Origin of the sequence: Streptomyces sp. NPDC101490 (assembly GCF_044767145.1) — a bacterium.
Taxonomy (GTDB): Bacteria; Actinomycetota; Actinomycetes; order Streptomycetales; family Streptomycetaceae; genus Streptomyces.
The window spans coordinates 110,939-168,609 of record NZ_JBIWNI010000015.1 but is presented as its reverse complement, the minus strand read 5'-3'; the positions used below and the strand labels follow the sequence as shown (position 1 = coordinate 168,609).

At 73.2% G+C, this 57,671-nt stretch carries 46 protein-coding genes (2 of these 46 running past the window's edge); 19 read left to right on the top strand and 27 right to left on the bottom strand.

The window, feature by feature from the left end; translation table 11 throughout:
* The 3 genes from ACIRQY_RS24775 to eccD form a co-directional block, all read right to left on the bottom strand.
* On the bottom strand, positions 1 to 1,244 hold the 5' portion of the coding sequence (locus ACIRQY_RS24775) for a polyribonucleotide nucleotidyltransferase (protein ID WP_351795803.1). Its footprint begins 976 nt before the window's first position; the window shows 1,244 of its 2,220 coding nt (coding positions 1-1,244); it begins with the start codon at positions 1,242 to 1,244; its stop codon lies off the left edge, out of view.
* Between the two features lie 295 nt (positions 1,245 to 1,539).
* Positions 1,540 to 1,830, bottom strand: a complete 291-nt coding sequence (rpsO, locus tag ACIRQY_RS24770) for a 30S ribosomal protein S15 (RefSeq protein WP_351795801.1) — start codon at positions 1,828 to 1,830, stop codon at positions 1,540 to 1,542.
* 203 nt (positions 1,831 to 2,033) lie between these two features.
* Positions 2,034 to 3,506 carry a type VII secretion integral membrane protein EccD gene (gene eccD, locus ACIRQY_RS24765; RefSeq protein WP_403929299.1) on the bottom strand — a complete coding sequence of 491 codons (1,473 nt, stop codon included), beginning with the start codon at positions 3,504 to 3,506 and terminating at the stop codon, positions 2,034 to 2,036.
* A gap of 183 nt (positions 3,507 to 3,689) precedes the next feature.
* Here eccD and eccCa point away from each other — a divergent pair, with 183 nt between their 5' ends.
* Positions 3,690 to 7,658, top strand: a complete 3,969-nt coding sequence (gene eccCa, locus ACIRQY_RS24760) for a type VII secretion protein EccCa (protein ID WP_403929296.1) — start codon at positions 3,690 to 3,692, stop codon at positions 7,656 to 7,658.
* A gap of 210 nt (positions 7,659 to 7,868) precedes the next feature.
* Complete coding sequence (locus ACIRQY_RS24755; RefSeq protein ID WP_351795831.1) at positions 7,869 to 8,075, top strand: DUF397 domain-containing protein; 207 nt, start codon at positions 7,869 to 7,871, stop codon at positions 8,073 to 8,075.
* 77 nt (positions 8,076 to 8,152) lie between these two features.
* Here ACIRQY_RS24755 and ACIRQY_RS24750 read toward each other — a convergent pair whose 3' ends face one another.
* From ACIRQY_RS24750 to eccB, 4 genes are all read right to left on the bottom strand, one after another.
* Complete coding sequence (locus tag ACIRQY_RS24750; protein ID WP_351795792.1) at positions 8,153 to 8,446, bottom strand: WXG100 family type VII secretion target; 294 nt, start codon at positions 8,444 to 8,446, stop codon at positions 8,153 to 8,155.
* Positions 8,447 to 8,500: 54 nt separating this feature from the next.
* Positions 8,501 to 8,839, bottom strand: coding sequence for a WXG100 family type VII secretion target (locus tag ACIRQY_RS24745; protein WP_351795789.1), 339 nt, complete (start codon positions 8,837 to 8,839; stop codon positions 8,501 to 8,503).
* Between the two features lie 190 nt (positions 8,840 to 9,029).
* On the bottom strand, positions 9,030 to 10,331 hold the full coding sequence (gene mycP, locus ACIRQY_RS24740; RefSeq protein ID WP_403929292.1) for a type VII secretion-associated serine protease mycosin: 1,302 nt from the start codon (positions 10,329 to 10,331) through the stop codon (positions 9,030 to 9,032).
* A 12-nt stretch (positions 10,332 to 10,343) separates the two neighbouring features.
* Entirely contained in the window at positions 10,344 to 11,891 is a 1,548-nt protein-coding gene (gene eccB, locus ACIRQY_RS24735; RefSeq protein ID WP_403929289.1) for a type VII secretion protein EccB, read from the bottom strand.
* 189 nt (positions 11,892 to 12,080) lie between these two features.
* Here eccB and eccE point away from each other — a divergent pair, with 189 nt between their 5' ends.
* The 8 genes from eccE (at position 12,081) to ACIRQY_RS24695 (ending at position 23,959) form a co-directional block, all read left to right on the top strand.
* Positions 12,081 to 13,385: a type VII secretion protein EccE gene (gene eccE, locus ACIRQY_RS24730; RefSeq protein ID WP_403929287.1), complete on the top strand. Its 1,305-nt coding sequence runs from the start codon at positions 12,081 to 12,083 to the stop codon at positions 13,383 to 13,385.
* Complete coding sequence (locus ACIRQY_RS24725) at positions 13,385 to 14,188, top strand: hypothetical protein (protein WP_403929284.1); 804 nt, start codon at positions 13,385 to 13,387, stop codon at positions 14,186 to 14,188. The genes eccE and ACIRQY_RS24725 overlap by 1 nt, the downstream gene beginning before the upstream one ends.
* A gap of 218 nt (positions 14,189 to 14,406) precedes the next feature.
* Positions 14,407 to 18,003 (top strand): SCO5717 family growth-regulating ATPase, encoded by a 3,597-nt coding sequence (locus ACIRQY_RS24720; RefSeq protein WP_403929281.1) that lies wholly within the window; start codon positions 14,407 to 14,409, stop codon positions 18,001 to 18,003.
* 190 nt (positions 18,004 to 18,193) lie between these two features.
* Entirely contained in the window at positions 18,194 to 20,059 is a 1,866-nt protein-coding gene (locus ACIRQY_RS24715) for an ABC transporter substrate-binding protein (RefSeq protein WP_403929335.1), read from the top strand.
* A 3-nt stretch (positions 20,060 to 20,062) separates the two neighbouring features.
* Positions 20,063 to 21,124 (top strand): ABC transporter permease, encoded by a 1,062-nt coding sequence (locus tag ACIRQY_RS24710; protein WP_403929278.1) that lies wholly within the window; start codon positions 20,063 to 20,065, stop codon positions 21,122 to 21,124.
* Positions 21,121 to 22,005 (top strand): ABC transporter permease, encoded by an 885-nt coding sequence (locus ACIRQY_RS24705; RefSeq protein WP_403929275.1) that lies wholly within the window; start codon positions 21,121 to 21,123, stop codon positions 22,003 to 22,005. The genes ACIRQY_RS24710 and ACIRQY_RS24705 overlap by 4 nt, the downstream gene beginning before the upstream one ends.
* Complete coding sequence (locus ACIRQY_RS24700) at positions 22,002 to 22,964, top strand: ABC transporter ATP-binding protein (RefSeq protein WP_403929272.1); 963 nt, start codon at positions 22,002 to 22,004, stop codon at positions 22,962 to 22,964. The genes ACIRQY_RS24705 and ACIRQY_RS24700 overlap by 4 nt, the downstream gene beginning before the upstream one ends.
* Complete coding sequence (locus ACIRQY_RS24695) at positions 22,961 to 23,959, top strand: ABC transporter ATP-binding protein (protein WP_403929269.1); 999 nt, start codon at positions 22,961 to 22,963, stop codon at positions 23,957 to 23,959. The genes ACIRQY_RS24700 and ACIRQY_RS24695 overlap by 4 nt, the downstream gene beginning before the upstream one ends.
* Positions 23,960 to 24,145: 186 nt before the next feature.
* Here the strand turns inward: ACIRQY_RS24695 and ACIRQY_RS24690 are convergent, their stop codons facing one another.
* The 10 genes from ACIRQY_RS24690 to rimP all read right to left on the bottom strand — a co-directional run bounded on the left by ACIRQY_RS24690 (position 24,146) and on the right by rimP (position 38,864).
* On the bottom strand, positions 24,146 to 25,276 hold the full coding sequence (locus ACIRQY_RS24690) for a type III polyketide synthase (RefSeq protein WP_351795761.1): 1,131 nt from the start codon (positions 25,274 to 25,276) through the stop codon (positions 24,146 to 24,148).
* 776 nt (positions 25,277 to 26,052) lie between these two features.
* Entirely contained in the window at positions 26,053 to 27,021 is a 969-nt protein-coding gene (locus ACIRQY_RS24685) for a bifunctional riboflavin kinase/FAD synthetase (RefSeq protein ID WP_351795758.1), read from the bottom strand.
* Positions 27,022 to 27,052: 31 nt separating this feature from the next.
* A complete protein-coding gene (locus tag ACIRQY_RS24680) occupies positions 27,053 to 31,516 on the bottom strand; it encodes a serine protease (protein WP_403929266.1) in 4,464 nt (1,487 codons plus the stop codon).
* Between the two features lie 447 nt (positions 31,517 to 31,963).
* Entirely contained in the window at positions 31,964 to 32,863 is a 900-nt protein-coding gene (gene truB / locus ACIRQY_RS24675; RefSeq protein ID WP_351787015.1) for a tRNA pseudouridine(55) synthase TruB, read from the bottom strand.
* Positions 32,860 to 33,300: a 30S ribosome-binding factor RbfA gene (rbfA, locus tag ACIRQY_RS24670; protein WP_351787018.1), complete on the bottom strand. Its 441-nt coding sequence runs from the start codon at positions 33,298 to 33,300 to the stop codon at positions 32,860 to 32,862. Before rbfA ends, truB begins: the two co-directional genes overlap by 4 nt.
* Before the next feature lie 30 nt (positions 33,301 to 33,330).
* Complete coding sequence (locus tag ACIRQY_RS24665; protein WP_351787021.1) at positions 33,331 to 33,624, bottom strand: DUF503 domain-containing protein; 294 nt, start codon at positions 33,622 to 33,624, stop codon at positions 33,331 to 33,333.
* A gap of 146 nt (positions 33,625 to 33,770) precedes the next feature.
* The gene (infB, locus tag ACIRQY_RS24660) at positions 33,771 to 36,857 is read right to left on the bottom strand and encodes a translation initiation factor IF-2 (RefSeq protein ID WP_403929261.1); all 3,087 of its coding nucleotides are present in this window, start codon (positions 36,855 to 36,857) and stop codon (positions 33,771 to 33,773) included.
* Positions 36,858 to 37,011: 154 nt separating this feature from the next.
* A complete protein-coding gene (locus ACIRQY_RS24655; RefSeq protein WP_351787027.1) occupies positions 37,012 to 37,293 on the bottom strand; it encodes a YlxR family protein in 282 nt (93 codons plus the stop codon).
* Positions 37,294 to 37,368: 75 nt separating this feature from the next.
* Entirely contained in the window at positions 37,369 to 38,364 is a 996-nt protein-coding gene (nusA, locus tag ACIRQY_RS24650; RefSeq protein ID WP_351787030.1) for a transcription termination factor NusA, read from the bottom strand.
* 2 nt (positions 38,365 to 38,366) lie between these two features.
* A complete protein-coding gene (rimP, locus tag ACIRQY_RS24645) occupies positions 38,367 to 38,864 on the bottom strand; it encodes a ribosome maturation factor RimP (RefSeq protein WP_403929258.1) in 498 nt (165 codons plus the stop codon).
* Positions 38,865 to 39,033: 169 nt separating this feature from the next.
* On the opposite strand from rimP, the gene ACIRQY_RS24640 reads away from it, so the two are divergent.
* The 4 genes from ACIRQY_RS24640 to ACIRQY_RS24625 are packed head-to-tail and all read left to right on the top strand — an operon-like array spanning position 39,034 to position 41,965.
* Entirely contained in the window at positions 39,034 to 39,618 is a 585-nt protein-coding gene (locus ACIRQY_RS24640) for a hypothetical protein (protein WP_403929255.1), read from the top strand.
* On the top strand, positions 39,615 to 40,031 hold the full coding sequence (locus ACIRQY_RS24635; protein ID WP_403929252.1) for a DUF4439 domain-containing protein: 417 nt from the start codon (positions 39,615 to 39,617) through the stop codon (positions 40,029 to 40,031). Before ACIRQY_RS24640 ends, ACIRQY_RS24635 begins: the two co-directional genes overlap by 4 nt.
* A 32-nt stretch (positions 40,032 to 40,063) precedes the next feature.
* Positions 40,064 to 40,963, top strand: coding sequence for an aminoglycoside phosphotransferase family protein (locus ACIRQY_RS24630; RefSeq protein WP_351787041.1), 900 nt, complete (start codon positions 40,064 to 40,066; stop codon positions 40,961 to 40,963).
* 60 nt (positions 40,964 to 41,023) lie between these two features.
* Positions 41,024 to 41,965 carry a slipin family protein gene (locus ACIRQY_RS24625; RefSeq protein ID WP_403929248.1) on the top strand — a complete coding sequence of 314 codons (942 nt, stop codon included), beginning with the start codon at positions 41,024 to 41,026 and terminating at the stop codon, positions 41,963 to 41,965.
* A 253-nt stretch (positions 41,966 to 42,218) separates the two neighbouring features.
* Here ACIRQY_RS24625 and ACIRQY_RS24620 read toward each other — a convergent pair whose 3' ends face one another.
* The 9 genes from ACIRQY_RS24620 to ACIRQY_RS24580 form a co-directional block, all read right to left on the bottom strand.
* Positions 42,219 to 43,919 carry a proline--tRNA ligase gene (locus ACIRQY_RS24620; RefSeq protein ID WP_403929245.1) on the bottom strand — a complete coding sequence of 567 codons (1,701 nt, stop codon included), beginning with the start codon at positions 43,917 to 43,919 and terminating at the stop codon, positions 42,219 to 42,221.
* Positions 43,920 to 44,024: 105 nt separating this feature from the next.
* A complete protein-coding gene (locus tag ACIRQY_RS24615; protein ID WP_351787050.1) occupies positions 44,025 to 44,570 on the bottom strand; it encodes a GNAT family N-acetyltransferase in 546 nt (181 codons plus the stop codon).
* A 28-nt stretch (positions 44,571 to 44,598) separates the two neighbouring features.
* Entirely contained in the window at positions 44,599 to 45,444 is an 846-nt protein-coding gene (locus ACIRQY_RS24610; protein ID WP_403929242.1) for a GNAT family N-acetyltransferase, read from the bottom strand.
* Positions 45,445 to 45,973: 529 nt separating this feature from the next.
* Complete coding sequence (gene ispG / locus ACIRQY_RS24605) at positions 45,974 to 47,131, bottom strand: flavodoxin-dependent (E)-4-hydroxy-3-methylbut-2-enyl-diphosphate synthase (protein WP_351787056.1); 1,158 nt, start codon at positions 47,129 to 47,131, stop codon at positions 45,974 to 45,976.
* Positions 47,132 to 47,234: 103 nt separating this feature from the next.
* Positions 47,235 to 48,542 (bottom strand): M50 family metallopeptidase, encoded by a 1,308-nt coding sequence (locus tag ACIRQY_RS24600; protein ID WP_403929239.1) that lies wholly within the window; start codon positions 48,540 to 48,542, stop codon positions 47,235 to 47,237.
* Positions 48,539 to 49,789, bottom strand: a complete 1,251-nt coding sequence (gene dxr / locus ACIRQY_RS24595; RefSeq protein ID WP_403929237.1) for a 1-deoxy-D-xylulose-5-phosphate reductoisomerase — start codon at positions 49,787 to 49,789, stop codon at positions 48,539 to 48,541. Before dxr ends, ACIRQY_RS24600 begins: the two co-directional genes overlap by 4 nt.
* A gap of 34 nt (positions 49,790 to 49,823) precedes the next feature.
* Positions 49,824 to 51,059 carry a 3-phosphoshikimate 1-carboxyvinyltransferase gene (gene aroA, locus ACIRQY_RS24590; RefSeq protein WP_403929234.1) on the bottom strand — a complete coding sequence of 412 codons (1,236 nt, stop codon included), beginning with the start codon at positions 51,057 to 51,059 and terminating at the stop codon, positions 49,824 to 49,826.
* 250 nt (positions 51,060 to 51,309) lie between these two features.
* On the bottom strand, positions 51,310 to 52,755 hold the full coding sequence (locus tag ACIRQY_RS24585; protein ID WP_403929232.1) for an aldehyde dehydrogenase family protein: 1,446 nt from the start codon (positions 52,753 to 52,755) through the stop codon (positions 51,310 to 51,312).
* A gap of 213 nt (positions 52,756 to 52,968) precedes the next feature.
* Positions 52,969 to 53,943, bottom strand: coding sequence for an EamA family transporter (locus ACIRQY_RS24580; protein ID WP_403929229.1), 975 nt, complete (start codon positions 53,941 to 53,943; stop codon positions 52,969 to 52,971).
* Positions 53,944 to 54,281: 338 nt separating this feature from the next.
* On the opposite strand from ACIRQY_RS24580, the gene ACIRQY_RS24575 reads away from it, so the two are divergent.
* From ACIRQY_RS24575 to ACIRQY_RS24555, 5 genes are all read left to right on the top strand, one after another.
* On the top strand, positions 54,282 to 54,770 hold the full coding sequence (locus tag ACIRQY_RS24575) for a hypothetical protein (RefSeq protein WP_403929226.1): 489 nt from the start codon (positions 54,282 to 54,284) through the stop codon (positions 54,768 to 54,770).
* A 154-nt stretch (positions 54,771 to 54,924) separates the two neighbouring features.
* A complete protein-coding gene (locus ACIRQY_RS24570) occupies positions 54,925 to 55,551 on the top strand; it encodes a hypothetical protein (protein WP_403929223.1) in 627 nt (208 codons plus the stop codon).
* Between the two features lie 262 nt (positions 55,552 to 55,813).
* Entirely contained in the window at positions 55,814 to 56,164 is a 351-nt protein-coding gene (locus tag ACIRQY_RS24565; RefSeq protein ID WP_403929220.1) for a hypothetical protein, read from the top strand.
* A 158-nt stretch (positions 56,165 to 56,322) separates the two neighbouring features.
* A complete protein-coding gene (locus ACIRQY_RS24560; protein WP_403929217.1) occupies positions 56,323 to 56,691 on the top strand; it encodes a hypothetical protein in 369 nt (122 codons plus the stop codon).
* Positions 56,692 to 56,799: 108 nt separating this feature from the next.
* Positions 56,800 to 57,030: a hypothetical protein gene (locus ACIRQY_RS24555; RefSeq protein WP_351787086.1), complete on the top strand. Its 231-nt coding sequence runs from the start codon at positions 56,800 to 56,802 to the stop codon at positions 57,028 to 57,030.
* Between the two features lie 132 nt (positions 57,031 to 57,162).
* Here ACIRQY_RS24555 and ACIRQY_RS24550 read toward each other — a convergent pair whose 3' ends face one another.
* Positions 57,163 to 57,671, bottom strand: the end of a protein-coding gene (locus tag ACIRQY_RS24550) for a PucR family transcriptional regulator (RefSeq protein ID WP_351787089.1). 1,045 nt of this gene lie beyond the right edge of the window; only the last 509 of its 1,554 coding nucleotides appear in the window; its start codon lies off the right edge, out of view; its stop codon occupies positions 57,163 to 57,165.

Genomic DNA, 57,671 nt, shown 5'->3' with positions numbered 1-57,671 from the left:
CCGGTCTCGCCGACGGAGTACGGCGGGAAGTTGTAGTTGTGCATGTAGCGCTTGCGGGTCACCGGGGAGAGGGTGTCCAGCTGCTGCTCCATGCGGAGCATGTTGAGGGTGGTGACGCCCAGGATCTGGGTCTCGCCACGCTCGAACAGCGCCGAGCCGTGCACGCGCGGGATGGCCTCGACCTCGGCCGCGAGCGTACGGATGTCCGTGAGGCCACGGCCGTCGATGCGGACCTTGTCCTTGATGATCCGCTCGCGGACCAGCTTCTTGGTCAGCGCGCGGTAGGCGCCGGAGATCTCCTTCTCGCGGCCCTCGAAGGCCGGGAGGAGCTTCTCGGCGGCGAGCTCCTTGACGCGGTCGAGCTCGGCCTCGCGCTCCTGCTTGCCCGCGATGGTGAGCGCCTTGGCGAGCTCGCCCTTGACGGCGGCGGTGAGCGCCTCCAGGACGTCGTCCTGGTACTCCAGGAAGACCGGGAACTCGCCGGTGGGCTTGGCGGCCTTGGCGGCGAGGTCCGACTGGGCCTTGCAGAGGGCCTTGATGAAGGGCTTCGCGGCTTCGAGACCGGCGGCGACGACCTCCTCGGTCGGCGCCTCGGCGCCGCCCTTGACGAGCTCGATCGTCTTCTCGGTGGCCTCGGCCTCGACCATCATGATCGCGACGTCGCCGTCCTCCAGGACGCGACCGGCGACGACCATGTCGAAGACGGCGTCCTCGAGCTCGGTGTGCGTCGGGAACGCGACCCACTGGCCCTTGATCAGGGCGACACGGGTGCCGCCGATCGGGCCGGAGAAGGGCAGGCCGGCCAGCTGCGTGGAGCAGGAGGCGGCGTTGATCGCGACCACGTCGTACAGGTGGTCGGGGTTGAGCGCCATGATCGTCTCGACGATCTGGATCTCGTTGCGCAGGCCCTTCTTGAAGGAGGGGCGCAGCGGCCGGTCGATCAGGCGGCAGGTGAGGATCGCGTCCTCGGAGGGGCGGCCCTCCCGGCGGAAGAAGGAGCCGGGGATCTTGCCGGCCGCGTACATCCGCTCCTCGACGTCCACCGTGAGGGGGAAGAAGTCGAGCTGGTCCTTGGGGCGCTTCGAGGCGGTGGTCGCGGAAAGGACCATCGTCTCGTCGTCCAGGTAGGCGACGGCGGAACCGGCGGCCTGCTTGGCGAGGCGGCCGGTCTCGAAGCGGATGGTGCGGGTGCCGAAGGTTCCGTTGTCGATGACGGCCTCGGCGTAGTGGGTCTCGTTCTCCACTAGTGGTTTCTCCTACGTGTTCGTCTTTGCGTCCTTCGGCCCGTGTGGCCGGGAACGGTGGCGACGGTGGCGGAGGAGCGCCTCGGGTGCGGGCCGGTCTTCGATCGAAGCACCCGGGGATTCGTTCCCGGGGGCCACTACCGAGGACCGGCGGCTGGCCGGCGGCTCCTCGCTCGTCGTATGGGGGTTGTGCGACCAGACTAAGCCGGTGCGCACACTTTGTGCACGTACGGCAAAGGGAGCGGCCCCCTGAAAGTGGGAACCGCTCCCTCCGCAGCGTTCTCCATGGAACGGATTACTTGGCGCCGCCGGCCGCGCCGCGGCGGATGCCCAGGCGGTCGACCAGCGCGCGGAAGCGCTGGATGTCCTTCTTGGCCAGGTACTGCAGCAGGCGGCGGCGCTGGCCGACCAGGATCAGCAGACCACGACGGGAGTGGTGGTCGTGCTTGTGGCGCTTGAGGTGCTCGGTCAGGTCCGAGATGCGACGGGACAGCATGGCGACCTGGACCTCGGGGGAGCCGGTGTCGCCCTCCTTGGTACCGAACTCGGTCATGAGCTGCTTCTTGACGGCGGCGTCGAGAGCCACGCGGATCTCCTCTTGGTTCGTGCGCCCGCGGGTGCCCCTGGTCTAGGTCTCAGGGGAAGCTTCCGTGACTCCACGGGCGAAGGTCCGATGGGCGCAGCTTCCAGAGGCTTTCCGAACGGATTCGGTGCTTTCCGGGAGCGCGTACACAAACGGCCGTCACACAGCGTACCAGCTCGCCGGAGCGGGGCCGGGGGCGGTCCCGGTCATTTGCTGGTGAGGGACCTCACGGTGGTGAAGACGTCGAGGACGGCGAGGCAGAGCGGGACGAGGGAGAGCAGGACGAAGCCCTCGGTGAGGTCGAGGAGCCTGCCCCAGAAGGGGGAGAGTCCCTTCTTGGGGATGACCAGGCCGATCGCGGTGATCAGGGCGGCTCCCGCGGCGACGGACGCGGTGAGCCAGATCGTACGGATGTCCAGGCCGCCGCGGTCTCCGTGGAGGAGGAACTCCCTGACGAGGTCGGCGGGCGGGTTGAGGGAGAGGCCGAGGACGAGGAGGGCGATGGCGGCGATGCCGGAGACGAGGACGCAGGCGACCTGCGAGGTGTAGCGGAAGAGCCGGGCGCGCAGCAGCATCGCCAGGCCCGCGGCGAGGGCGAGGAGCTGGCCCCAGAGGTTTCCGGCGAAGCCGAGGACGGCGGCGGAGCCGACGACGACGGCCGCGCAGCCGCCGACCAGGCCGAGGAGCATCTCGTGGCCGCGGCGGGCCTGGAGGGCGATGCGCTCGCCGTCGACGGGCTGCGGCTCGCCCGGCTGCTGCGGTTCGCCGAGGAACTCGTCGTCGGCGGCGCTGCGCGGGGCGGCGTAGCCGATGGGGAGGCGGGCGAAGCGGGCGGAGAGGCCGGGCAGGAAGGCGACGAGGCCGATGGCGACGGGGGCGCAGACGGCGGCGGTCTCGGTGGCGGGGGTGTCGGTGAGGATCGCCAGGAAGGTGGCGAGGGTGCCGACGGTGGCGAGGAAGGTGGTGGCGACGAAGGGGGCGTCGCCGCTGGGGGTGAGGGCGACGAGCGTCACGGAGGCGACGAGGACGGTGACGCAGCCGAGGAGGAACTGGAGGCGGCCGGGTCCCTGGCCGGGGTCGGCGGCGACGATGCCGGAACCGGCGATGAGGAGCAGGGGCAGGGCGCCGAGGCCGAGGGCGACGGCGGTGGCGCGGTCGGCGTACACGCGGGCGCGGACCCCGGCGAAGGCGGTGAGGAGGAGTCCGGCGCCGCCCGCGACGAGGCCGGGCAGGCTGTGCATGTCGTGGTGGACGGGGTCGGCGAACCAGAGGACGAAGCCCATGAGGACGAGGAGGAGGATCCCGCCGAGGAGTCCGGCGCCGCGCAGCAGCTCGTCGCTCCAGAGGTGCCGGTCGCGGGTGACGGCGGAGGCGACGGCGTCGGAGACGTCGTCGTAGACGGCCGGGGGCAGGGACTGGGCGAAGGGGCGCAGCGAGAGGACCTCGCCGTCGAGGACGCGCTGGGCGGCGAGGGTGCGGGCGCCGTCGAGGACGGAGCCGTCGCGGCGGACCAGGTGGTAGCCGGTGGGGGTGCCGGCGGCCTGGGTCTGGCCGGTGAGCCGCAGGATCTCCGGGTAGACGTCGGCGACGGCGATGTCCTCGGGGAGTGCGACGTCGATGCGGCTGTCCGGCGCCACGACGGTGACGCGGCAGAAGCCGGTCGCTGCGGTGGTACTCACGTCTCTGGACCCCCTGATTCGCGGTTGCGCACGATGCGCGCGCCACCCTACCGGGGACGGTCCGCGCGGGCTGCACGTAGGATCGCCGTCCCATGGGGGGAGTCCGTGCGCCCGGCCGCCGACGCGGGTGCCGTGCGGACGCGTCCGCCACGAGCCCGTCTCCAACGAGGGATTGATGCGCCGGTGAGCCAGATCGTCGTCAAACGCCCGCCGAGGTCTCTTCCGCCGGAAGTGCCCGGTGAGGAACTGGTCCTGGAGTCTCCGCCGGAACTGCCGCGGGGGCAGCAGGAGTCGGCTCTGATGCAGCTCCTGCCGATGCTCGGCATGGGTTCCTCGGTGGTCTTCTTCTTCATGACGCCGTCTCCGATCATGCGGATCATGGGTGTGCTGATGCTGGCGTCGACGGTCGCCATGGCCGTCGCGCAGTTCGTCAGATTCCGTCGTGGTACGCAGGGGCAAATTGCCGATGTCCGCCGTGACTACCTCAAATACCTCGCGCAGACCCGGCGGACGGTCCGGCGCACGGCACGCAGGCAGCGGGACGCGCAGTGGTATCTGCACCCCGCGCCGGAGCAGTTGTGGTCGGTGGTGGCCGAGGGTTCGCGGCTGTGGGAGCGGCGGGTCGGCGACCATGACTTCGGGCAGGCCAGGATCGGGCTCGGCGCGCAGCAGCTGGCGACGCCGCTGGTGGCGCCGGAGACCGCGCCGGTGGACGAGCTGGAGCCCTTGTGCGCGGGCGCGATGCAGCAGTTCCTGGCGGTGCACGGCACGTTGGACGGGCTGCCGATGGCGGTGTCGATGCGGGCCTTCTACCACGTGACGGTGTCGGGTGAGCCGGAGTCGGCGCAGGCCGCGGCGCGGGCGCTGGTGGCCCAGTTGGTGACGCTGCACTCCCCCGACGACCTGATGCTGGCGGTGGTGGCGGCGCGGCCCGCGCAGGAGCGGTGGGACTGGACGAAGTGGCTGCCGCACACGCAGGTTCCGGGGCAGGTCGACGGGGCCGGTACGAAGCGCTTGTTCGGGGACGACCTGGGTGAGCTGGAGCAGTCGGTCCGGTCGCGGCTGGACGGGCGGCCCCGGTTCTCCCGGGACAACCAGCCGGTGCTCGACCAGCCGCACGTGGTGGTGGTGCTCGACTCCGATTCCACCCGTGGTGGTCTGGTGCCGCCGGACTCGCTGCTCGCGGCGGCCGAGGGGCTGCAGGGCGTGACGATCGTGGAGGTGGTCTCCGGCGATCTCGACGAGCCGCGCGGCGGTCTCTCGGTGGTGGTGCGGCCGGGGCGGCTGCGTCTGGAGTCGGGGGGCGGTTTCGCGTACGAGGGGCAGCCGGACGGGATCTCGCTGCCCGCCGCGGAGGCGCTGGCCCGGCAGCTGGCGCCGCTGCGGATGGGCGGCGGGGACGACGACGAACCGCTGCTGGCCAATCTGGACTTCACGGATCTGCTGGGGCTGGGGGACGCGGCGTCGGTGGACGTGGCGCGGACCTGGCGGCCCAGGTCGGTGGCCGAGCGGCTGCGGGTGCCGATCGGTGTCGGCGAGGACGGGCAGCCGGTCATGCTGGACCTGAAGGAGGCGGCGCAGGAGGGCATGGGCCCGCACGGTCTGTGTGTGGGCGCCACGGGTTCCGGCAAGTCGGAGCTGCTGCGGACGCTGGTGCTCGGGCTCGCGGTGACGCACTCCTCGGAGACGCTGAACTTCGTCCTGGCGGACTTCAAGGGCGGTGCGACCTTCGCGGGGATGTCGCAGATGCCGCACGTGGCGGCGGTCATCACCAACCTGTCGGACGATCTGACGCTGGTGGACCGCATGGGGGACGCGATCCGGGGCGAGCTCCAGCGGCGGCAGGAGCTGCTGCGGTCGGCGGGCAACTACGCGAACATCCACGACTACGAGAAGGCGCGGGCGGCGGGTGCTCCGCTCGAACCGCTGGCCTCGCTGGTCCTGGTGATCGACGAGTTCTCCGAACTCCTCACCGCGAAGCCGGACTTCATCGACATGTTCATCCAGATCGGCCGGATCGGGCGCTCGCTGGGGGTGCATCTGCTGCTGGCCTCGCAGCGTCTTGAGGAGGGCAGGCTGCGGGGGCTGGACACGTATCTGTCGTACCGGATCGGTCTGCGGACCTTCTCGGCGGCGGAGTCGCGGGCGGCGATCGGTGTCCCGGACGCGTATCACCTGCCGTCGGTGCCGGGTTCGGGCTATCTGAAGTTCGGTACGGACGAGATGACCCGTTTCAAGGCGGCGTACGTGTCGGGGACGTACCGGACGGGCGGGCCGCGCCTTGAGGTCGGTCAGTTGCCGGTGGAGCGGCGGCCCGCGCTGTTCACGGCGGCGCCGGTGCCGGTGGTGTACGCGGCGCCGGACCCGGCGTACCTGACGGAGCTGCGCGCGCGGGAGGACGACGCGCTCGCGGACACCGTCCTCGACGTGGTGGTGCGCAGGCTGGAGGGTCAGGGGGTGCCGGCGCACCAGGTGTGGCTGCCGCCGCTGGACCAGGCGCCGTCGCTCGACCAGTTGCTGCCGGGGCTCGCGCGGACGGCGGAGCGGGGTCTGACGGCGACGGAGTACACCCGGCAGGGCGCGCTGACGGTGCCGCTGGGTCTCATCGACAAGCCGTTCGAGCAGCGGCGCGAGGTGCTGTACCGGGACTTCTCGGGCGCGGCGGGCCACATGATGGTGGTGGGCGGTCCGCAGTCCGGGAAGTCGACGATCATGCGGACGCTGGTCTCGTCGTTCGCGCTCACCCACACTCCGGCCGAGGTGCAGTTCTACTGTCTGGACTTCGGTGGCGGCGGCATGGTGTCGCTGGCGGACCTGCCGCACGTCGGCGGGGTCGCCTCGCGGCTTGACCCCGAGCGGGTGCGGCGGACGGTCGCGGAGGTGATGGGGGTCCTGAACCGGCGGGAGGAGTTCTTCCGCGCGCACGCGATCGACTCGATGGCGACCTACCGGCGCAAGCGGGCGGCGGGCGAGCTGCCGGGCGAGGCGTGGGGGGACGTCTTCCTCGTCGTGGACGGCTGGGGCGGCTTCCGCAACGACTACGACGTGCTGGAGCCGGTCGTCTCCGACATCGCGGCGCGCGGGCTGGGTTACGGGGTCCATGTGGTGATCACCGCCTCCCGTTACATGGAGGTCCGGGCGGCGCTCAAGGACCAGATGCTGGGCCGTCTGGAGCTGCGGCTGGGTGACGTGATGGACTCCGAGTTCGACCGCAAGGTGGCGGCGAACGTGCCGGCGGGGGTGCCGGGGCGCGGTCAGGTGCCGGAGAAGCTGCACTTCATGGGGGCGCTGCCGAGGGTCGACGGGTCGAGTGCGGCGGCCGATCTGTCGGACGGTACGGCGGCGTTCGTACGGGCGGTGAAGGAGAGCTGGACCGGGGCGCCCGCGCCCTCGGTGCGGCTGCTGCCGCGCAAGCTGCCCGCCGAGCGGCTGCCGAAGGGCTTCGAGCACCCGCGGCAGGGCATCGCGATCGGGATCGACGAGACGAATCTGGAGCCGGTGTTCGTCGACTTCGAGTCGGACCCGTTCTTCCTGGTGTTCGGCGAGAGCGAGTCGGGGAAGACGGCGCTGCTGCGGCTGATCGCGAAGCAGTTGTCCGAGCGGTACACGCCGGAGCAGGCGCGGATCGTGGTGGGTGACTACCGGCGGACGATGCTGGAGGCGGTCGCGCCCTCGCACCTGCTGGAGTACGCGCCGATGGCGTCGGCCATGCAGATGCACATGGACGCCATCAACACGGTGATGACGAAGCGGTCGCCGAAGCCGGACATCACTCCGCAGCAGTTGCGGGACCGCAGCTGGTGGTCGGGGCCTCAGCTGTTCGTGCTGATCGACGACTTCGAGCTGGTGGCGACGAACTCGGGAAATCCGCTGTCGGTGCTGGTGGAGAACCTGCCGTTCGCGCGGGACGTGGGCATCCGGTTCGTCGTGGCGCGCAGTGCGGCCGGTGCCTCACGGGCGATGTACGAGCCGTTCATGCAGCGGATGAAGGAGTTGGGCGCGCAGGGTGTGCTGCTGTCCGGTGATCCGGGCGAGGGCGACATCCTGGGCAACGTACGGGCGCGGCCGATGCCGCCGGGCCGGGGCACGTTCGTGTCGCGGAAGCGGGGGACGCCGCTGGTGCAGTTGGGCTGGCTGCCGGAGCGGCACTGACGGGACGGCGGGGGCGGGCGGGGGATTTCCCGCCGCTCGGGTACGGCGGTCCCACTAGTGTGGGAGGGACCGCCGTACCACCGCGAAGGGAACGCGCCGATGAGCGAGGCAGACAGCAGCACGGGCAGTGCCGAGGGGACCGTCGGCGGTTCTGCGGGGAGTGCCGAGGAGGCCGCGCGGGCGGCCGAGAAGCAGCGGCAGAAGGACGAGTTGTACGCGCTCGACATCTCGGGCGCGGAGTGGGAGGGCGCCCCGGGGACCAGCCCGGACGAGGAGCGGGTGGAGATCGCGCGGCTGCCCGAGGGCGCGGTGGCGATGCGTTCGTCGCTCGACAAGGACACGGTGCTGCGCTACACGAAGGCGGAGTGGGACGCGTTCGTCCTGGGCGCCCGGGACGGCGAGTTCGACCTGCGGTGAGGCCGTGGCACGCGTGAGGGGGTGGCCCGTGGGACGGGCCACCCCCTCATGCTTCTCCGTCGGGAGGACGGCGGTGCTCACATCATCATGCGGAACCGGGCTGCGTTGCCCTTGTCGGTGTCCTGGTAGCCGATGACGGAGTCGTCGAGGAGCCGGGCGATGCTGGCCAGGTCCTGGTTCATGCCGCCCATGTCACGGGTCAGGCGGTCCTGGATCTCCCGGTACGCGATCTTCGTCTCGCCCTCCCAGGTGGAGGCGACGCGGTTGACCTCGGCCATGAGGTCTTCGAGCTTCTGGGAGAGGGTGGTGGAGGTGAGGCGGACGTCGGCCGCCGCCTGGGTCACGGTGTCGTAATTGACCGCGGTCGTCATGGTGATGACTCCTGGGGTGAGAGTGGCGCGGAGGACTGGTCGGACCGGACGGGCTCAGGCCATGCCGAGGATGGCGCTCTGGCCCGCGGAGGTGTTGTCCATGGTGCGGAAGGTCCGCACGCGCTCCTCTTCCTCCTGGGTGAACCCGTCGGCGCTCATGCGCATGATCTCCTCGAGCTTCACGAGCTCGACGCGCATGGTCCGCAGCCGCTGGTTCAGGTCGTTCTGGACCCGGTCGTACTCCTTGCTCGCGGCGCCCTGCCAGCCCGCCTGGATCCGGTCCACCACGCCGTTGAGGGAGGTGACACGGGCCTGGAGCTCGTCGTGGAAGTCCTGGATCCGGCCGGCGAGCTTGACTTGTTCGGCACTGGTGACGTTCAGGTCTTTCGACATCTTGCCCCTTCTTCCTTCGGTGGCGTCGACGGCCGGGCCGTCGGGCCTTCCGGTCGTGATGCGGACGGGAATCTTCTGATGCCGCCCCCGTGCGGGGCTCGTACTGCCGTGCGCCCCGCCGTCACTGTAGCCATTGGCGGCGGCAGTTCCAACTGCAAAGGAAGGTCCGGATACTTGGCTCGCGCACGGGTCAACGGGCCCCCTTCTCCCGGCGGCTGTCGCGGATCACGACGGCCGTTCCGGCGACCACCGCCACCAGGACCGCGGCGATCCCGAGGGTGTACGTGGCGAGGCGTTCGGAGCGTTCCTGCGGGGTCTCCGACAGTGCGAGCCGGGCCGGTTCGGGGGCGGGGGGACGGGGCGGTCCGGGGTCGGGCGTGGGTGAGGAGGGGGGTGTGCCGGGGGTGTCGGCGAGGGCCCGCACCGGGTCGACGACTCCCCAGCCGACGTAGGGGTCGCGTCCGTTGATCGAGCGGACGGCGGTCTGCTCGATGCGGGTGACGATCTGGGCGACGGACCAGTCCGGGTGCTTGGCGCGCAGCAGTGCGGCGACCCCTGCGACGTACGGGGCGGAGAAGCTGGTGCCGTTGTCGACGCACTGGCCGCCGCCGGGGACGGTGGAGACGATGTCGACGCCGGGTGCGGCGACGCCCACGAAGTCGCCGGGCTGGGAGAACGCGGCGCGCTCGTTGTTGCGGTCGGATGAGGCGACGGCGAGGACGCCGGGGAAGGCGGCCGGGTAGGTGTTCTTCCGGGCGCCGCTCATCCCGTCGTTGCCGGCGGAGGCGACGACGACGACGCCCGCCCGGATCGCCGCGGCGACGGCCCTGCCCATGGTCGAGTCCGGGCCGAGCGGCTGGGTGGTGTCCTGGGAGATGTTGATGACGTCGGCCTTCTGCCGGACGGCCCAGTCGATGGCCTGGGCCATCGTGTCGGACTTGCCGCTGTTCTTCTCGTCGTTCTGCCGGATCGGGATGATCGTCGCCTCGGGGGCGATGCCGACGAAGCCGGTGCCCGGGCGGGGGCGGGCGGCGATGATGCCCGCGACCTTGGTGCCGTGGCCGACGTCGTCGACGGTGCCGTCGGTCCTGCCGCGCTTCTCGTCGCCGAAGCCGGGGTTCTTCTTGTCGGGCTTCAGGTAGTCCTTGCCCGCCTTGGCGTCGACGGCCTTCCGCAGCTGGTGGTTGACGTCGTCGACGCCGGTGTCGATGACGGCGACCCGGACGCCCTTGCCCCGGGTGTCCTGCCACAGCGCGTCGAGGAGGACCCGCTGGAGGTGCCAGGGGGTGCCCTCGATCTGCTTCTTCATCGGGAAGGTGCATTCGCCGCCGCCGTCGAGCGCCCAGCCGCCCCGCCCGGATGCGGGCCCGGGTGCGTGCCCGGCTCCGGACGCGCCGGTCGGCGACGGGCCGGTCACGGCCGCCGCCGGGGCCGCGAGGAGGCCGGTGAGGGCGGCGGTGAGCAGGGCGGCCGTCGTGCGGTACGTCGTCACCGGTGCCACCCCCTAGGAACCCTGCGGCTGACGCGCGCTGTTGGTGTCGAGTCGCGGGCCCTTCGACAGGAACTCCGACCAGGCGATCGGGACGAGGGCGGGCGTGACCTTCCCGTACCCCAGACGCCTCTGGGCGTCGCTGGGTTCCGGGCGTCCGTCGGTCGGCTTCTCCTTGTCCCCGGTGCCGATGTCGGAGCGGGCGGAGTCGCTGTCGCCGTTGGCCTGGACCGCGTACCGCAGTCCGGTGTCGGTGACGAGGAACAGCGAGCCGTCGGGTCCCTGCCGTCCGGCGCCCTGGACCTGGGTGTAGAGGAGGCCGGTGCCGGGGGTGACGTACGTGCTGGTGCCGCCGGTGGCGATGTCGGCGGGGTACTCGGTCCCGGCCCAGGTGGTGAGGGTCGTGGCGCCCTTGTCGTCGACGCCGGTGAGGACGCTGCACACGGTGTCCAGGGCACCCTGGCCGGTGGTGGAGTTGACCTGCTTGGACTGCAGCCGGGGCCAGCGGACCTGGGCGTGGAACGGGGTGGGGTCGGGGTCGACGGAGGAGACGTCGACGGGGGTGGGGCTGCCGTCCATGTCGAGGACGCCGGTCTGCGGCGAGCTGATGAGGAGCCAGGCGGTGAAGGGGGTGACCGGCTGGACCCGGCCCGCGAGGACGACGTAGTGCTGGGGCCCGGATCCGGTCTCCGCGCGCAGGACCATGCCGATCCGGTTCTCGGTCTCGTTGAGGGCTCCGCCGGACACGCCCGCCGGGTCGCCGACGCGGCCGTCGATCCGGGGGAAGTCCACCTCGTCGCCGGTCTTCAGGGTGGCGAGCCAGTCATCGGTGACCTGCTGCTCCTTGCCGACGCCGACGAGGGCGGTGAGCAGCCCGGGGGACTCGGCCTTCACCGGGTACTTGGTGCCGGTGTGGTCCACGAGGAAGCGGGCCGCGTCCTTCTGTCCCTTGACGTAGAGGATCTCTCCGTCCTTGAGCTGTCCGTCTCCCTCGGTGCGCTTCAGGTCCCGCTCGGCGAAGAGGAAGGCCGCCTTCTGGACGCCGGTGCCCGCGCCTCCGCCGGGCTGCTCGCAGACCGCCCACCGCTTGGCCCTGCCCGCCTCCTCGGCGCTGGGCAGCCGGTCGGGGGCGTAGGGGATGCCGAGGACGGGGCCGCGCGGCGGCTCGCCCTTGTCGAGGGTCTTGTCGGCGACCTGTACGACCTGGAACTGGTCGGGGTCGAGGAGGAGTCGGGCGGAGGCGAGGTTGAGGACCGGGTGCAGCAGGGTCTTGGCGTCCTGGCCCTTGCCGGTCCGCAGGACCACGTACCGGGTGGTCGACTGCTTGCCGACGACGACCCGGGTGCCGGGGGTGTCCCAGCCCTTGGGGGCCTGCGGCTTGAACATGCCGAAGGCGCCGAATCCGGCGACGATCAGCGCGGCGACGATCAGCCCGGGGAGGATCGCGCGCAGCGGCTTCGGCGCCCCCTCCTCCGTGCCGGAGGGCGAGGGTTGGAGGAAAGCCGCCACCGTGCGCTTCTTCGCAAAGGTGTACGCGTTGAGCTCGTCCCGCCGCGATGCCATGAGTCCCCATTCCCGTCGCGCGCGATCCTCGTGCGGGGCCCGGGGAGACGACACCCGGACCCCGGCCGCCGGACCGGCCCCCTACTATGCCTGCTGTCCTCCGGGGCGCGGGGGGCGGGTAGGGTGATCCGGCCCCCAAAGCGCTGGCGGGCCAGGGTGATCGGGATGAATTGAGGGGGATTCTCCATCATGGTTTCCGCGACGCGGACGCGGCCCGCCGCGGCCACCGCCTCCGCACCCCCGGCCACGGGACCCGGCTCCTCGGTGTCACCGAGACTCCAGGCCCGTCCCGGACACTTCGGTTCGTTCCGATTGCAACAACTCGTACTGATAGAGGTGGCGGCGGCGCTGCTGCTCGTCGCCTGGGTCGTCGAGCCGGTGCTGCTGGTGCCCGCGGGCGCGGTCGCCGTCGTGCTCGTCCTGCTGGCGGTCGTCCGCCGCCACCGGCGTTCCCTGCCCGAGTGGCTGGGAACCTTCCTGACGCTGCGGGCCCGGGGCCGCCGGGCCTCCTCCTTCACCGTGCCGGAGGGCACGGAGCCGGGGTTCGCCCCGGTCGTGGAGTGCGATCCGGCGCTGCGGACCTACGCGTACAGCGACCGTGACCGGCGGCCGGTCGGCATGGTCGGCGACGGCACCTTCCTCACCGCCGTGCTGCGGGTCGAGTCGGACGGCACCGCGCTGCGCCCCGACCGGGCGGCCCGGCCGCTGCCCGTGGGGCTGGTCCGTGACGTGCTGAGCGTGGACGGCGTCCGGCTGGAGTCGGCGCAGATCGTGCAGCACACCCAGCCCGCGCCCGCCCCGCACCTGCCCGAGCAGTCGATGGCCGCCCGCAACTACGGGCCGCTCCAGGCGCTGACGGGGTCGCCCGCGGTCCGGATCACCTGGATCGCGCTCAAGCTCGACCCCGAGCTGTGCCCGGAGGCGGTGGCCGCGCGCGGCGGCGGTCTGCCGGGGGCGCAGAAGTGCGTGGTGCGCGCGGCGGACCAGCTGGCGAGCCGTCTGGCGGGGGCCGGGTTCACCGCGAGCGTGCTGACCGAGCAGGAGCTGACCTCGGCGCTCGCCACCTCGACCTGTGCGAGCCCGATGGCGATAGCGCAGGCGGGCCGGGGCCGGGCCCGGACCCGGCGGACGCAGGAGACGGCCCGCACCTGGCGGGTGGACGACCGGCGGCACACGACGTACTGGGTGGGGCGCTGGCCGCAGTTGGGCGGCCGGGGCGGGGGCGCGGGGGCGTCGATGCCTCAGCTGGTGGCCCTGCTGACTTCGCTGCCCGCGCTCGCGACGACGTTCAGTCTGACGCTGAGCGGCGGTGACCGGCAGGAGGTCACGGTGACCGGGCACGTACGGATCACCGGGCGCAGCGACGAGGAGCTGGTGACCGCCCGGCACGAACTGGAGCGCGCGGCGCGCGGGGTGAGGACGGGGCTCGTGCGGCTGGACCGCGAGCAGGTGCCGGGGATGCTGGCGACGCTTCCGCTGGGAGGTGCCCGCTGATGTCCACTCCCCTCCCGCCTTACGGTTCCCCGGACGGGCCCGCCGCGGCAGACGGGCCCACCGGCCGCGGGTCCGGCGCCCGGCGCCCGGGGCGGGGCGCCCGGCCCCGGTTCGGCTTCGGGCTCGTCGGGCCGCGCCGCGACCGGCACTCCGTCCCGCTCGACCAGCTCGACGCGCTGGCCCTGCCGGTCGGCGACGACGGCATGGTCATCGGTGTCGACGCCGAGAACCGGCCCGCCGTGCTCGGCATCAACCGGCCCGTCCCGTACGACGTCACCCTCATCGGCGGGCTGTGGACCGCGCAGGTGATGGCGCTGCGGGCGGCGGCGACCGGCGCCCGGGTGGCCGTCGAGACGGGCCGTGCGCAGTCCTGGACCGCGCTGGCGCGGGCCGCGGGCGGCGGACAGCCGTGCATCACGCTGCACGACGTGGGGCGGGTGCCGCCGCAGGGCGCGTCGGCGGGCAGCCCGGTGGTCGTGGTCCGCGACTGCGGTATGCGGCCGCCGCGCGGTCGGGTCGTCTCGGCGCCCTGGCAGTCGGTCGTGACGCTGCTCCCCTATCTGAGCCCCGTCGCGCCCCGGCTCCTGGAGAAGTCGTCGCTGGTCGGCGTCCAGCGGGTGTCGCCCGACGAGGCCGTCCAGATCGGCCGGGTGATGGGTCTGCCGCACCACGAGCGGGACGCCCTGTCCACGCTCGCGGACGGGGTCACCCTCTGGTGCACCCCGGACGACCGCCAGTTCGTGATGACCCGGGCGACGGATGCCGAGACCGGGTTGCTGGGCGCCGCGCGCCGGATGGACTGAGCGCGGCCAAGTCGCCCGCGTACGTCCCCTTTTGAATTGTTTTGAACGGTCGCCCCTCTCACCCTGCCGTACGGGCAGGGCACTTGGGGGTCCGGCCACGCTCCCGGACGTGCCGCGCGGAGGGCTCGTCGGGCCTGCCCGGGGTTGCCCGCGCCGATTAGGCTGGACGGGCCCGGCCCACCACGGCACAAGGGTGCTCGACCACTCCAGGAGGCAAAGTGAACGGCGATCGCGACGAGATCCAGGGGGGTTGGAATCCGCCCGCCGACGATCAGTCCGACGCGGATTCCGCCGAGATGACGGGTGAGTTCACCATCGACTACACCCCGCCCGCCTGGTACACGCAGAACGCGTCGGGCGGTACGGGAGCGGGCAGCGGTGTCACTCCCCCGCCGCCGCACGGGACGCCCGTACCGGTGCCGGGCCTCCCGGCGGGCAGCGGCTTCGAACCGGGCTGGAGCACGGGCCCGGTGGCGCCCCCGGCTCCTCCGGCCGGTACGGGGCTGCCGTCGGTGGCCCCGCAGCCGGGCGGGGCGCCCGGACCGGGAGCACCGGTGCCTTTCGGCGCACCGGGTGAGCCGGTGTCTGCGGTTCCTCCTGTGGTGCCGGGGGTTCCGGGTGGTCATGAGGTTCCTGTGACTCCTGGGATTTCTGGTGGCCCGGTGGCTTCTGGGGCCCAGGCGCCGACTGCTGTGCCTCCTGTGACTCCTGGTTTCTCTGGTGCGCCCGGGACTTCTGGTGCGCCTGGTGCCTCTGCCGTGCCTGGTGCCGCCGCCGTGCCGGGCGCCCCTGGCGCTTCCCCGGCCCCCAGCGGGCCCGGGGTTCCCACGACACCGCCGACGCCGTCCGCCGGGGTGCCCACACCGGGCGCACCCGGGACACCCGGTGCGGGTGGCGCGGCTGGCGCGACCGCGCCCATGGTCTTCCCGCCGCCCACGCCGCTGCCGGGGGCGTCCGTGCCGTTCGGGGGCGGGGACATCGAGAGCGGTGCGACCATGCGTTTCTCCCCCGTCTCGCTCCAGCGTGAGGTCACCGACCGCACGGCCGGTGCCTCCGCCGGTGCGGTGGCTCCCGAGGCCCCCGAGGACGCCCCGGCCTCCCCCGCGCCCGAGGCCGCCGGACGGACCGGGGAGCACGACTCCGCTGGCTCCGCGCCGGTGGCCTCCGGAGAACCGCACCCCTCGGGCGCCCCCGTCTCGGCCGTGACGACGGGAGAACGTCCGGACACCGACCCGACGGCCGGCTCCACGGAGCACGGCGACCGCGCCGAGGCCGTCACGGACACCACCGAAGCCGTCGGGGACGCCGAGAGCGCCGACGCCCCGGCGCTCGTCCGGGCGCCGGACACCACCGCCGACACCTCGCCCGACGCGGTGCCGGAGGACGTACGGGACGTACCGGACGCCCTGCCGCAGCCGTCCGCCGACGTCCCGGCGGACGGAGCTCCCGCCACCGCGCCGGACGCGGTCCCGGTCCCGGTCCCGGTCCCGGTCACCGATGCCGTTCCCCCGGCCGGGACGACCGACCCCGCCGGTCCCGCCGCCCCGCTGGTTCCTCCCGCGCCCTTTCCGGGGGCCGAGGCCTCCCCGCCGCCCGCGCCCGGACCGTTCCCCGGCGCCGCACAGCCCCCGTTCGCCCCCGCCGGACCGGGGGCCGGGGCGGGGCTGCCGCCGCTGCCGCCCGCCTTCCAGCCCGCCGCGCCGGGTCCCGCCCCGCAGTGGCCCGCGCAGCCCGCGCCCGGGGCACAGCAGGTGCCCCCGGCCGTGCTCCCGGCCGTGCCGCTGCCGCCCGTCGCGCCCGGCCCCGTACCGCCGCAGGCACCGCCCCAGCCCCCCGGGGCGTACGGCTATCCGCAGGCACCGGGCGCCTACGGCTACCCCCAGCCGCCGCAGGCCCCGCAGGCCCCGCAGGCCCCTCAGCCGCCCGCGCCCCAGGGCGGTCACGGCTTCCCCCCTCCCGGGATCCCGCCGCAGCCCGACGGGTACGGGTACCCGCAGCAGCCCGGGGCCGTGCCGCCGCAGGCGCCGGGCGGGTACGGCTATCCGCATCCCGCCGCCGCGCCCCCGCAGGAGGAGCGGCCGCCCGTCGACCCCAGGACCGGGGCCGCCTGGCCCTCGCCCGTGACGCACGACCAGCGGGAGCGGTCCGTGCCGGGCGCCCCGCTCGGGTACAACGCGGCGGTGGAGCTCTCCTCCGACCGGCTGCTGCGGAACAACAAGCAGAAGCCCCGGTCGAGCCGGACGCCCGGCGGCTCCGCGCGATTCAAGCTCGGCGGCCGGAAGGAGGAGGCGGAGCGGCAGCGCAAGCTGGAGCTGATCCGTACACCGGTCCTCTCCTGCTACCGGATCGCGGTCATCTCGCTCAAGGGCGGTGTCGGCAAGACCACGACGACCACGGCGCTGGGCGCGACCCTGGCGACCGAGCGACAGGACAAGATCCTCGCGATCGACGCCAACCCGGACGCGGGCACGCTGGGCCGCCGGGTGCGGCGCGAGACCGGGGCGACCATCCGCGACCTGGTGCAGGCGATCCCGTACCTCCACTCGTACATGGACATCCGCCGGTTCACCTCGCAGGCGCCGTCCGGTCTGGAGATCCTCGCCAACGACGTGGACCCGGCCGTCTCGACGACCTTCAACGACGAGGACTACCGGCGGGCGATAGACGTCCTGGGCAAGCAGTACCCGATCATCCTCACGGACTCGGGCACCGGTCTGCTGTACAGCGCGATGCGCGGAGTGCTCGACCTCGCCGATCAGCTGATCATCATCTCGACGCCCTCGGTGGACGGGGCCTCCAGCGCCTCGACGACGCTGGACTGGCTCTCCGCGCACGGCTACGCGAACCTGGTGCAGCGCTCGATCACGGTCATCTCCGGGGTCCGTGAGACCGGAAAGATGATCAAGGTCGAGGACATCGTGCAGCACTTCGAGACCCGCTGCCGGGGCGTCGTGGTCGTGCCCTTCGACGAACACCTGTCGGCCGGTGCCGAGGTGGACCTCGACATGATGCGGCCGAAGACCCGGGAGGCGTACTTCCACCTGTCGGCGATGGTGGCCGAGGACTTCGTCCGCGCGCAGCAGGCGCAGGGACTGTGGACGGGCGACGGCCAGGGCGCGATGCCCCCGCACATGGCCCCGCCGATGCCGGGCCAGCCGGTCCCGGGCCAGCCGGTCCCGGGGCAGCCGGTCCCGGGGCAGCCGTACGGCGGACCCCCGGCGCAGGGTGCCCCGTACGGCGCCCAGCCCGCCCCCGGTCAGCCGTACGGGACGCCCCCGGGCCAGCCCTTCCCCGGACAGCAGCCGGTCCCGGGGCAGTTCCCGCCGGGACAGCCCGGCCAGCCCTACCCCGGACCACCGGCGCCCGGTCAGCCCTACGGAGCCCAGCCCGCGCCCGGCCATGCCTTCCCCGGACAGCCCACGCCCGGTCAGCCGTATCCGCCCCAGCCCCCCGGCCCGCTGCCGGGACAGCACGGCCTGCCGGTCCCGGGGCAGCCGTACGCCGGGCAGCCCGCGCCCGGTCAGCCGTACGGGGCGGCCCCCGGTCAGCACGTCCCCGGGCAGCAGCCGCCGCCGGGTCCGTTCCCGCCGGGACAGCACGTACAGCCCGGCCAGCCCGTACCGGGGCAGCCGTACGGCGGACCGCCCGCGCCCGGACAGCCGTACGGGACGCCCCCGGGGCAGCCCGGCGCGCCGGGGGGTTTCCCGCAGCCGCTGCCCCCGCAGTCCGACGCCCAGGGTGACGAGGCGCAGGTCGCGCCGCCCGGGTGGACCCCGCAGGGGCCTCCGCAGGCACCGCCGGCCCCTCATCAGTAAGGCGGCACAGGAGTAGACCAATGAGGCCCCGTACCGGCACCCCGGTACGGGGCCTCTGGCCGTTCCCGCAGCCCACAAGGGGTTTGAGGGATCGCTGACGACGGCAGACCACCGCTGGTACACCTTCGCTCCACCCCACGTCAGCCCAGGATCCGGACAGCACCCCTACGCGAGGTCACGTCACATGGTCATGGTCACGAAGGCTCCATCCCGCCCCTCCCCCACCACCCGCCGAGCCGCCCGCCGAGCCGTCCGTCCGCTGCTCGCCTGCGGACTCACCGCCGTCTCGCTGGGAGCCGCCGCCCCCGGTGCCGCAGCCGGTGTCGCGGCGGGGGACGACAGGTCCGGCGGCACCACGCTCACCGTCGCCGTCTCCCAGAGCATCGACTCGCTGAGCCCGTTCCTGGCGCAGAAGCTCACCTCGACCAGCATCCAGCGGCTGGCCTACGAGTACCTCACCAACTACGACGTGAAGGACGCCCGCCCGGTCCCGGGTCTGGCGACCGCGTGGACCTCCTCGGCGGACAAGCTGACGTGGACGTACACGATCCGCGACGACTCCCGGTGGTCCGACGGCCGGCAGGCCACCGCCGAGGACGCGGCCTGGACCTTCACCAGGATGATGACGGACCCGGACGCGGCCACCGCCAACGGCAGCTTCACCGCCAACTTCGCCCGGGTCACCGCCCCCGACCCGCGCACCCTGGTCATCCGGCTGAAGAAGCCGCAGGCGACGATGACCGCGCTCGACGTGCCGATCGTGCCCAAGCACGTCTGGGAGAAGGTCGGCGACTTCTCGAAGTTCAACAACGACCAGCAGTTCCCGATCGTGGGCAACGGACCGTTCGTCATCACGGACTTCAAGGTCGACCAGTACATCAAGCTCAAGCCGAACAAGACCTTCTGGCGGGGTGCGCCCAAGTTCGACGAACTGGTCTTCAAGTACTACAAGGACGGGGACGCGGCCGTCGCCGCCCTCCAGAAGGGCGAGGTGTCGTTCGTACCGAACCTGACGCCCGCCCAGGCCGCCGCGCTGTCCACGCAGAAGAACATCAGGGTCAACGACGCCCCCGGCCGCCGCTTCTACGCCCTCGCCACCAACCCGGGCGCGCGGGCGCAGGACGGCGGCACCTTCGGCAACGGGCACAAGGCGCTGCTCGACCCGGAGGTCCGCAGGGCACTGTTCCTCGCGGTCGACCGGACGACCCTCGTCGACAAGGTCTTCCAGGGGCACGCCGTCGAGGGCGAGGGCTACATCCCGCCCCGCTTCACCTCGTACTTCTGGAAACCGCGGGGCGCGCAGAGACGGGCGTACGACCCCGCCGCCGCGGCGCGGGTCCTCGACGCCGCCGGATACCGGAAGAACGCCGACGGCAGACGGACGGGCAAGGACGGACGGCCGCTGGACTTCCGCATCCTCTGTCACGCCACCGACCCGAACGACAAGGCGGTCGGCAAGTACCTCCAGGAGTGGTGGGGCGAGCTGGGCATCGGCCTGGAGGTCGAGTGCCTGGACAGCGTCTCCGACCCCTGGGCCAAGGGCGACTACGACCTCGCCTTCGACGGCTGGTCGGTCAATCCCGACCCCGACTACGTCCTGTCCATCCACACCTGCGGCGCCCTCCCGAGGACCCCGAAGGACTCCGGCGCCACCGACAACTTCATCTGCGACAAGGAGTTCGACGGGCTCTACGCGCGGCAGTCGGCCGAGTACGACACCGCCGAGCGGGCGGATCTGGTGAAGCGGATGCAGTCCCGGCTGTACGACACGGGGTACATGAACGTCATGGCCTATCCGAACGCCCTGGAGGCGTACCGCACGGACCGGATCGCGTCCATCACGACCATGCCGGAGGCCGCGGGGAACCTGTGGGGGCAGGACGGCTACTGGAGCTGGTGGTCCGCCGTGCCCGCCGCGTCCGCGTCCGGCTCCGCCGGCTCGGGAGGCGTCTCCGGGGCCGTGCTCGGGACCGGGATCGCCCTGCTCGTCGGCGTGCCCGCCGCCGTGATCCTCCTCAGGCTGCGCCGCCGCGCCTCCGCCGACGACCGCGAGTAGCCGGTGACGACGGCAGACACCCCCGCCGACGTGGCACGGGCCGAGAAGGCCCGCGCCACGGACGGCGCCCCCCTCACCGGTGCGGCCACCGGCTATCTCCGCCACGCGGCGGGGAAGCTGGGCGGCGCGCTCGTCTCCCTCTTCGCCGTGCTCGTCACCAGCTTCTTCCTGTTCCGGATCATCCCGGGCGACCCGGTCCGGGCGATGACCCACGGCGTCCCCACCTCTGCCGAGCAACTCGCCACGCTGAGGCGTCAGTTCGGGCTCGATCTGCCGCTGTGGCAGCAGTTCGCCGACTACTGCGCCAAGGCGCTGGGCGGTGACCTCGGCACCTCCTTCCAGTTCCGCGCCCCCGTCGGGGAGCTGATCGCGGCGAAACTGCCCGCGACCCTGCTGCTCACCGGGGTCGCGGTGGTGCTGTACTCGGCGCTGGGGCTCTGGCTCGGCACCCGTTCGGCCTGGCGGCACGGCAGGCTCGGCGACCGGCTGAACACCGGGATCGCGCTGACCCTCTGGTCGGTGCCCTCCTTCTGGCTCGGACTGCTCCTGATCATCGTGTTCTCCGTCGGCGCGGGCCCGGTCCCGGGGCTGTTCCCCACCGGCGGCATGGAGTCGGGCACCGGCGAGACCGGCTTCGCGTACGTCCTCGACGTCGCCCACCACCTCGTCCTGCCCGTCGTCACGCTGGTCGCGGTCGGCTACGCGCAGACGCTGCTCGTGATGCGGTCCTCGCTCCTCGACGAGATGGGCGGGGACTATCTGACGACCGCGCGGGCCAAGGGGCTGCGCGACGACGACGTGCGCCGCAGGCACGCCGTGCCCAACGCGCTCCTGCCGACCGTCACCATGGTCTTCATCAACCTCGGCCATGTGGCGGCCGGGTCGATCCTGGTGGAGACGGTGTTCTCCTGGCCGGGGCTCGGCGGGCTCTTCTACCAGGCCCTCAGCGTGCCCGACCTGCCGCTGGTCCAGGGGCTCTTCGTGGTCTTCGCCGGAGCGATGATCCTGATGAACCTGATCGCCGACCTGCTCCTCCCGCTGCTCGACCCCCGGGTGGGCCGATGACCTCGCTGACCCGGCGCCGCCGCCGGGAGAGCGCCGTCCGCTTCTGGCGCGGCTACCGCGCCCACCGCGCCGGGCTGTACGGGCTCGCCGCCCTGGCCCTGCTCGCCCTGCTCGCGCTCTTCGCCCCCCTGCTGGCCGGCGCCGACGTCCAGTCGGTGACCGGGGCCACCGGCACCGCCCTGGAACCGCCCAGCGCCCGGTTCCCGCTCGGCACGGACCAGTTCGGGCGCTCACTGCTCGGCCTGCTGGTCTGGGGGGCCCGGATCTCGCTCCTCGTCGGGCTGCTCGCGGCGGCCCTCTCCGTCGCCATCGGGACCGTGGTGGGGATCGTCGCCGGGCACTACGGCGGCTGGTTCTCGACGCTCGTCATGCGGATCACCGACTGGTTCCTGGTGATGCCGACGCTGGTCCTGGCGATCGTCCTGGCCACCGTCATGTCCCGGTCGGTGTGGACGGTGGTCCTGGCCATCGGCGTGACGTCCTGGCCGACCACCGCACGCCTGGTCCGGGCGCAGACGATCGCGGTGGAGTCCCGCCCGTACATCGAGCGGGCGACCGCGCTGGGCGGCGGCCACCGGCACGTCATGACCCGGCACGTGCTGCCGAACGTGATGCCCCTGGTGCTCGCCCAGACCACCCTCGGCATCTCCGCCGCCATCCTCACCGAGGCCACCCTCGCCTTCCTCGGGCTCGGCGACCCGACGGTCGTCTCCTGGGGCGGGATGCTCCAGGACGCCCGCGAGGCGGGCGCGGTCTCCTCGGGGCACTGGTGGTACCTGGCTCCGCCCGGCATCGCCATCGCCCTGGTCGCGCTCGCGTTCACGCTGTGCGGCCGGGCCGTCGAGTCCGTGCTCAACCCGAAGCTGGGGGTGGGGCGATGAGCTTCCTGGAAGTACGGGACCTGCGCGTGACCTACGGGACGGGCGCGGGCGCCGTGCCCGCCGTGCGCGGGGTCGACCTGGCCCTGGGGACCGGCAGCTCCCTGGGGGTCGCGGGCGAGTCCGGCTGCGGCAAGTCCACCCTCGCGCTGGCGCTGCTGCGGCTCCTCCCGGCCTCGGCCCGGATCTCGGGGAGCGTCCTACTCGACGGCGACGACGTCCTCACCATGTCGTGGGGGCGGCTGCGGGCGGTCCGCTGGGCGGGCGCGTCGATCGTCTTCCAGGGCGCGATGCACTCGCTGAACGCGGTGCACCGGATCGGGGACCAGATCGCCGAACCGCTCCTCGTGCACGGCCGGGCCACTCCGGCGGCGGCCCGCCGCCGCGGCGGCGAGCTCCTCGAACAGGTCGGGCTGCCCGCCGCCCGCGCCGCCGCCTACCCGCACGAGCTCTCCGGCGGACAGCGGCAGCGGGTGATGATCGCGATGGCCCTGGCCTGCGATCCCCGGCTGATCGTCGCCGACGAGCCGACGACCGCGCTCGACGTGATGATCCAGGCCCAGATCCTGCGCCTGATCGAAGGGCTCGTCGCCGAGCAGTCCATCAGCCTCCTGATGATCAGCCACGACCTGGCGGTCCTCGCCGACACCTGCGACCGGCTCGCCGTGATGTACGCGGGCCGGGTCGTCGAGGAGGGACCCGCGCGGGCGGTGTACGAAGCCTCCGAGCACCCCTACGGGCGGGCGCTGTCCTCGGCGTTCCCGCGCGTCGGGGACCCCGCCTCCCGGCGGGCGCCGCGCGGTCTGCCGGGCGACCCGCCGGACCCGGCGGACCTGCCGCCGGGCTGCGCCTTCCGCCCGCGCTGCCCGGTGGCGGTGGACCCCTGCGGGGACGACCAGGAACTGCGGGAGGCGGGCGCCGGGCACCTGGCCGCCTGTGTCCACGTGGGGAGCACCGCATGACCACGGCCACGGGTGACCGTCCGCTGCTCTCGGCGCGCGGGCTGCGCGTCGCCTTCCCCGGACGGCACGGCGCGGCGCCCGCCCGCGCGGTGGACGGGGTGGACCTCGACATCGGCGCGGGCGAGATCGTGGCCCTCGTCGGGGAGTCGGGCTGCGGCAAGACGACCCTGGCCCGGTCGCTGCTCGGGCTCGTCCGGCCGACCGCCGGGACGGTCTCCTTCGACGGGCGGCCGCTCGGCCGGTCCGCCGCGGCCCTCAAGGCGTACCGCAAGCGGGCGCAGCTGGTCCTCCAGGATCCCAGCGGCTCGCTGAACCCCCGGCACACCGTGTACGACGCGGTGGCGGAGGGGCTGCGCGTCCACGGGTACCGGGGCGACGAGCGGGAGGCGGTCGCCGGGGCCCTCGCGCGGGCCGGGCTGCGTCCGCCGGAACGGTTCTTCCTGCGCTACCCGCACGAACTGTCCGGCGGGCAGCGGCAGCGGGTCGTCATCGCGGGCGCCCTGGTCCTGGGGCCCGAACTCCTCGTCGCCGACGAGCCGGTGGCCTCCCTCGACGCGTCGGTGCGCGGCGAGATCCTCGCGCTGCTGCTGCGGCTGCGGGACGAACTCGGGCTCGCCGCCCTCGTGGTGACCCACGATCTGGGGCTGGCGTGGAACATCGCGGACCGGGTGGCGGTGATGTACCTGGGCCGGGTGGTGGAGTCCGGCCCGGTGGAGTCCGTACTGACCCGGCCCCGGCACCCGTACACCCAGGCGCTGCTCTCGGTGCTCCCGGAGTCCGGCGGCGCCCCGGTGGTGCTGACCGGGGAGGCGCCGGACCCGTCCCGGGTGCCGTCCGGGTGCCGTTTCCACGCCCGCTGCCAGGTCCTCGCCTCGGGCCGGGCGGCGGCGGTCGAGGACCGCTGCCGGGGCGAGGACCTGCCGGTCCTGACCGGCGGCGGGAGCCGCGCGGTGGCCTGCCACTGGGCGACGGCGGAGCCCCCGGGGACGGACTGACGGGACGGGACGGGGGCCGGAGGGGGGCCGGGTCCCGGGGGCGGAGGGGGGCCGGGAGGACACGCGCCCCGGCCCGCCGCCGCCCGTCCGGCCCGGCCCTCGGTCCTTCCGCCCGCCCGGCCCTGTCCGTCCCGGCCGCCCCCGTACCTTCTGCCGGGCCGTCGGGCCGTCCGGCCGCCCCGTCCGTCAGGCGGAGGTGCGGGCCGGGCGGAACGGGGGCGAGTAGCCCACGATGCGGCGCGTGCCGAGCTGTGGCTCCGGAGAGGACCGGGCGGTCGTCCACCGTCCGAGGCACATCTCGGCGGTGATGCCGGGCCCGAACCCGGCGAGGATGCCCCGCGCGCCCTCGGCCTGCCCGCCCTCCTCGAAGAGCCGCCGGACCGCGTCCAGGACGACGGCGCTGGCGATGTTGCCGTACTCGGTGAGCGTGGCGCGGCTGAACCGGAAGGCCTCCGGGGGCACTTCGAGGAAGCGGCTCAGGTCGTCGAGGATGCGCGGACCGCCCGCGTGGATGATGTAGAAGTCCAGGTCCCCGGCGTCCCAGCCGTGGGCGCCCGCGATCTCGCGGAGGGCGGGGGCGAGCGGCTCCATGGTGGTGGGCACCCGCTTGTCGAGGAGGAAGTGGAATCCGGTGGCGCGGACGCTGTAGGCGATCCAGTCCTCGGTGTCCGGCACCAGGTGCGAGCTGTTGCGCTCCAGGGCGATGCCGGTGCCGCCCCGGCCGCGCACCACGGCGGCGGCGACCGCGTCGCCGAACAGTCCGTTGGAGAGCAGCGATCCCACGCCGAGGTCGGTCGGCTGGTAGCAGAGCGAGCAGAACTCGCAGGCCACGATGAGGACGTTCGCGTCGGGGTAGGCGGTGCAGAAGTCGTGCGCGCGGTTGATCGCCGCGCCGCCCGCGGCGCAGCCGAGCTGGGCGATGGGGACCTGCCGGGTGTGGCTGGGGAAGCCCATGGTGTTGATCATCCAGGCGGTCAGCGAGGGCATCATGAAGCCCGTGCAGGACACGTAAATGATCATGTCGATGTCGGCGGGACGGAGGGACGCGTTCTCCAGTGCCTCCCGTGCGACAGCGGGCACCCGGGCCTTGGCCTCGGCCTCGTACCGCTTGTTCCGCTCCTCGAAGCCGGGGTGCTTGAGGGTCTCCTCGATGGGCTGCACGAGGTGACGCCGGTTGACGCCGGTGTTGCCGATCAGCCGGAGCGCCAGGGCCAACTGGGGGTGGCCCTCATGGTGTGAGCGGGCGAGGTCGAGGGTTTCCTCCATCGTGATCACGTGCTCGGGCACGGACACTGCGGGCTTGCACAAAGTCACCACGACGCTCGCTCCTTCGTACGGTTCGCGTCAACATCCGCAAGACTCGCCCGATGATCGCAACCCCGCAACCGCGCGTACGACCTTCATCCACGGAGGGTGACGGGTCGAACAGGGGTCCGCTACTCCGTCCGGGGGCTGTCCAGGCCCTGCGTGTCGCGGTCGGCCGTCGCCGGGAACGGCCGCCCCTTGGCCCCCGCACCCCTCCGAACCCCGCCCCGGACGTCTCCGGGGCGTCCCCCGAAGTGACGACGGTACGAACGCGCCCCGAAGTGACAACGGACCTCCTGGCGTGCGCCGGGGGCACGGTGGCGCCCCGGGGCCCTCTCTGCGCGCGCCGGGCGCGCGACAGCTCCACCCGGCGCCCGGGACCCTGCCGCGCGAGCCGGTGACCGGGTGCTTCACCGGCCACGACACCCGAAGGCCGGGACCACTCGCGCGGTCCGCGACGGCAGGCCGGATCAACGACGAGGACGCCGAGGCCGACGGGGTGCTGATCCGGGCGGGTGAGGCGGTGTGCACCCGCTGCGCCGCCACCGCCCGAGGCCCGGCGGTCCCGCCCGGTCCACACGGTCTCGGCCCGGGCAGGGAGGGCCCGGACAGGTGCCCTTCGGACACGGGCCGCACCGCCGCGTGGGCACGATGCGCGCCCGCACGGAGTCCGAGGTCCCGCGCGGGAGCCCGTACGGAGTCCGAGGTCCCGCTCGGGATTCCGCTGTCCCGCTCCCCCGGACTGCGGCTCGCGGTCCGGCGGCTCGGCGGTCCGGCGGTCCGGCGGCTCAGGAGGCGGTGGGGTGCTCCCGGTCGTACTCCTCCGTCAGCTCACGGCACCGCTTCACATCGGCGGCCATGGCCTGGAGCAGATCGTCCAGGGTGTCGAACTTCGACATGCCCCGGACGTACGCGAGGAAGTCGACGGCCACGTGCAGCCCGTACAGGTCCAGGCCCTCGCGGTCGATCGCGTACGCCTCCACGGTCCGCTCCGTGGCGTTGAACTGCGGGTTCGTGCCGACCGAGATCGCCGCGGGCATCCGCTCCCCCGCCGCCGTCAGCCAGCCCGCGTACACGCCGTCCGCCGGGACCGCCGTGTGCGGCAGCGTCTCGACGTTGGCCGTCGGGAAGCCCAGCTCGCGCCCGCGCTGGGCGCCCCGGACCACGATGCCCTCGACCCGGTGCGGGCGGCCCAGGATCTCCGCCGCGCCGGTCATGTCGCCCTCGGCGACCAGCCTGCGGGTGAGGGTGGAGGAGAAGGGGTCGCCGCCGCCCGCCGCGCCGCTGACGTACAGGTCGACGACCTCGACCTCGTAGTCGTAGGTGCCGCCCAGCTCGGACAGGAAGGCCACGTTGCCCGCCGCCCGGTGTCCGAAGCGGAAGTTGGGGCCCTCGATGACGGCCCGCGCGTGCAGCTTGTCGACGAGCACCTTCACGATGAAGTCCGCGGGGGACAGCTGGGAGAAGTCGGCCGTGAACGGCAGTACGAGCACCGCGTCCACGCCCAGGCCCGCCATCAGCTCCGCGCGCCGGTGGTGCGGGGCCAGCAGCGGCGGATGGCTGCCGGGCCGTACGACCTCGGAGGGGTGCGGGTCGAAGGTGACCACCACGGCGGGGACCCCGAGCTGCCGGGCGCGCTCGACGGCCCGCCCGATGATCAGCTGGTGCCCGCGGTGCACCCCGTCGTAGGAGCCGATGGTGACGACGCTGCGCCCCCAGTCCTGGGGGATGTCCTCCAAGCCACGCCAGCGCTGCACTGTGACCGCTCCTCGTCCGCCTGTTCGCCGATTACGCAGGTCTAAGACTGCCATGTCCACGGCCGTCGGTCCGCATCGGCATGGAAGTGCCGGGGCGCCCGGCCTCCCGGACCGGCTCCGGCACTCCGTCGGGCGGCCCGTCGTCCGCCGGGGCGGCCAGGGCGGCAGCGAACCCGGGCCGCTCGCGCGCGAGACCCGCGAGGGCCCGGTCGAACCGCCCGGCACCCTCGGGGGTACGGCTCCACAGCGCGCCGACCCGCCGCACGAGCTCCCGCGTGCGGGGCCCGCTGCGCCGCCCGGCGTGGTCGGCGGCGGCGGTCAGGAGGGCGTCGAGGACGGTGTCGCCGCCGGTCCCGTACCGCTCGTGCTCCAGGAGCACGTCGAGCAGTTCGGTCCGCAGATGGCGGGAGGCGCCGGTGCCGGGGGCGGCGAGGACCGGCGCGAGGGCGCGGCGGGCGGCGGGACGGCTCCGGATGAGGTCGACGGTCAGCGGGAAGAGCACGGCCCTGGCCGCCGGGCCGTCCTCGAGGCGCCGGTCGACGAAGGCGGCCACGAGGTCGGCGCCCTCGGGATGGCGGGCCGCGTAGTCGCGGACGAGGGCGGCGGCGCGGCGGGCGAGGGCGGGCGCCTCGACCTCGGCGAGGGCCCGCAGGGCGGCGGCGGGCGCCTCACCGGTGCCGTTCAGCCGGATGCGGAAGGCGGCGAGCACCGGTCCGGGGTCGGCCGTCATCGCGGCGGCGAGGGCGCTCGCGGGCACCCGGGGTTCGGTGAGGGCGCGGGGCAGGTGGCGGGCACGGGTGAGCGGGTCGCGGACGAGGAGGCCGAGGGCGGGGCCGTGCAGGGCCCGGTCGGCGGGGCGGGCGAGCAGCGCGAGGGCCGCGTAGCGGAGGAGTTCCCGGTCGGCGGGGGTGGTGGCGTGCCCGACGACGAGCTGTCCGTACGTGAGGGCGGCGGTGCGCCGTTCGGGGCGTCCGTCGTCGTGGGCCCAGCGGTCGACGGCCCGGCAGACGACGCCGGGCTCGTCCTCGGCGAGCGCGGCGAGCAGGTCCTCGGCGAGCGGATGGGCGGTGGCGACGAGCGCCTCGCACAGGTCGTCGGCGGCGAGCGCCCGATGCGTGTGCAGCAGGGCCTGCGCGGCGGTGGCGACGGTCGCGTGCGGGGTGGCGGGCAGGGGCCGGGCGTCGCCGAACCAGCGGCACAGGAGGGGCTGGACGCCCCTCGGATCACGGGCGAGCAGCCCGGCGACGGCATCGAGCGCGCGGGGTCCGGCGGCGGGCGACGGGCCGTCTTCCGCCGGTCCGCCGGGCGGCGGGTCGGCGGGGACGAGACGGCGCAGCAGATCGATGCGTTCGTCCTCGCCGAGGGGCAGACCGAGCCAGAAGCCGGGCCCGAAGGGGGCGTACGCGGCGGGGCGGCCGGGCCGTGCCCCGATCCGGTCGGCGAGCAGACGCAGCACGGGCAGGTAGGGGCGGGGGTCCGGCAGTGCGCGCACGGCCTCCCCGAACAGCCGCGCGGCCCACCAGGGCCCGTCCCCGGTGGTGGGCCCGTCGTCGGCGAAGCGGTGCAGGGCGTCGGCGAGGGCGGTCAGCCGGGGCGCGAGGGCCTCGGGGCCGTGCTGCCGGTGGAGCAGCAGCAGGGCCTGGAGCACCGGTCCGATGCGATGGCGCGGCACGGGCGGCGGGGCGGCCCCGGCGGGCGTGCGCTGCCGGGGGACGCCGGGGACGGCGTCGGCGAAGGACCGGCACACGGCGGGCACGCCCGGCGCGGAGGGACCGGAGAGGCCCCGGGGTCCGGCCCCGGGGGGAACGGAGGGTGTCCCGGGAGCAGCGGGACCGGTACCGGTACCGGTGAAGTGCCCGGCTCCGGCGGAGGAACCGGAGCCGGGCGCGCCAGGAGCGAGGCCCGAGGTGAACGCCCCCGGGGCGAGGCCGGGCACGGGAGCGCCGGGGGCGGGGAGGTACCCGGCCCCGGCGGGGAACACGGACTCCGCGGCCCCGGAGAGCGCCCCGTGGGCGGACGCGCCGGGGGCGGCCGTCCCCCGAGCGGCGTGGGGCACGGGAGCGCCGGGGACGGTGAAGTGCCCGGCCCCGGCGGGGAACACGGACTCCGCGGCCCCGGGGAGGGTCCCGTGGGCGGACGCTCCGGACGTCGTCCCGGGGCCGACCGCACCCGGGACGACGTGAGGCACCGAACCGCCGGGTCCGGTCAGGTGCGCGGCCCCGGGGGGACCGGAGTGGGGACCGTGGGCGGGTGCTGCGGGACGGGAGTACGGCCCGGGGGCGAGGGCTGCCGGACCGGAACGCGGCCCGGAGGCGGGAGCCCCGGGACCGGAGTGGGGCCCAGGAGCGGGAGCAACCGGACCGGGGTACGGCCCCGGCGGTGCCGCTGCGGACCCGGGCGCGGACCCGGGCGCCCCGAGGCCGGAGGGCGCGAGGACGGGCCCCGCGAGGCCGGGGGGAACCTCTCCCGAGAGGAAGGGAGGCACGGGGGCGGCAGGGCCGGTGGGGTGCCCCGGGCCATGGGGAGACAGGGGCGTGGCGGGCCCCTCCGATCCGCCGGACCCGGCCGAGCCAGTCGCCCTCGCCGCTCCAGTCGCCCTCACCGCCCTCACCGCTCCAGTCGCTCCCGCCGCTCCGACGGCTTCCGCCGCTCCGGTGGGGGACGCGGGTGTCTCCGGACCGGAGGAGGAAGCCCCGGAGGAGGCCCCGGCGGTGGGCGCGGCGGGGCCCGTCGGGGGGCGGGGGCGGAGGAGGGCGGTCAGGGCGCCGTCCACGTCCAGGTGGGCGGCCTGGAGCCAGTCGCCGAGTTCCTCGTGGGCGAAGCGGTAACCGGTGCCCGCCGGGGTGAGGAGTCCTTCGGTGAGGACGGCCGGGGCCCAGCCCTCCCGCCAGGGGAAGAGTTCCTCGAAGGAGGCGCGGTCGAGGACGCCGTGTCCGGGGCCGAGGCAGCGGCGGGCCGCCTCGTGCACCTGGCCGGTGACGCGCGCGGCGAGACGGCGGACGGCGGCGCCGCCGGGCAGGGGCCGGGTGCCCGCGGCGATCCGGACGGCGGTCCGCAGGCACATCAGGTCCAGGTGGGCGGTGAAGATCTCCTCACGGCCGGGCCGTCCCGGCACCTCCCCGGGCAGGGCCGCGCGGACCTCCGCGAGCAGCCGGAGGGCGAGCGGGTGGTGCGCGTCGGCCTCGGCGAGGTCGCTCGCGGCGAGCCCGTACCCCTCGCGGACGGCCCGCGCCTCGGACGGGGAGTACGGCCCGAGGGCGACGGCGGCGGGCAGTCCTCCGCCGGGGCCGGTCACGGGGCGGTGCAGCGCGCCGGGGGTGTAGAGGGCACCGGCCTGTTCCCAGTGCTCGGGGCGGCAGGCGGTGACGAGGTGGACCCGGTGGGCGCGGAGCCAGTGCTCGGTGGCCGAGGTCCAGTCGGCGAGCCGGTGGGCGAGGAGCGGGGGCATCTCCTCGGGACCGTCGAGGAGGACGAGGAGCGGGCGGCCCGCGTCGCGGGCGAGGGCGGCGGCCCGCTCGGGGGTGGCGGTGCCGGTGTCCCCGGTGGCCCCGGAGGCGGTGACGATCCGCCCGGCCTGCCGCAGGGCGCGGCCGACGGCGTCGGCGAGGGAGCGGTCGTCGGCGCGCAGGTCGGCGCCGCGCAGCCGGACGGTGGGGGCGGGGGCGACGCCCCGGGCGCGGCGGGCGCAGAGGGCGGCGAGGGCGGTGGTGCGGCCGGTGCCGGGGGCGCCGACGAGGGCGAGGACGGGGACGTCCCCGGCGGTGAAGCGGGCGAACTCCCGGACGCAGTCGCCGCGTTCGACCGGTTCGGGCCAGAGGTCGGGGTCGCGGGCGGGACCGGTGGAGGTGGCGGTGAGTTCGAGGACGGCGGCGAGGTTGAGGTCGGGGCCGTAGGCGGGGACGGTGGCGGCGTTGCGCCGGAGCAGGGCGGTGAGCGCGCCGCCGGGGCGGAGCGGTACGGCGTATCCGGCGGCCGGGCGCTCGCCGCGCAGGGCGGTGCCGAGGACGGCGAAGACGGTGCCGGTGGCGGTGTCGAGGACGGGGCCTCCGGTGGCCTGTCCGCCGGGCCTGAGGGCTTCGGCTCCGTCGGTGCCGATGGCGAGTTCGAGGGCGTCGCCGAGGGGGTGGCAGCGGTCGGCGGCGGCGTAGGTGACGGCGGCGGGGCCGAGGACACGGGCCTCGCGCCAGCCGTGGGCGGCGATCCGTACGTAGGTGCCGGGTTCGATCCCGCCCCGGGTGGCCAGCGGCAGGGGCCGTACGTCGAGGCCCCGGGTACGGACGAGGGCGAGGGCCCTCTCGGGCAGCCGGGTGACGGCCTCCGGCTCGGCGAGCCAGCTCCGGCCGCCGGGGGCGCGGAGCAGGACGCGGCAGAGTCCTTCGACGGCTTCGTGACTGGTGACTACCGTTCCGTGGTGGTCGGCGAGGAATCCGGCGCCGCGCGGCCGCCCCGCCGGATCGCAGATGCTCACCAGCGTCGCCAGGTCCTCGCGTCCCATGGCGTCGACGGTAGGTCGCCGCCGATCACGCCAAGAACCACGGCGGCGAACACGCCCCTCTTCACGCCCCCTTTCACTCCGGACGCCTGCCTGTCCGGGTGATACTCCGGCGTGTTCCGGACAGAATCGCGCAGGGGGAAGGAAAAGGGGGGAACACGGTGGGGGGGGGGGGGGGGGGGGGGGGCCCCCCCCCCCCCCCCCCACCACCCCCCCCCCCCCCCCCCCCGCCCCCCCGCCCCCCGCCCCCCCCCCCCCCCCCCGCCGCCGCCCCCCCCCCCCCCCCCCCTCACCCCCGGCCGCGTGCGGGGGGGGGTGATACGCGGGCGGGTTCCGCAACTACTCGGGGGGGGGGGGCCACCGGGGGGGGGCGGGGGGGGGGGGCCCGGCGGGGGCCCCCCCCCCACCGTGAACATCAAGGACCCCGGTCCGGCCGGACCGGGCCCGGTCTCAGCCGAAGACGGCGAGGCTCTTGGCCTTGCCCCGCTGGGCCTCGACGAGCGCCAGCAGGTTTCCCGCCGGCCCGTAGACCGCGACGGGACCCGCCGGGTACTCCGGCATGTCGAGCCGGACCCCGTTGAGCAGCAGTCCGGCCCGCTTCTCGTCGACGTCCCACCGGGGGAACGCCGCCGAGGCGGCGTCGGCGACCGGCATGACCGTCAGCTCCTCCTGGAGCTGATCCAGCGTCCTGGCGGAGTCCAGCTTGTACGGGCCGACCCGGGTGCGCCGCAGCGCGGTCAGATGACCGCCCACGCCGAGGCCCGCGCCGAGGTCCCGGGCGAGCGCCCGGATGTACGTACCGGAGGAGCAGACGACGGAGACGACCAGGTCGAGGACGGGGGTGCCGTCCTCCGCGGTCGCCTCGCGCACGTCGTACACCTGGAAGGACGAGACGGTGACCGGGCGGGCCGGGATCTCGAACTCCTCGCCGCCGCGCACCCGCGCGTACGAGCGCTTGCCGTCGATCTTGATCGCGGAGACCTTCGACGGGACCTGCATGATGGCGCCGGTCAGCTCGGCAACACCCGCGTCGATGCCCTCGCGGGTCACCCCGGAGGCGTCCACGGAGGCGGTGATCTCGCCCTCGGCGTCGTCGGTGACCGTGCTCTGGCCCAGCCGGACGGTGCCCAGGTACTCCTTCTCGGTCAGCGCGAGGTGACCGAGCAGCTTGGTGGCCCGCTCCACGCCGAGGACGAGGACTCCGGTCGCCATCGGGTCGAGCGTGCCCGCGTGGCCGACGCGGCGGGTCTTCGCGATCCCCCGCATCTTGGCCACGACGTCGTGCGAGGTGAAGCCCGACGGCTTGTCGACGATGACGAGGCCGTCGGGCGTGGCTGCTGCGTTGCTCATTCGGCGGCTTCGTCCTCGCCCGGCTTCTTGTAGGGGTCGGCCTCGCCCGCGAAGGCGGCGCCCGAGGACGCCTCCCGCACCTGGGCGTCCGAGGCCCGCGCCCTGTCGAGGAGGTTCTCGATCGTCTTGGCGTTCTCCGGAAGGGCGTCCGCCACGAAGGTCAGCGTCGGGGTGAACTTGGTCCCCGCGGCGCGGCCCACGGCCGAACGGAGGACGCCCTTGGCGCTCTCCAGTCCGGCGGCGGCGCTCGCCCGCTCCTCGTCGTCGCCGTAGACCGTGTAGAAGACCGTGGCCTCCCGCAGATCACCGGTGACCCGGGTGTCCGTGATGGTCACGTGCGTACCCAGTCGGGGGTCCTTGACGCCGCGCTGCAGCTTCTCGGCGACCACCTCCCGGATGAGGTCCGCCAGCTTCTTCGCCCGCGCGTTGTCGGCCACTGGTCCTTCTCCTTCTTCGCCTTGCTCAGATCAGTCTTCATCAGTGTGGAGCCTGCGGCGCACCGACAGCAGCTCCACCTCGGGGCGGGCGGCGACGAGCCGCTCGCACCGGTCCAGCACATCGCTGAGGTGTCCCGGGTCCCCGGACACCATCGCGACGCCGATCTCGGCCCGCCGGTGGAGGTCCTGGTCGCCGGTCTCCGCCACGCTCACCGCGAACTTCCGGTGCAGCTCGGCGACGATCGGCCGGACGACGGAGCGTTTCTCCTTCAACGAACGTATGTCGCCGAGGAGCAGATCGAAGGACAGGGTCCCCACGTACATGTGTGTCCGGATGTCCCGCCGGTTCGGGTTCGGTGCCCCGCCGACGAACCGGCGGGGACATCCGAAACCGTACACGCAACGGCCGGGGCCGATCGACGGAATACTTTCCGCCGACCGGCCCCGGCTCAGTGCTGCGAGCGGACGCGTCAGGCGCGCGGCTTCTCGCGCATCTCGTACGTCGCGATGACGTCGTCGATCTTGATGTCGTTGAAGTTTCCGAGGTTGATACCGCCCTCGAAGCCTTCGCGGATCTCGGTGACGTCGTCCTTGAAGCGGCGCAGACCGTGGATCGTGAGGTCCTCGGCGATGACCTTGCCGTCGCGGACGAGGCGCGCCTTGGTGTTGCGCTTGACCTCGCCGGAGCGGATGAGGACACCGGCGATGTTGCCCAGCTTGGACGAGCGGAAGACCTCGCGGATCTCCGCCGTACCGAGCTCGACCTCTTCGTACTCGGGCTTGAGGAGACCCTTCAGGGCCGCCTCGATCTCCTCGATCGCCTGGTAGATGACCGAGTAGTACCGGACGTCGACGCCCTCGCGCTCCGCCATCTGCGCGGCACGGCCGGCCGCACGGACGTTGTAGCCGATGACGATGGCGTCGGAGCCCATGGCCAGGTCGATGTCCGACTCGGTGACCGCACCCACACCGCGGTGCAGGACACGGATGTCGACCTCTTCGCCGACGTCGAGCTGGAGCAGCGAGGCTTCCAGGGCCTCGACCGCACCGGACGCGTCGCCCTTGATGATGAGGTTGAGTTCCTGGACGAGACCGGCCTTGAGCACCTTGTCGAGGTCCTCGAGGGACACCCGGCGGACGCGCTTGGCGAAGGCCGCGTTGCGCTCACGCGCCGCGCGCTTCTCGGCGATCTGACGCGCCGTACGGTCCTCGTCGACGACCAGGAGGTTGTCGCCGGCACCCGGCACGTTGGTGAGACCGAGCACCAGGACGGGAGTCGACGGGGTCGCCTCCTCGACGTTGTTGCCCTTGTCGTCGAGCATCGCCCGGACACGGCCGTACGCGTCGCCGACCACCACGGTGTCGCCGATGCGCAGCGTTCCGCGCTGGACCAGGACGGTCGAGACCGCACCACGACCACGGTCGAGGTGGGACTCGATCGCGATGCCCTGCGCGTCCTGGTTCGGGTTGGCCCGCAGGTCGAGCGAGGCGTCGGCGGTGAGGACGACGGCCTCCAGCAGGGAGTCGATGTGCAGACCCTGCTTGGCGGAGATGTCGACGAACATGGTGTCGCCGCCGTACTCCTCGGCCACCAGACCGAACTCGGTCAGCTGACCGCGGACCTTGGTCGGGTCCGCGCCCTCGACGTCGATCTTGTTGACCGCGACGACGATCGGGACGCCGGCGGCCTTGGCGTGGTTGAGCGCCTCGATCGTCTGCGGCATGACGCCGTCGTTGGCCGCGACCACGAGGATCGCGATGTCGGTCGACTTCGCACCACGGGCACGCATGGCGGTGAACGCCTCGTGACCCGGGGTGTCGATGAAGGTGATGCGACGCTCTTCGCCGTTGACCTCGGTACCCACCTGGTAGGCACCGATGTGCTGGGTGATGCCACCGGCCTCGCCCGCGACGACGTTCGTCTTGCGGATCGCGTCGAGCAGTCGGGTCTTTCCGTGGTCGACGTGACCCATGACGGTGACGACCGGCGGACGGGAGACCAGCGCCTCTTCGCCGCCCTCGTCCTCGCCGAACTCGATGTCGAAGGACTCGAGCAGCTCGCGGTCCTCCTCCTCGGGGCTGACGATCTGAACGGTGTAGTTCATCTCGTCGCCGAGCATCTGCAGCGTGTCGTCGGAGACCGACTGCGTCGCCGTGACCATCTCGCCGAGGTTCATCATCACCGCGACGAGCGACGCCGGGTTGGCGCCGATCTTCTCGGCGAAGTCGGTGAGGGAAGCACCGCGCGACAGGCGGATGACCTCGCCGCCACCGCGGGGAAGCATCACGCCGCCCACGGACGGGGCCTGCATGGCCTCGTACTCCTGGCGCCTCTGACGCTTCGACTTGCGACCGCGACGCGCGGGACCGCCGGGGCGGCCGAAGGCACCCTGCGTGCCACCACGGGCACCCGGGCCACCGGGACGACCGCCGAAGCCGCCGGGACGACCGCCGAAGCCGCCGCCACCGCCGCCGGGACCACCCGGACGACCGCCGCCGCCACCACCGGGACCACCGGGACGACCGGCGAAGCCGCCGCCGCCACCGCCGGGACCGGCCGGACGACCGGCGAAGCCGGGACGACCGCCACCGGCACCGCCGCCGGCACCGGCCGGACGACCGCCGGGACCACCGGGACCGCGACCGCCGGGACCGGGACGCGGGCCGGCAGCGGGACGCTGCGGCATCATGCCCGGGTTCGGACGGTTACCGCCGGGCGCGCCGCCCGGACGGGGAGCCTGCGGACGGGGCATCCCACCGGGGGTGGGACGCTGACCGCCCTGACCCTGCGGACGCGGGGCGCCGCCGGGGCCGCCCTGCGGGCGCGGGGCGCCCGGCGCGGCACCGGGGCCGCCGGGACGCGGGGCGCCGCCACCGGGACGGGGCGTCTGCGGACGCGCCATGCCGGTGGAGCCGCCCGAGGTGAACGGGTTGTTGCCCGGACGGGGACCGGCCGGACGGTTGCCGCCCGGACGGGGGGCCTGCTGGCCGCCGGGACGCGGCGCGCCCTGGCCGCCCTGCGGGCGGGACGCCTGGCCCGGACGGGCGGCGGCCGGGCGGGGGCCCGGGGTCGCACCGGCGGGGCGCTGGGCGGCCGGGGCCGCCGGAGGCGCGGTGAACTCCGGAGTCGTCGGAGCCGGGGAGGCGGGCGCCGGCTTCGGCGCGGCCGGGGGCTTCGGACCCGGGGTCGGACGCGAGGCCGGAGCCTGCGCCGCGGGCTTCTCCGCCGCCGCGGGCTTGGGCGCCGGGGTGGGCGCGCCAGGCTTCGGGGCCGCGGGGCGTGCCGCCTGCGCCGGGGACGGCGCGGGGGTGGCCGACGCCGGCTTCGGCGCGGCGGGGGTGGGCGTCGCCTTGCGGGGCGCGCCGGGCTTGGCAGCGGTCTTGCCGGCGTTGCCGCCGGGACCCTGCAAAGCGTCAGTCAACTTGCGCACGACCGGCGCCTCGATCGTCGAGGACGCCGAACGGACGAACTCACCGAGTTCCTGGAGCTTGGCCATGACGACCTTGCTCTCCACACCGAACTCCTTGGCGAGTTCGTATACCCGGACCTTAGCCACTTCGCTCCTTTGAGGTCCGGGTTGAACGCCGGACCGTCGCTACTTCATGGGCGTACTCATCGCGTACTCATCGAGTGGTGCTCATCGCAATCTCGACCTACTTCCAACTCGCGAGGTACCTGAACGCACGGGGTGTCCCCAGTGCCGTACTTCTTCACTGCTGTGCCGACCGCTCGACGTGGTGGCGGAGTGCCGCGGTGTCGAGCGGGCCCTGGAACCTGAAGGCTCTGGGGAACGCTCGGCGGCGAACCGCCAGATCGAGACAGGCCACGGCGGGGTGCAGATACGCACCCCGGCCGGGCAGCGTACCGCGATGATCGGGAACGCACTCGTCCTTTGCCATCACGATGCGCAGCAGCTCGCTCTTGGCCGCTCGCTCCCGGCATCCCACGCAGGTTCGCTCAGGGCACGCGCGGGTCTGCGTCCGGCCAGACACGATTAAGTCTACCTCCCCGTACCGACCTCACCTGTTTGGGGCAAGATTCGAACACTTGTTGGCCTGAAAACGGTCTCAGTCCTGCGGACCGTTCGGTTCCGTGTCCGGTCGGATGTCGATCCGCCAGCCGGTCAGGCGCGCGGCCAGGCGGGCGTTCTGCCCCTCCTTGCCGATGGCCAGCGACAGCTGGTAGTCCGGCACGGTGACCCGGGCGGAACGGGCCGCCATGTCGACGATCTCGACCTTGGAGACCCGCGCCGGGGAGAGCGCGTTCGCCACCATCTCGGCCGGGTCGTCCGACCAGTCGACGATGTCGATCTTCTCGCCGAGCAGCTCCGCCATCACGTTGCGGACCCGGCTGCCCATCGGGCCGATGCAGGCGCCCTTGGGGTTCAGACCCGAACGGGTGGAACGGACCGCCATCTTGGTGCGGTGACCGGCCTCACGGGCGATGGCCGAGATCTCGACCGAACCGTCCGCGATCTCCGGCACCTCCAGGGCGAACAGCTTCTTCACCAGGTTGGGGTGCGTCCGCGAGAGCGTCACGGACGGGCCGCGCACGCCCTTCGCCACCCGGACGACGTAGGTGCGCAGCCGCAGACCGTGGGTGTACTCCTCGCCCGGCACCTGCTCCTGCACCGGGAGGATGGCCTCCAGCTTGTCGTCCAGCCGGACGAGGACGTTCTTCGGGTCCTTGCCCTGCTGCACCACACCGGCGACGACATCGCCCTCGCGGCGCGCGTACTCGCCGAACGTCACGTCGTTCTCGGCGTCCCGCAGCCGCTGCTGGATCACCTGGCGGGCGGTGCTCGCGGCGATGCGTCCGAAGTCGGACGGGGTGTCGTCGAAGTCCTTGGGCTCCTGGCCCTCCTCCAGCTCGGAGGGGTCTTCCTTCGCCCACACCGTCACGTGACCGGTCACCCGGTCCAGCTCCGCGCGCGCGTGGCGGCGGGCGTCGGGGGTGCGGTGATAGGCGATGAGGAGGGCCGACTCGATCGCCTCGACCAGCAGTTCGAAGGAGATCTCCTTCTCCTGCGCCAAGCCCTTGAGCAGCTTCACGTCGATGTCCACGGCTACGCCTCCTCTTCCTTCTTGTCCTTGCGGTTGAACTCGATCTCGACACGCGCCCTGGCGACCTCGGCGAACCCGACCCGGCGGGCGGTGGGCTTGCGCCCCTTCACGCCCGGCACCTCGAGGTCGAGACCGTCCTCGTCCACCGCGAGGATCCGCGCGACCAGTTCGCCGTCCTCGGCGAGCTGGAGCTTCACCAGCCTGCCGGTGGCCCGCACGTAGTGGCGGTGCTCGGTCAGGGGGCGGTCGGCGCCGGGGGAGCTGACTTCGAGGACGTACTCGCCCTCGCCCATCACGTCGGTCTCGTCGAGCTTCTCGGAGATCGCGCGGCTCAGCTCGGCACAGGCGTCCAGCTCCACGCCCTCTTCCGAGTCGACGACGATCCTCACCAGTCCGCGCCGACCCGCCCGGGACACCTCGATCTCTTCCAGATCCAGGTCCTTCGCGTGGACGAGCGGCTCCACGAGTCCGCGCAGCCTGTCGCTCTGGGTGGTGCTCATCCGGGTGACTCCTCGGCCGCGTGTGCTGTTGTGGGGTTCGTCGCGTGTCTGACCAAAGGGTATCCGGTCCCGGAGGGTGTTGCCGTCCACCCGCCCCGGGGCCACGGGTACGCTCGCCTGCGGTGATCCCGAAGATCTTCGACGACCCGCCACGGCCGAGGGAGAGAGCGTGACGACGACGGACAGGCGCGCACTCCTGGTGGCGGGGCTCTCCGCCGCCGCGACGGCCCTGACGGGCTGCGTCTCCGGGAATACGGCGGACCGGGCGCCGAGTGCCGCAGAGGCGGAGGCGGCGCGGGCGGCCCGCGCCGAGACCGCCCTCCGGGAGCGCTCCGTGGCCGTCTCCCGGACCCTGCTGGAACGTTACGACACGACCCTCGCCGCCCATCCGGCGCTCGCCGCCCGGCTGACCCCGCTGCGCCGCTCGGCGGCGGCGCACACCGCGGCCCTCGCCGAGGGCGGTACGACGACCGCCCCGGTGACGGCCCCCGCCGACGGCGGCACGACGACCGGCCCCTCCCCCACCGCCACCGGGACCCGGGGGCCGTCCGAGCGCCCCCGGCCCCCCGCCGTGCCCGTGGCCGCCGACCCCGGGACCGCGCTCACCGATCTCGCGCGGGCCGCCCGCACCGCCGCCGCCGCGCACACCGCCGCCCTGCTCGCCGCGCCGCCCGAGTACGCCCGGCTGCTGGCCTCCGTGGCCGCCGCGGGAGCCGCCCACGCCTTCCTGCTGACCGAAGGAGCCCGCGCGTGAGCGCCCTCGACGCCACCCGGGCGGCGCTGGCCGCCGAGCACGCGGCCGTGTACGGGTACGGAGTGGTCGGCGCCCGGGTCGCCCCGGACCGCCGCGCCGAGGCCACCGCCGCCCACGAGGCCCACCGGGCGCGCCGGGACGCGCTGCGCCGGGCCGTGCGCGACCTCGGCGGCGCCCCGGTCGCGGCGGAGGCCGCGTACGCGCTGCCGTTCCCGGTGACCGGCCCGGCCGGGGCCGTCCGGCTCGCCGCCGTCCTGGAGGACCGGGTGGCCGGGGTGTACTCCGACCTGGTCAGGGCCACCACGGGCGCGGACCGGCGGGAGGCCGCCGCGGCACTCGCCGAGGCGGCGGTACGGGCCGTGCGCTGGCGCGGCGGGGACGTAACCTTTCCTGGGCTCGCCGAGCGGGTGTGAGTCTGCTCCCCGACCGAAGGATCGACGTACGCATGGCTTTCGAACCGCCGCAGCGCCTGGCCAGGACGCTCGGTGAGACGTACGGGGACACCCTCGCGGCCGAGTGGCTGGGGAAGCTGCCCGAGCTCACCGGTCACCTGGTCGGCCGCGCCTCCCTGGCCGCCGAGCGGGTGGTGGCGCCCGGGGGCCGGAGCAGCCTGGTCGTGCTCGTCCGGCGGCCCGACGGCTCGCCCGCCGCACTGAAGGTCGCGCCGCCGTTCGCCCGGCCGGACCGGGAGCGGGACGCGCTGGCGCACTGGAACGGCTGGGGCGCGGTCCGGCTGCTCGACGGCGCCCCGCAGGACGCGCTCCTCCTCGAACGGCTGCACCCCGAGGTGTCCCTGCGGTCCCTCCCGGAGGCGAAGGCGCTCCTGGAGGCGGCCGGGACCGTACGGAAGCTGTGGGTCGAGCCCCCGGCGGGGCACGGCTTCGAGTCGGTGGCCGAGCGGACCGCCCGGCAGTCCTCGGCGATGGAGCACCACCGTGCCGACGCGACGGCGGGCGGGCTGGCCTCGGCGGCGCTCGACGCGCGCGAGGAGCTGCTCGCGGGCGCGGCCGAGACGATGCTGCTGCACGGGAACTTCCGGCAGGGCAAGGTGCTCGGCGGGGACCGGGCGCCCTGGCTGGTGGTCGGGCCCGAGCCGCTGGTCGGCGAGCGCGCCTACGACCTGGCCCGGCTGGTCAGGGACCGGGTGGAGGACCTGGTGGCCGCCTCCTCCGGTGCCTCGGCGGCCCGGCGGCGGGTCAACAGGCTGGCGGACTCCCTGGACGTGGACCGGGAGCGGCTGCGCGGCTGGACCCTGTTCCGCGCGGTCGAGTCGGGGACACGGGCGCTGACGGCGGGCCGTCGGCAGGATGCCGAGCTGCTCCTGGAGTTCGCGGGCTGGCTTTAGGGGAATACCCTTTTTGTACGGTTTGGATGTGAACGGTTCGGCTCGATCCGAGGAGCCGTGATGATCGAAGAACTGCTGTTCGCCGTGGCGGGCGCGGGAGCCGTGGTCGCCGTGTACGCGGGCGCCGCCGCGCGGGTCGTGAAGCAGTACGAGCGCGGGGTCGTCTTCCGCTTCGGGCGGCTGCGCGAGGGCATCAGGGGGCCGGGCTTCACCATGGTCGTCCCGGCCGTGGACCGGCTGCGCAAGGTCAACATGCAGATCGTCACGATGCCGGTGCCCGCGCAGGAGGGCATCACCCGGGACAACGTCACGGTCCGGGTCGACGCGGTGGTCTACTTCCGGGTCGTCGACCCGGCGGAGGCGATCGTCCGGGTCGAGGACTACCGGTTCGCGGTCTCCCAGATGGCCCAGACGTCCCTGCGGTCGATCATCGGCAAGAGCGACCTCGACGACCTGCTGTCGAACCGCGAGAAGCTCAACCAGGGCCTCGAACTGATGCTGGACTCCCCCGCGATCGGCTGGGGCGTGCAGATCGACCGGGTCGAGATCAAGGACGTGTCCCTGCCGGAGACGATGAAGCGGTCGATGGCCCGCCAGGCGGAGGCGGACCGGGAGCGGCGCGCGCGGGTGATCAACGCGGACGCGGAGCTCCAGGCGTCGAGGAAGCTGGCGGAGGCGGCGGGGGTGATGTCCGAGCAGCCCGCGGCGCTCCAGCTGCGGCTGCTGCAGACGGTGATGGCGGTGTCGGCGGAGAAGAACTCGACGCTGGTCCTGCCGATCCCGGTGGAACTGCTCCGCTTCCTGGAGCGGGCGACCCCGGGCGGCGGGACCGATCCGGCCGGGCCGGCACCCGCGCCCGTGTCCCGGCCCGCGCCCGTGCCCCCGATTCCTCCCGTGCCGCCGGGCGCCCCCGCGTCGACGGGTCCGGTGGACGCGCGGGAGGCGGTGGAGGACCTGACCGGTCCCCCGGTGGAACCGGCGCCCCGGGAGGACACGGCCTGACGGCGTACGGCCCGGACGGGCGACGACGTCCGCCGTGCCCGTCCGGTGGAGCGGGCGGGCACGGCGGACACGGCGGAGGCACCGCCCCGGGCGGGGCGGTGCCTCGCGTTTCCGGGCCGAGGGGGCGGGGCCGTACCCGGGGCCGCCGCCGGTCGGGGAAAGGATCCGCCGGACCGACGGGCGGACGAGGAGATGCCTCGGGCCCCCGGTCGGGCCACGCCGTCTCCCCGGCCCGTCGGGGCCGGGAGACGGCTCAGGCGGTGAGGCGGGCGAGCGCCTCGTCGACGGTCAGCTCCTCGCGCTCGCCCGTGCGGCGGTCCTTCAGCTCCACGACGCCCTCGCCCGAGCGGCGTCCGGCCACCAGGATCTTCGGGACGCCCATCAGCTCCGCGTCGGTGAACTTGACGCCCGGGGAGACGCCCGCGCGGTCGTCGACCAGGACGCGCAGCCCGGCGGCGGACAGCTTCTCGGAGACCTCCAGGGCCAGCTCGGTCTGGAGGGCCTTGCCCGCGGCGACGACGTGCACATCGGCCGGGGCGACCTCGGCGGGCCAGCACAGGCCCTTGTCGTCGGCGGTCTGCTCGGCGAGGGCGGCGACCGCGCGCGAGACCCCGATGCCGTACGAGCCCATGGTCACGCGGACCGGCTTGCCCTGCTGGCCGAGGACGTCGAGCTTGAGGGCGTCGGCGTACTTGCGGCCGAGCTGGAAGATGTGGCCGATCTCGATGGCGCGGTCCAGCGTGAGGCCGGTTCCGCACTGGGGGCACGGGTCGCCGTCCCGTACGACGACGACGTCCACGTACGCGTCGACCTCGAAGTCACGGCCCGCGACGACGTTCTTCGCGTGGGTGTGCTCCTTGTTGGCGCCGGTGATCCACGCCGTACCGGGCGCGACGCGCGGGTCGGCGACGTACCGGACCTTCTCCAGGCCCTGCGGGCCGACGTAGCCGCGGACGAGGTCCGCGCGGTCCGCGAAGTCGGTCTCGGTGACCATCTCGACGGTCGCCGGGGCGAAGTGCTCCTCGACCTTGCCCAGGTCCACCTCGCGGTCGCCGGGGACGCCCACGGCGACGATCTCGCCGTCGACCTTGACCAGGAGGTTCTTCAGGGTCGCGGAGGCGGGCACGCCGAGCGAGGCCGCGAGGGTCTCGATGGTCGGGGTGTCGGGGGTGGGGATCTCCTCGGCGGCCGGGACCGCGGAGCCGTCGACGGGCACGAGCTCGTAGGAGATCGCCTCGGTGTTGGCGGCGAAGTCGCAGTTCGGGCAGTCGGCGAAGGTGTCCTCGCCCGCCTCGGCCGGGGCGAGGAACTCCTCGGACTTGGAGCCGCCCATGGCACCAGCGGTGGCGGCGACGATGCGGTAGTCGAGGCCGAGGCGCTCGAAGACCCGCTGGTAGGCCTGGCGGTGCAGCCCGTAGGAGTGGGCCAGGCCCTCGTCCTCGGTGTCGAAGGAGTACGAGTCCTTCATCAGGAACTCGCGGCCGCGCAGGATGCCCGCGCGCGGCCGGGCCTCGTCGCGGAACTTGGTCTGGATCTGGTAGAGGATCACGGGCAGGTCCTTGTAGGACGAGCACTGGTCCTTGACCAGGAGGGTGAAGATCTCCTCGTGGGTCGGGCCGAGGAGGTAGTCGCCGCCCTTGCGGTCCTGGAGGCGGAACAGCTCGGCGCCGTACTCCTCCCAGCGGCCGGTGGCCTCGTAGGGCTCGCGGGGCAGCAGCGCGGGCAGGGAGACCTCCTGCGCGCCGATGGCGTCCATCTCCTCGCGGACGATCCGCTCGACGTTGGAGAGGACCTTCTTGCCGAGGGGCAGCCAGCTCCAGATGCCGGCGGCGGTGCGGCGCACGTATCCGGCGCGCACGAGGAGCTTGTGGCTGAGGACCTCGGCGTCGGCCGGGTCGTCGCGCAGCGTCTTCGCCATCAACTGGGACATGCGCTGGACCGGTGCGTTGGCCATGGTTCTCGTACTCCTGCCGGGCGGATGGTCCCCCTGTCCGGACGGGGCCGGGAAGGGGGGAGGTGATGGCTAGGAGGTTAGCCGGGCCGCCCCTGCTCGGAGAAATCAGTTCCGGCGCGGCAGCGGCAGCGGCGCGCCCATCACGGCGTAGGGGCGGGCGGCGCTCGGGAAGTGCACCTGGCGGGCGAGGTCCTGGTAGCCGAGGGAGCGGTAGAGGCCCCGGGCGGGGCTCTCGGTGTCGATCGCGGAGAGGATCGAGCGGGGCTCGGCGACTCCGTCGGTGATGGTGGTGATCAGTTTCCGGCCGAGGCCCTTCCCCTGGTGGGCGGGGTGGACGTGCAGCTCGGTGATGACGAAGGAGTCGTCGAGCCAGTCGTTGGCTCCGGTGATCCGCAGGTACGACTCGACGACGGTGGACCACCAGTGGGAGCGGTCGTTGGGCATTCCGTAGACGAAGCCGACGAGCGTCCCGTCGGGCGTGGTGGCGCCGTAGGCGCGGGCGCCCGCGCACAGCAGGTGGCGCAGGACGATGTGGCGGCGGACGGCGACCTCGTCGCGGCCCAGGCCGAAGGCGAGCGCCTGCACGGCGAGGGCCTCGTCCACCCGGGCGGCGAGATTGACCGGTCCGACCACGGCGTCTGCGTCATCCATGCGGCGCACCCTACAAGCGGGCCGGGTCTCAGAACAGCACGCTCATGAAGGCGCCGGTCTCGCGGAAGCCGACCCTGCGGTACGCGGCCCGCGCGGGGGTGTTGTAGTCGTTGACGTAGAGGCTGACGACGGGGGCGATGTCGGCCAGGGCGTACTGGAGGACGGCGGCCATGCCGGTCTCGGACAGGCCCTTGCCCCGGTGTTCGGGGGCGACCCAGACGCCCTGGATCTGGCAGGCGCGGTCCGTCGCGGCGCCGATCTCGGCCTTGAAGACGACCTTGCCGTTCTCGACGCGGGCGAACGACCGGCCGGAGCCGACGAGTTCGGCGACCCTGGCCTGGTAGAGCAGTCCGCCGTCGTTGGCGAGCGGGGAGACGCCGACCTCCTCGGTGAACATGGCCACGCAGGCGGGCATGATCACGTCCATCTCGTCCTTGCGGACGCGGCGGACCAGCGGGTCGGCGGCGACGGTGGTGGAGGGTTCCTCGGCGACCATCAGCGGCTGGCGGGCGCGGACGTCCCTGGCGGGTCCCCAGCTGGGTTCCAGGAGCCGCCAGAGTTCGGCGGTCGGCTCGGCGGGGCCGACGATGGAGGAGCAGCGGCGGCCGGTCCTGCGGGCCCGGTCGGCGAAGGCGCGGACGGCCTCGGGGGTGGCGCAGAGGGGCACCAGGTTGGCGCCCGAGTAGCAGAGCGAGCGGAGCCTGCCCTCCTGGTACCAGCCCCACATCTCGCCGCCGAGACGCCAGGGGTCGAGCCCGGCGATCTGGACACGGGCGGTCACGAAGGCGTTCTCGACGGGGGCGCTCTCCAGGACGGCGAGTGCGGCGCCGAGATCGGCGGGTTCGAGGACCCGGGTGGCGGGTTGTGTCAACACGAGGGGCCCTCACCGTACGGTTCTGCTGGTCTGCGCACTCTACCCGGCGGGCTCCGGGCCCGCCGGTGGCAGTACGGAGCCCCGCCGCCGGGAGGGGCGACGGGGCGGTGACGGCGTGACCGCCGGGCGATCCGCAGGACGGGGCTCGGCCGGGTCACGCGGGGCGTGTCCGGTGACCGGGCTCGACCGGTCGTGCGAGGGCCGATACCGGGAGCGGGCCTCACCGGACCGGCCGGGGCGATCCGAGGGCGGGGACCTCACGGAACCGCCCGGTGGCCGTCCGGGGCGGGTCTCACCGACCCGCCCGATGGCGATGGCTGGCCGGGGGCGAGCTTCACCGACCCGCCCGGTGGCCGTCCGCAGGTCGGGACCTCACCGATCCCTACCGGCGGCTGAGCCGAAGGGGCGCGCCGGTGGATCGACCCCGAGCGCGCGGAGCCTCCCGAGGAACGAGGGAGGTGAGCACGGTCGGGGTGGATCCACCGGCTGAAGCGCCCCTGAGGCGAAGCAAGCCGTGAAAAAGGGGCTGTCAGCCCGCGACGGCGATGGTGGGTTCGCCGCTGGCGACGCCGTCCTTCTCCATCTGCTCGGCGATCTTCAGCGCCTCCTCAATGAGGGTCTCGACGATCTTCGACTCGGGGACGGTCTTGATGACCTCGCCCTTGACGAAGATCTGGCCCTTGCCGTTGCCGGAGGCGACGCCGAGGTCGGCCTCGCGGGCTTCGCCGGGGCCGTTGACGACACAGCCCATGACGGCGACGCGCAGCGGGACGGTCATTCCGTCGAGCCCGGCGGTGACCTCCTCGGCGAGCTTGTAGACGTCGACCTGGGCGCGGCCGCAGGACGGGCAGGAGACGATCTCCAGACGGCGCTGGCGCAGGTTCAGCGACTCCAGGATCTGCATGCCGACCTTGATCTCCTCGGCCGGCGGGGCGGAGAGGGAGACCCGGATGGTGTCGCCGATGCCCTGGGAGAGCAGGGCGCCGAAGGCGACGGCCGACTTGATGGTGCCCTGGAAGGCGGGGCCCGCCTCGGTGACGCCGAGGTGCAGCGGGTAGTCGCACTGGGCGGCGAGCTGGCGGTAGGCCTCGACCATGATGACCGGGTCGTTGTGCTTGACCGAGATCTTGATGTCGCGGAAGCCGTGTTCCTCGAAGAGGGAGGCTTCCCAGAGGGCGGACTCGACGAGCGCCTCGGGGGTGGCCTTGCCGTACTTCTTCAGCAGCCTGGCGTCGAGCGAGCCCGCGTTGACGCCGATGCGGATGGGGGTGCGGGCGTCGGAGGCCGCCTTGGCGATCTCCTTGACCTTGTCGTCGAACTGCTTGATGTTGCCCGGGTTGACGCGGACGGCGGCGCAGCCCGCGTCGATCGCGGCGAAGACGTACTTGGGCTGGAAGTGGATGTCGGCGATCACGGGGATCTGCGACTTCCGCGCGATGACCGCGAGGGCGTCGGCGTCGTCCTGGGTCGGGCAGGCCACGCGCACGATCTGGCAGCCGGAGGCGGTCAGCTCGGCGATCTGCTGGAGGGTGGCGCCGATGTCGGACGTGCGGGTGGTCGTCATCGACTGCACCGAGACGGGTGCGTCACCGCCGACGGCCACGGTGCCGACCTGGATCTGGCGGCTCTTGCGCCGCTCGGCGAGCCGGGTCGGGACGGTCGGGATACCGAGAGAAATCGCGGTCATCTTCTGTGCAACCTCAGGGTTGTGCGTCGGCGGGCTCAGGTATTCGAGGTTACCGCCCCGGGCGTGGGGGGCCGGACACGTACGGGTTCGACCCCCCTGGGGGTTACGTGATCTTCACCGGGTTGACGAGGTCGGCGGCGAGCACGAGCAGGGTGAAGCAGACGAAGACTCCCGCCACCACGTACGCGGCGGGCATCAGCTTCGCCACGTCGAAGGGGCCGGGGTCGGGGCGCTTGAAGATCCTGGCCGTCCGGCGGCGCAGGGACTCCCAGAGGGCGCCCGCGATGTGGCCGCCGTCGAGCGGGAGCAGCGGGAGCATGTTGAACAGGAACAGCGAGACGTTGAACATCACCAGGATGTTCATGAACCAGACGAGGATCCGCTCGGGCGGGGCTTCGACGGTCATGAGTTCGCCGGTGAGCCGGGCGGCGCCGACGACGCCGACCGGGGAGTCGTCGGCGCGTTCGCCGCCCCCGAAGGTGGCGTCCCACAGGCCGGGGATCTTGCCGGGGAGGGCGATGACCGAGTGGACGCCGTTCTGCATGAGGTCGACCATGCGGTCGCTGGTCTCGCCGAAGCTGAGGGGGGCGACCTCGGTCTTGGAGGCGAAGCCGAGGTATCCGGCGTCGATGTAGGTCAGCGGCTGGACGATCCTGCCGTCGGCGTCCTTCTTCGGCACCTTGTTGGAGACCAGGGTGGGGTGCAGGTCGATCCGCTGTCCGGCCCGTTCGACGGTGACCGTCGCGGGGCCCATGGTGTCGCGGATGCGGTCGGAGAGGGCGTCCCAGTCGTTGACCGGGGTGCCGTTGAAGGCGACGATCTTGTCGCCGTCCTTCAGGCCCGCCCGGTACGCGGGGGAGACGGGGTCGCCCGCCGCGCACTTCTCGCGCTTCTCGCTCTGCTTGATGACGCACTTCTGGACGCCCGCGACCTTGGTGGTCTGGCCTTCCGTGCCGAGCGTCATCATCGAGCCGAAGAACAGCGCGGCGGCCAGGACCAGGTTCATGAAGGGTCCGGCGAACATGACGATGACGCGCTTCCACGGCTTGCGCGTGTAGAAGAGGCGGGTCTCGTCGCCGGGCTGGAGTTCCTCGTACGAGGCTTCGCGGGCGTCCTCGATCATGGAGCGCCAGGGGGAGGTGGAGCGGGCCTCGATCCGTCCGTCGTCGCCCGGCGGGAACATGCCGATCATGCGGATGTAGCCGCCGGCGGGGATGGCCTTGAGTCCGTACTCGGTCTCGCCGCGCTTCCGGGACCAGATGGTGGGGCCGAAGCCGACCATGTACTGCGGGACGCGGATGCCGAAGAGCTTGGCGGTGGAGAGGTGTCCCAGTTCGTGCCAGGCGATGGAGACGAGCAGCCCGAAGGCGAACAGGACGATGCCCAGGACGTACAGGAGCGTTTCGTTCATGCGCGGGCCTCCGCTGTTGCCTTCGCTGCGAGCTCTCGGGCCCGAGCACGGGCCCAGGTCTCCGCTTCGAGGACGTCCGGGACGGTGAGGGAGGTTCCCGTACGGGGGGTTCCGTGTTCCGTCACGACCGCCGTGACCGTGTCCATGATGCCGTTGAACGGCAGCCGTCCGGCCAGGAAGGCCGCCACGCACTCCTCGTTGGCCGCGTTGAAGACGGCGGGGGCGGTGCCGCCCAGCGTGCCGACGTGCCGGGCGAGGCCCACCGACGGGAAGGCCTCGGTGTCCAGGGGGAAGAACTCCCAGGTGGAGGCCTTGGTCCAGTCGAAGGCGGGGGCCGCGTCCGGGACCCGCTCGGGCCAGCCGATGCCGATGGCGATCGGGCCGCGCATGTCCGGCGGGGTGGCCTGGGCGAGGGTCGAGCCGTCGGTGAACTCGACCATCGAGTGGACGTACGACTGGGGGTGGACGACGACCTCGATGCGGTCGAACGGGATGTCGTAGAGCAGATGGGCCTCGATGACCTCCAGGCCCTTGTTGACCAGGGTCGCGCTGTTCACCGTGATCACCGGACCCATCGCCCAGGTCGGGTGCGCGAGCGCGTCCTCGCGGGTGACGTCGGCGAGCTGGGCGCGCGTACGTCCCCGGAAGGGGCCGCCGGAGGCGGTGACGACCAGCTTGCGGACGTCGGCGCGGGTGCCCGCCGCCAGCGCCTGGAAGAGGGCCGCGTGCTCGGAGTCGACCGGGATGATCTGGCCGGGCTTCGCGAGCGCCTTCACCAGGGGGCCGCCGACGATCAGCGATTCCTTGTTGGCGAGGGCGAGGGTGCGGCCGGCTTCGAGGGCGGCGAGGGTCGGCGCGAGACCGATGGAGCCGGTGATGCCGTTGAGGACGGTGTGGCACGGGGAGGCGGCCAGCCGTGTGGCCGCGTCGGGGCCCGCGAGCAGTTCGGGCAGCGGCTCGGAGCCGTACCGGTCCTTCAGCGCCTCGCGCAGTTCGGGCAGCGCGTCCTCGCGGGCCACGGCGACCGCGGCGACCTTCAGCCGGTGCGCCTGCTCGGCGAGGAGGCCGACCCGGCCGCCGGACGCGGCCAGGGCGGTGACCCGGAAGCGGTCGGGGTTGCGCAGGACCAGGTCGATGGCCTGGGTGCCGATGGACCCCGTGGAACCGAGGACGACGATGTCCCGGCGTCCTTCGGACACGTCGAAGGCGATATGGGGGTCGGCGAGAGGAGAGGGGCGGTCGCTCATGCCCCCCATTCTTGCCCCAAAGCCCGCGCGCTCTTCACGGGGTGCGGACGAACGCGTCGAACGCCCGGTGGAAGTCGGGGAACGTCTTCTTCACACAGCCGGGGTCGTCGTAGCCGATGCCGGGGGTGCGCAGGGCGGTGACCGCGAAGGACATGACGATCCGGTGGTCGCCGTGGGTGGAGATCACGGCCGGTCCGGCGGGCGTGCCGGGGTGGATCTCGATCCAGTCGGGGCCGGTGCGCACGGTGATGCCGAGGCGGCGCAGGTTCTCGGCGCAGGCGTCGAGGCGGTCGCACTCCTTGACCCGGGTGTTGGCGACGTCCTCGATGCGGACCGGTCCGTCGGCGAAGGGCGCGAGGGCGGCCAGGGTGGGCATGGTGTCGGAGATGTCCCGCATGTTGACGGTGAGTCCGCGCAGGGTGCCGGTGGAGCGGACGGTGGTGCCCGCGTCGGTGGTCTCGACGTCGGCGCCCATCCGGCGCAGGACGTCGACGAAGGCGAGGTCGCCCTGGAGGGCGCCGGTGCCGAGCCCGGGGACGGTGACGGAGCGGTCGGGCAGGAGCGCGGCGGCGGCGAAGAAGTAGCTGGCCGTGGAGGCGTCGGGCTCGATGCCGTAGGTCCGGGCGCGGTAGCCGGTCGGGGCGACCCGGTAGGTGCGTCCCTCCTGGCGGACGTCGGCGCCGAAGCTCCGCATCATGGCGAGGGTGATCTCGACGTACGGCTCCGAGACCAGGTCGGTGACGGTGATGTCGAGGCCCTCGGTGGTGAGCGGGCCCAGCATGAGGAGGGCCGTCAGGTACTGGGAGGACTGTCCGGCGTCGAGGGTGAGCGCGCCGCCCTTCACTCCGTGGGCGTGGACGGCGAGGGGGTGGTGGCCCTCCTTCTCGCCGTGCCGCAGGTCGACGCCGAGGGTGCGCAGGGCCTCGGTGAGCGGGCCGAGGGGGCGGCGGCGCATCTGGGCGGAGGCGTCGAAGCGGTAGGTGCCGTGGCCCGCGGCGGCGAGGGTGGGCAGGAAGCGGGCGGTGGTGGCGCCGTCGCGGCAGTAGACGTCGGCGCTGTCGGCGCCGGGGCCCGCGGGGCGGCCCTCGATGTGCCAGGCGCCGGGCTCGCGACGGACGGCGTAGCCGAGGGCGGTGAGCCCTTCGGCGAAGCCTTCGGTGTCGTCGGAGACGAGGGGCCGCAGGAGGGTGGTGGTGCCCTCGGCCGCCGCGGCGAGGAACAGCGCGCGGGCGGTGACGGACTTGGAGCCGGGGATGTCTATGACGGTCACGCCCCTCATCCTGCCGGGTGGACCCGCCGGAAGGTGGGCTGTTCCGCATGACGGAACGGAAGGGGTTGCCGTACGGGGGGGCGCCGGGCCGCTACGGGGTACGACCTCGGGGCCGTGGGGTCCCCGGCCTCTGGGCTCGTGGGGTCCCGGTGCGAAGAGAGGCGGTCCGGGCCCCCGCACAGTGGGTCCGGACCGCCTGGTCTGGTGGGGCGTGTGCCCCGGTGGGGTGCTCCCGGGAGCACCCCACGCCCTAGAGGGCGAGGCCCGTCAGGACGAGGACGCGCTCGTAGGTGTAGTCGTCCATCGCGAACCTGACGCCCTCACGCCCCACGCCGGACCGCTTGGCACCGCCGTACGGCATCTGGTCGGCGCGGTACGAGGGCACGTCACCGATGATCACGCCGCCGACCTCCAGGGCGCGGTGGGCGCGGAAGGCGGCCTGGAGGTCCCGGGTGAAGACACCGGCCTGGAGGCCGAAGTCGGAGTCGTTGACCGCGGCGAAGGCATCGGCCTCGCCGTCCGCCTTCGCGATGGTCAGGACCGGCCCGAAGACCTCGGAGCGGGCCAGGGTGACGCCCGCCGGGAGGTCGGTGAGGACGGTCGGCGCGTAGGTCGCGCCCTCGCGCTTGCCTCCGGTGAGGAGCTTGGCACCGGCCGCGACGGCCTCGTCCACCCAGGACTCGACGCGCACGGCGGCGGCCTCGTCGACCAGCGGGCCGACGTCGGTGGCGGCGTCGGACGGGTCACCGGTGACCTGGGCCTCGACGGCGGCGACGATCTTCGGCAGCAGGCGGTCGTGGACGGAGGAGTCGACGATCACGCGCTGGACGGAGATGCAGGACTGGCCGCCCTGGTAGTTGGAGAAGGTCGCGATCCGGCTCGCCGCCCAGTCGAGGTCCTCCTCGGAGGACCAGTCGGGGAGGACGACGGCGGCGGCGTTGCCGCCCAGCTCCAGGGTGCAGTGCTTGTGCGGCACCGCCTGCTGGATGGCGTAGCCGACCTTGTCGGAGCCGGTGAAGGAGATGACGGGGAGGCGCTCGTCCTGGACCAGGGCGGGCATCCGGTCGTTCGGCACGGTCAGGATCGACCAGGAGCCGGCCGGGAGGTCGGTCTCGGCCAGGATCTCGCCCAGGATCAGGGAGGAGATCGGGGTCGACGGGGCCGGCTTGAGGATGATCGGGGCGCCGACGGCGATGGCCGGGGCGACCTTGTGGGCGCTGAGGTTCAGCGGGAAGTTGAACGGCGCGATGCCGAGGACGACGCCCTTGGGCATCCGGCGGGTGAGGGCGAGGCGGCCCGCGCCGCCCGCCTCGGTGTCCAGGCGCTGGGCCTCGCCCGCGTTCCAGCGGCGGGCCTCCTCGGCGGCGAAACGGAAGACGGAGACGGCACGGCCGACCTCGCCGCGGGCCCACTTGATGGGCTTGCCGTTCTCGGCGGAGATGACCTGGGCGATCTCCTCGGTGCGCTCGGCGAGCCGCTTCGACACGTGGTCGAGGGCGGCGGCGCGGACGTGCGCCGGGGTGGCGGCGAACTCGTCGACGACGGCGTGCGCGGCGGCGACGGCCTCCTCGACCTGGGCCTCGGTGGGCACGCTGACCTTGCCGACCAGACGTCCGTCGTACGAGTTCGTGACGTCGAAGGTGGCCTCGCCGGTGGCCTCGCGGCCGGCGAGCCAGAAGGCGTGGGTGGTCGTCATGGCGTCCCGGCCCTTTCCGTTTCGTGGAGCGAGCGATTGCTCTCGTGACACGTTAGGGCCGGGGCGGCGGGCATGGGCTTGTCCGCTGTGGAGTGATGGGACCACACCTCTGTCCGAATTGGCCCAACGGGTTCCGGCCATGTGTCGAGGGGCCGTCGTCCCGCGCCCCGCACGGCCGCCGCGCCGGGCGCACCGGTCTCCCGGGCCCGTCCGTCAGCCGCGCCGCTCCGTGGAGACGATCAGCCAGACCCCTGCGACGACGATCGCGCCGCCGAGGACGATGGACCAGGTCAGGGCCTCGTTCAGGACGAGGGCGCCGAGGGCGACGGCGACGACGGGGTTCACGTACGCGTAGGTGGCGACCAGCGAGAGCGGGGCGGCCTGGAGCAGCCAGGCGTACGCGGTGAACGCGATCAGCGAGCCGAAGACCACCAGACCGGCGAGGGCCACCCAGGAGCGCCCCGATATCGCCGCCGGGTCGAGCCCCTGCTGCTCGCCCCTGACCAGTCCGACGAGCAGACCGCCCAGGCCGCCCGCGATCATCTCGTACGCGCTGGCGGTGAACGGGTTCTTGGGCATCGGCAGGCGCGCGGAGGAGAAGGAGCCGACGGACCACAGCAGGGTGGCTATGACGACGAGGAGGACGCCGCTCGCCTTCACCTCGCCGCTGAGTCCCGGCAGGGTCAGCACGGCGAGTCCGGCGAGCCCCAGGAGCACGCCCGCGAGGCCGCCCACGGTCGGCCGTTGGCCGGAAGTCGCTTTCAGAAGGACGACCCACGCGGGGACGACGGAGATCAGCAGGGCGGCGAGACCGGACGAGATCGAGGTCTCGGCCAGGACGACGAGACCGTTGCCGCCCAGGATCAGGAGCAGGCCGACGAGGACGGCGGAGCCCAGTTCCCGGCGGGTGACCTTGAGGGCCGCCGGGCCCCGGCGCCAGGCGATGATCCCGGCGAGCAGCAGTCCCGCGGTGACGAAGCGGGTGCCCGCGGAGAGGAAGGGCGGCATCGTCTCGACGACGATCCGGATGCCGAGGTAGGTCGAGCCCCAGACGACGTAGACGATGCCGAGGGCAGCCCACACGGCGCCGGTGATCCGGCGGACGGGCACCGAGGAGGTGGCGGGGGTGCGGGGTGCGGGCGCGGTCCGGGGCGTCTCGGGGGCCGGATCGACGGCGGGGCTTGTCATGGACAGAGAGTAAAGAACGCAGGTCCGACGGCCAAGGAATCTGCCCGCGTCCGGGCAGACCGGACGCCCGGGAGACGCCGTCCACTCCTCGGAAGCGGACCGTCGCATCGGATGCGGCCAGACGCCACTGCCGCGCACCATTTCGGGTGGTCCGATTCCGGCGGAGAGGCCAGCGGACGGAATATGCCAGCGGCTTCTGCTGTCATGGGCCGCGAAAGCTCCGCACCACACGATGGGCGAAGGATCGGATTCCCCTTCCGGCGCTGACGGCGTACGGGAGGACCAGCCCGGGTGGAAGAGGAGCAAGCCGTACCGGACCACCAGGAAGGCGGATCCGAATGTCCGGTCATCTGATTCTCGACAACATGTCCAAGTCCGACCGCGACGCGGCACTCGGGGTGGGTGCGGGCGTCTCCTGGAGCAAGCTCTCCCGGCACAAGACCGGCTCCGGCACCTACGTGGACTGGGACACCGCTTCCCGTGCCGAACTGGCGAAGCTGCTGAAGGGCCAGCAGCTCGGCAGCGCGGGCCGTGAATCGCTGCCGCCCCACCGCTACCTCTCCTTCGCGAAGGGTTCGGGCATCCCCACCGGTCCGATCGAGGACTTCTTCCTCAAGCCGAAGAAGATTCCCGCGTGGATGGACAAGCAGAAGCTGGTGATTCCCCGCAAGGGCGCGGGCACGGAGATGTGCCGGGACGCGAAGGACGCCTGGAACAAGGGGAACCTCCAGCAGGCACTGTTCCTCCAGTTCGCCAAGGGCGAGAGCCTGATCCTGGAGATCTACCACTTCGAGGGAAGGGAGATGACGGAGGCGAACGGGAAGTAGAGGGCGCCGGAAAGAAGTCCGGGGAGAGTCCCGGGAAGCAGGAGGGCAAGTACCAGGTCGCCCATGGACCTGGCCACCCACGGATGCCATCTCCCGGAACCCTCCTCACCATTCACGGTCAGAGCGGATCGACCGCAGCGAAGGAATCGGGAAAGTGTTCACGAAACAGCAGTTCACCACCGCAGCGAACAACGTCAAGGACCTCTACAAGAAAAGAGGCCTTGAGCGGACCTGGGACAACAAGGACGCCTTCAGCGACGCAGGGATCAAGGTGGCCTGGGACGTCTACTACTCCGTGGAGAAGGCAACCGCGAACCGCGATTTCATCGGGATGATCATCGGTGGACTGCGGGACGACACCCAGCCCCCTGCCGAGCAGGGAAGCGGAATCGATCCGGAGGTGAAGGAAAATTTCTGGACCATGAACGAGGCCACGAAGAAATACGGCCCCGCCGGAGTCCTGAAGACGGCGAACTGGTCGGTCCTCGTCAATGACGCCTGGCTGCTCGCCGGTATCCACGCCGAACTGAAGTTCTTCCTCGCCTCACCCAGGAGGCAGGTGAACGTGTACGACACCGACCGGAACCGCTTCCGGGTCTTCGGGCGGGAACTGGCGGGACTCAAGACCTTCGGCTACCAGTTCGAACCCAGTGACTGGCCGCAGCTCGGCGAGGTGGAAGTGCCGCCCATCAAGCCACAGCTCCCCACGTTCGCCGAATACCAGGCGGGCGTGGACAAGTACGAGACAGCCAAGAACTACCCTCAGCTGCTCGGCCCCTGACTCCTGGCCCTCGCGGAGAGGCCCCGGGACTCCCTTCGGCAGATGCAGGGCTCTGCGGCGCCCCACCCTTCTCCCCTCTCGGCGATACGGCCCTGCGAAGGGGCCCTGATGCACCCCGGAGCAGGGACCGCTCGGGGGTGCGGCCGTCACTCATTGTGGTGGCCGGGCTTCCCCGCCGGGTTCCGGAGTGCAACTCCAGGGCAGATCCGCCCTAGCCAGGGGCATATTCAGCACCCCGGCACCGAACTCTGTGGAGGCTTCGATGAAACGCACCGTGATCACCGTGCTGGCGAGCGCGGCCCTGTCCCTGGCCGCCATCATCCCGGCGGCTGCCAACAACATCGAGTTCCTGGCCTACGAGGACCCCGCTCATCCCGGGAAGGCGAAGGTGCTGAACGCGGTCACCGTCAACCCCCAGGCGAACGACATCAAGTGGGACCTCTGCAAGAACGTCCTCGTCGGCCGGGATCTCATCAACGACACAGGCGGTACCGCGTTCCTGTACGAGCATGAGGACTGCACCGGCTCGTACAAGCACAAGCTCGCCGACACCGAAGAGGCCATCAACATGCCCACCAAGTCGATCAGATCCGTGAAGATCGTCCGCGAGTGACATCGGGGCAGCGGCACCGGTGGCCGCCGGACGCCGCTCCCTGAACCCCGGCCGTCGCCCGGGGCGGGCGACGGCCGGAAGCCGGACCGTCCCGCCCGGCTCCCGGCCCCGGTCCGGCCCACTCCCCTCCCGCCACCACCTCCAGGAGAGCATCCGCTGTGCACCGCCCGCTGACCGGCCTCGCCGCCTTGGCGCTCGTCCTCGCCGCCGCCGCTCCGACAGCGGCGAACAACATCCACTTCTACGTCTACCAGGCCTCCGACTCCAGCCACCCCGACAAGGCCCAGGTGGTGAACGTCGTGAGGGAGTACCCCGACCCGCCGGACCAGCTGATCGGCACCTGCAAGAACGTCCACGGGACCGGCGACTTCGCCAACTACACCGGCCGCGCGGTCTACCTCCACGCCATGGCCGGCTGTCAGGTGTCGGAGCAGTTCCCCGCCCGCAGGGTCAAGGACCGCGAGCGCGTCGCGAACACCGCCTTCCAGTCCGTCCGCGTCGAGGGAACCGCCACCCCGCCCCGCTGACGTCCTACGGAGAGCACGGGGGCACGGCGGCTCATCGGTCGCCGCACGGCGATGACAGGATGGCCGGACCCGTGAGGGAGAACGACCGACACACCTAGGGGGAACCTCATGATCCTGCTGGCACTGACCGGTGTCCTGCTGCTCGCCGTCGCGGGCTGCGTCTGCGTGGTGTGGGCCGCGCAGGGCGGCCCCCGCTGGGTCCAGGCGGTGTCCGCCGTGACCCTGGGCGCCGGACGGCTGGTCCGCTCCCGCCCGCTCCGCGGCCCGAACCGCAGCAGCGGCAACGACATCACGGTCTTCGGCGACGGCGGCAGCGGTGGCGGGGGCGACTCGAACTGAGGGAGCGGGCGGGGGCGGGGACCGCACAGGGGCTCCACTCCAGGGACGCCCCCGATTCAGGTCGGACCCCGACCCGTATGCGTACGGACGGACCCTGGCCCGTATGCGTACGACCAAGCCGACGGGCCCCGGTCAGTCCGTGCCGCCGCCCGTCGCCTTCAGGGCCAGCCAGAGCTCCATCCGTACGTCCGGGTCGTCCAGCGAGCGGCCGAGGATCTCCTCGACCCGCCGCATCCGGTAGCGGAGGGTGTGCCGGTGGACGCCGAGATCGGCCGCCGCCGCGTCCCACTGGCCGTGCCGGGAGAGCCACGCCCGCAGTGAGGCGACCAGGTCGCCCCGGCCCGTCGCGTCATGGTCGCGGAGTGCGCGGAGCATCCCGTCGGCGAAGGCGCGCACGGCGTCGTCGGCGAGCAGCGGGAGCACCGAACCGGCCGCCAGGTCCTCGTGCTCGACGAGCGCGCGGCCCCGCCGCCGGGCCACCGACAGCGCCTGCTCGGCCTGCTTGTACGCGGCTGCCGCCAGGGCGGGCCCGGCGGGCGCCGACAGTCCGACGATCACACCGGCGTCCTCCGCCTCCCGGTCCGCGTACCCCTGGCAGGCGGTGACGACCGCTCCCCCGTCCCCGGCGAGGACGACGAGCC

Excerpts from the sequence above, each read along its gene's own strand:
- ACIRQY_RS24750 (WP_351795792.1), bottom strand. The coding sequence starts at position 8,446 with ATGACGACCGCGGTCAATTACGACACCGTGACCCAGGCGGCGGCCGAC.
- ACIRQY_RS24745 (WP_351795789.1), bottom strand. The coding sequence starts at position 8,839 with ATGTCGAAAGACCTGAACGTCACCAGTGCCGAACAAGTCAAGCTCGCC.
- eccB (WP_403929289.1), bottom strand. The coding sequence starts at position 11,891 with ATGGCATCGCGGCGGGACGAGCTCAACGCGTACACCTTTGCGAAGAAG.
- eccE (WP_403929287.1), top strand. The coding sequence starts at position 12,081 with ATGGTTTCCGCGACGCGGACGCGGCCCGCCGCGGCCACCGCCTCCGCA.
- ACIRQY_RS24725 (WP_403929284.1), top strand. The coding sequence starts at position 13,385 with ATGTCCACTCCCCTCCCGCCTTACGGTTCCCCGGACGGGCCCGCCGCG.
- ACIRQY_RS24715 (WP_403929335.1), top strand. The coding sequence starts at position 18,194 with ATGGTCACGAAGGCTCCATCCCGCCCCTCCCCCACCACCCGCCGAGCC.
- ACIRQY_RS24705 (WP_403929275.1), top strand. The coding sequence starts at position 21,121 with ATGACCTCGCTGACCCGGCGCCGCCGCCGGGAGAGCGCCGTCCGCTTC.
- ACIRQY_RS24700 (WP_403929272.1), top strand. The coding sequence starts at position 22,002 with ATGAGCTTCCTGGAAGTACGGGACCTGCGCGTGACCTACGGGACGGGC.
- ACIRQY_RS24695 (WP_403929269.1), top strand. The coding sequence starts at position 22,961 with ATGACCACGGCCACGGGTGACCGTCCGCTGCTCTCGGCGCGCGGGCTG.
- ACIRQY_RS24680 (WP_403929266.1), bottom strand. The coding sequence starts at position 31,516 with ATGGGACGCGAGGACCTGGCGACGCTGGTGAGCATCTGCGATCCGGCG.
- truB (WP_351787015.1), bottom strand. The coding sequence starts at position 32,863 with ATGAGCAACGCAGCAGCCACGCCCGACGGCCTCGTCATCGTCGACAAG.
- ACIRQY_RS24665 (WP_351787021.1), bottom strand. The coding sequence starts at position 33,624 with ATGTACGTGGGGACCCTGTCCTTCGATCTGCTCCTCGGCGACATACGT.
- rimP (WP_403929258.1), bottom strand. The coding sequence starts at position 38,864 with ATGAGCACCACCCAGAGCGACAGGCTGCGCGGACTCGTGGAGCCGCTC.
- ACIRQY_RS24630 (WP_351787041.1), top strand. The coding sequence starts at position 40,064 with ATGGCTTTCGAACCGCCGCAGCGCCTGGCCAGGACGCTCGGTGAGACG.
- ACIRQY_RS24625 (WP_403929248.1), top strand. The coding sequence starts at position 41,024 with ATGATCGAAGAACTGCTGTTCGCCGTGGCGGGCGCGGGAGCCGTGGTC.
- ACIRQY_RS24620 (WP_403929245.1), bottom strand. The coding sequence starts at position 43,919 with ATGGCCAACGCACCGGTCCAGCGCATGTCCCAGTTGATGGCGAAGACG.
- ACIRQY_RS24615 (WP_351787050.1), bottom strand. The coding sequence starts at position 44,570 with ATGGATGACGCAGACGCCGTGGTCGGACCGGTCAATCTCGCCGCCCGG.
- ispG (WP_351787056.1), bottom strand. The coding sequence starts at position 47,131 with ATGACCGCGATTTCTCTCGGTATCCCGACCGTCCCGACCCGGCTCGCC.
- ACIRQY_RS24600 (WP_403929239.1), bottom strand. The coding sequence starts at position 48,542 with ATGAACGAAACGCTCCTGTACGTCCTGGGCATCGTCCTGTTCGCCTTC.
- dxr (WP_403929237.1), bottom strand. The coding sequence starts at position 49,789 with ATGAGCGACCGCCCCTCTCCTCTCGCCGACCCCCATATCGCCTTCGAC.
- ACIRQY_RS24585 (WP_403929232.1), bottom strand. The coding sequence starts at position 52,755 with ATGACGACCACCCACGCCTTCTGGCTCGCCGGCCGCGAGGCCACCGGC.
- ACIRQY_RS24580 (WP_403929229.1), bottom strand. The coding sequence starts at position 53,943 with ATGACAAGCCCCGCCGTCGATCCGGCCCCCGAGACGCCCCGGACCGCG.
- ACIRQY_RS24575 (WP_403929226.1), top strand. The coding sequence starts at position 54,282 with ATGTCCGGTCATCTGATTCTCGACAACATGTCCAAGTCCGACCGCGAC.
- ACIRQY_RS24565 (WP_403929220.1), top strand. The coding sequence starts at position 55,814 with ATGAAACGCACCGTGATCACCGTGCTGGCGAGCGCGGCCCTGTCCCTG.
- ACIRQY_RS24555 (WP_351787086.1), top strand. The coding sequence starts at position 56,800 with ATGATCCTGCTGGCACTGACCGGTGTCCTGCTGCTCGCCGTCGCGGGC.